Source organism: Halodurantibacterium daqingense (assembly GCF_042666235.1).
Lineage (GTDB): Bacteria > Pseudomonadota > Alphaproteobacteria > Rhodobacterales > Rhodobacteraceae > Halodurantibacterium > Halodurantibacterium daqingensis.
This window is the reverse complement of the sequence record NZ_JBHTFQ010000001.1, coordinates 1-54,408: the sequence shown is the minus strand read 5'-3', so window position 1 is coordinate 54,408 and position 54,408 is coordinate 1. Positions and strand designations below refer to the sequence as shown.

Sequence of the window (54,408 nt, the reverse complement as noted above, 5' to 3'; positions counted from 1 at the left end):
AAATCTGAAGTCGGGTCTCTACGCCTGACTCGGGCCCGAGTCAACCGTTAGCTGAGGTTTTTTGAGCTAGCGGTCGCGGAACTGCGCTTCACGCTTTTCGAGGAAAGCGCTCATGCCCTCTTTCTGGTCCTCGGTCGCAAACAGTGCGTGAAACAGGCGCCGCTCGAACAGAAGGCCCTCGCGCAGCGGCGTCTCATAGCTTCGGTTGACGGCTTCCTTGACGGCCATCACGGTCAGCGCGGACTTCTCGGCAATCTTCTGGGCGGCGGCCATCGCCTCTTCCAGAAGTTTTTTCGCCGGCACCACCCGGCTGACCAGGCCGGAGCGCTCGGCCTCGGCCGCGTCCATGAAGCGGCCGGTCAGGTGCATGTCCATGCTTTTCGACTTGCCCACGAACCGGGTCAGGCGCTGCGTGCCGCCAATGCCGGCAACGACGCCCAGGTTGATCTCGGGCTGGCCGAACCTGGCCGTGTCTGATGCAATGATGAAATCGCACATCATCGCCAGTTCGCAACCACCCCCGAGGGCATAGCCCGAAACAGCGGCGATGATCGGCTTGCGCACGCGCAACATCGCTTCGACATCCGGCCCGAACAGGTCGCCCGTGAAGGCATCGACGAACGATTTGCCCGACATTTCCTTGATGTCGGCGCCGGCGGCAAAGGCCTTTTCCGAACCGGTCAGGACAATGCAGCGCACGCGGTCATTGCTGTCGGCGGCCTTGAGCGCAGTGGCCAGTTCCGACAGAAGCCGCGAGTTCAGCGCGTTCAATGCCTCGGGCCGGTTCAGCCGGATCAGCGCGACGTGGTCGGCGACTTCGACGATCAGCGTCTCATAGGCCATGGATCACCTTCTTTTGGCTCTGTGGGGGGATTCAATAGCACTGCCCCCTTGGGGATCAAGTCATGTTTGGCAGATCGGACAGTGAAACGAGGATCGCCCCGCCTGCACGATCCGCGCGATGGTGCCCCCGCAGCCGGGCGTGGGACAGGCCTCGCCCTCGCGGCCATAGACCCGGAAGCTGTGCTGGAAATAGCCAAGCTCGCCCCCCGTCTGGCGATAATCGCGCAAGGAGGATCCGCCGGCGCGGATCGCCTCGTTCAGAACCTCGCGGATCAGGGGCACGAGGGTTGCAACCTGCGCGGCCGTCAGGCTGCCCGCGCTGCGCTCGGGCGCGATGCCGGCCCGGTGCAGAACCTCGCAGACATAGATGTTGCCAAGCCCCGCCACGATTCTCTGATCCAGAAGCGCCGCCTTGACCGGCACCCGCCGGTTGGCAAGGCGGGCCTGCAGGTAGGTTTCGTTGAAATCGTTGCCCAAGGGTTCCGGCCCAAGCACGGCCAGCAGCGGATGCGCTTCCGTCCGGTCTGTCGCGGCAAGGTCCATCGCCCCGAACCGGCGCGCGTCATTGAAGGTGACGCGAATGCCGCTTTCCATGTCCAGAACCACATGGTCATGTTTTTCCGGCGCCGGGTGGGCATGATGGAAATGACCGATCTGATCGCCGGAAATGAGCATCCGTCCTGACATTCCAAGGTGGATCAGCAGCGTTTCAGAGGTGTCCAGATCGGCAAGAATGTACTTGGAGCGCCGCCGCAGCGTGAGGACGCGCGCGCCCGTCAGCCGCTGTTCCATACGCTCGGGGAAGGGCCAGCGCAGATCGGGGCGGCGGATGTCGGCGCGCAGAATCAGCCGTCCTTCCATGACGGGGGCCAGGCCGCGGCGGACGGTTTCGACCTCGGGTAGTTCGGGCAAGCTTCCCCCGGATGCAAAGGCGAGACACGGCGGCGCATTGTAACACCCCGCCAGCAACCTATAAGAAGGAGGAGTTCAAAGGACGGCAAGGCCTCATGACCGATAACCAGACGCAAGACCCGCCCAAAACCACCCACTTCGGCTTCCGGACGGTGGACGAGGGCGAAAAAGCCGGAATGGTGCACGGGGTCTTTACCCGTGTGGCGTCCAGATACGACATCATGAATGACCTGATGTCGGCCGGTGTGCACCGGCTCTGGAAGGATGCGATGATGGACTGGCTGGCGCCGCGACCCGGGCAGCGGTTGCTGGATGTCGCCGGCGGCACCGGCGATATCGCCTTCCGCTTCCTGCACCGCGCGCCGCAGACGCATGCGACTGTGCTGGACATGACCGAATCCATGCTGGCCGCGGGGCGTCAGCGCGCAGCCGCCGAACAGCTCGCCGACAGGTTGGACTGGGTGGTCGGTGATGCGATGGCCCTGCCCTTCCCCGACAACAGCTTCGACGTCTACACGATTTCCTTCGGGATCCGGAACGTCACCCGCGTTCAGGATGCGCTGAACGAGGCGTACCGCGTGCTGCGCCACGGCGGACGGCTGATGGTGCTGGAGTTCAGCCAGCTGCCGAACCCGGCGCTGCAATGGGCCTATGACCGCTATTCCTTCAATGTCATTCCCGTGATGGGGCAGATCGTGGCGGGCGACCGCGACAGCTATCAATACCTTGTGGAATCGATCCGGAAATTCCCCGATCAGGAGCGCTTTGCCGAGATGATCCGCCACGCCGGATTCGAGCAGGTGAAATACCGCAACCTGAGCATGGGTATTGCGGCCCTTCATTCCGGCTGGAAACTCTGATGCGCGGTCCCCACAACATCTGGCGGCTGATCCGGACCGGCGCGACGCTTGAGCGATCAGGCGCCATGGGCGTGGTGCTCGAGGCGTTCCGCGCGCCACCACGCCTTCGCCTTGTGGCGCGTGTGTTGGGAAAGCCATTCAAGTGGCTGGGGCTGGAAGGTGATCCTGCCCTGCCACCCTTGCCGCGGGCGCTGACGGCGCTGGGTCCGGCCTACATCAAGTTCGGTCAGATCCTGTCCACCCGCCCCGACGTGGTGGGGGACGAGCTTGCGCTGCAGTTGCGGATGCTTCAGGACCGCCTGCCCCCCTTTCCGACCGAAGCCGCGCGCCGGATGATCGAAGAGGAGCTGGAGCTGCCGGTCGAGGCGCTGTTCAGCGCCTTTTCGGAACCGGTCGCCGCAGCCTCGATCGCGCAGGTTCACCGCGCGAAGCTGGCCGAAACGGGCGAGGATGTGGCGGTCAAGGTGCTGCGCCCGGGAATCCTGCGGGCCTTCCGCACGGATATCGACGCCTTCTACCTTGCGGCGTCGCTGATCGAGTTTATCTCGCCTGCATCGCGCCGCCTGCGCCCCACCGAGGTGATCGCCCATTTCGAAAGCGTGGTCATGGGCGAACTTGACCTGCGGCTCGAAGCCTCGGCCGCGGCCGAGTTTGCCGCCAATACCGCGCAGGACGAAGGGTTCCAGGTGCCCCGGCCGCTCTGGTTCCTTTCGGGGCGTCAGGTCATGACGCTGAGCTGGGCCGAAGGGGTTCCCTTGGGCGACAATGCAGCACTGGACGCGGCAGGGCATGATCGTGAACTGCTTGCCGCGCGCGTCCTGCAGCTTTTTCTGCGCCACGCGCTTCGTGATGGTTATTTCCACGCCGACATGCATCAGGGGAACCTGAAGGTTGCGGCCAATGGCGATATCATCGCGCTTGATTTCGGCATCATGGGCCGGATCGACGAATACACCCGCCGCGTCTATGCCGAGATCCTGTTCGGGTTCATCCGCAAGGATTACCGCCGCGTGGCCGAGGTCCATTTCGAGGCCGGCTATGTGCCGCCTGACCGCGATATCGACGAATTTGCCCGCGCCCTTCGCTCCGTCGGAGAGCCGATCTTCGGCATGGATGCCACCCGCATCTCCATGGCGCGGCTTCTGAACTACCTGTTCGAGGTGACGGAACGCTTCGGAATGGAGACACGGACCGAGCTGATCCTGCTGCAGCGCACCATGGTCGTGGTCGAGGGCGTGGCGCGGTCGCTTAATCCCCATATCAACATCTGGCAGGTGTCGCGGCCGGTGGTCGAAGGCTATATCCGGGAAAACGTCGGGCCGCGGGCGGTTCTGCGTGACCTGCGGCGCACCGGTCAGGTTCTGTCGCGATTCGGGCCTCGGCTGCCGCAGCTGGTGGAAAACACGCTCCGGCGTCAGCTGCGTGAACCTGTCCCGCTGGTGCTGGAGCGCAGGCGCACCCCTGTCGGCTGGATGATGGTGGGCGCAGGGCTGACGGCGCTGGGAGTCTGGATCGGCGCAAGCCTCTGACAGCGCCCTGCGGAAGCCCCGCGGGGCGCGTGCGGCTGTGCGTGAACATCGCGCCTGTGCGATGTAATGCAACGGTTTGCTCGGAGTGCATTTGGTGGCTCTGCTCGAACCCTTGGTCCGGTTCGGGCTGCCATGGCATGCGACGGCCCAGCCGGGATCGACCCCTGCCTCGCGGGGCGAACGAAGGCGATTCCCGATCCGAGCCGATCCCGGGCTCGCGGGCGTTGCCGCCGCGCGGGCTGCGTTGATCAAGGCCCGGCAGCAGTGGGAACCGCGCGGATCCGGCAGCGGTCAGCCTGACCGCCGTGGGCCCGGCACGACTGACGCCCAAAAACACGTGTCGGGATAAGGACCAGAAGCACGGATGCGCCTGCCGGGAAAATCCGGTCCAGAGACGTGCCGCGGGTGCCGGAGGATCATGTGTTCCGCCGGCAGCTGCCATCGGCAGGAAAGATGAGAGGCTCACGCCGAGATCCGCGTGTGGAACAAGCGCGTGGATCAACGGCCGGATGGGCCACCGTGCGTGTCGCCTTTCATCCCCCGGCAGGTAACCCGTTCGCCAGCGGTGCCGGCCCGCCGCACTGGGCCGGAACCCTGCCCGAAAGGGCGCCCGTGCCAGAACTCACGATGGCGCGCGAAGCCCAGTGACAGCTTCGACCGGCACGCGCCCGCCGCCGGCCATGACCAGCATCACCTTGCCCCCCTCGCTGCGCGCTTCGGTCACCCGACCATAGGTCGAAACGGCTGTTGCGCCGATGAGCCGCTCTCCTTCATAGTTCAGCACCTCGAAGCTGTAGTGACCCGACGGAAAAGGTGTGCCGCCGTCACTGAAACCTGCCCATTCCATCGTCTGTGTGGTGACCGGAATGCTGCGCTCCTCGACCACGGTTCCCATCTCATTGCGCACAACCAGAATGGACCGATCGGCAATCGCCGGGATCTGCGTTGTCAATTCAATCGGGTCGCCGTTGAAATGGGCAGGCACGGCAGCCCGGACCTCCATCCCCACCCAGCCTGCGATCTGGCTCATGCCCATCAGCCCCATCTGGGACGAAAGCCCCTGCAGTAGCTGATTCGTCTGCACCTGCTGTTCAACGCCCGAGAAGGTCGCAAGCTGAACCGCGAAATCCGACGATTGCATCGGATTGAGCGGATCCTGATTCTGCATCTGCACTGTCAGCATCTTGAGAAACGTCTCGAAGTCCGAACTGATCACGGGCGGCGCCGCGGGCGCGGCTGCAACTGGTGCGGGGGATGCTGTGACGTTGGTAACGTCCATGTCATGTCCTTTCAGAGTCTGAGATCAAGCCCCGCGCGAGCGGCGGCTGGCACGGGGGGAGCGGCTGCCGTATCAGCGATGCTGATGACCGGAACGCCAGCCGGCCCCGAGAAGGGTTTCTGCTGTCGCTGTTCCTGCTGCGGCCCGAACTGAAAGCTGACACTCCCATAGCCGATAGCCCTGAACTCCTGCGCGAGCGCTTCGATGTTGCGGCGGAACAGGTCCAGTGTTTCGGGCCGATCGGCCTGAACAAGGACAACGATATCGCCATTGCTGCCACCTAGCCGGAGCCGGACCGCGCCCAGTTCCTCGGGGGAAAGCTGAAGTTCGACCTGACCGTCACCGCGCATGCTCAGCGCCTGCGCCACCTGTTCCACGACGCCGCGCGGCAGGACATAGTGCGGCCCGGGTTTCTGCTCGGCCAGACCGGTGACCTGCGGCAGGCGTTCGTTCAGAAAAGGCGAGAGCGGTTCGGGATCGGGCACCGGTCCAACCGGATCGGCCTGTGCCTGCAGCAGGTTCGGCATTGGTGGCAAGGCGTCTTGCGGGTTACGCGTTTCCGGTGCTGTCATGGGCGATGCCGCGGGAGGGGTTGCAGCGGGGGAAACCTGCGGCACGGCATCGCGCGGTGCCCGCTGCGCCTGTGACAGGACCTGCGGCGAGACCGTTTCCGCCGGGCGCTCCACGGGGGTGCTGATGCTGGTCGGAACGTTCGGCGATTTCTCGGAACGTCTTGCCGCCTCTGCGAGAATCGGGGTCAGCAAGGGCGTGTCCGAGCCGGAGCGGCTTGCGCTGCGCGGCAAGCTGGTCGCGATCAGGCTGACCATGACGGCCACAGTGTCGTCCGGCGCTGCCTCGGGCGCGGGTGCGCCCACGGGATCAGTATGGGGGGCGTCTTCGGCTTGCGACTCTGACGCGCGGCCTTCGGGATCCGGCGGCGGCCTTGACGGCACATCGCCAGCGGCAGGCGGCGCCGGTGCAACCGGCGGATCCGATTCCGGAGTGGCGGCAAGCGCGGGTTCGGCCATTTCTTCCCGGTCTTCGGTCGGCCGATCTGGCAGTTCCTTTTCCTCGTTCGCGGGCGCCGGCGGGGGCGCAACCGGTTCCCCAAGCTGCGACAGAAGCGTCGAAAAGACGATGTCCAGCCCTCCCGTGCCGCGGATTCCGGCTTCAGCTTCGGCGGGACCGGGCGGGCTGGTGGTGACGGGACCGGATGGCAATGCCGCCGGCAGGGGCAGGAAGGAAGGGATCATCGGGGTTCTCCTCGGCTTTCCCCGAGAATCGCCGAAGATGATTACTGATCCTTTACTACATGCGCAGATCATCGGTTCCGCAACCAAAGGAACGGAGACGGAATGGAAATCGCTTCGAATACAGTCCAGTTGATCCCCGCGCCGACAAGGGACGAGGCGGCGCTCCGGGCGGCCGCGCGTGCACTGGAAGCCGGATTTCTCGCTGAAATGCTGAAAGGCGCCGGGCTGGGAAAGGTGCCGGAAGCTTTCGGCGGCGGTGCGGGCGAAGAACAATTCGCGTCATTCCTCGTGCAGGCGCAGGCCGAGCAGATGGTCCGTCGCGGCGGCATCGGCCTGGCCGAGATGCTGTTCGATTCGCTTGTGGAGCGGCGCGATGATCGGGTTTAGGCGTAATCCGGTCGAACTGCTTGCCGATCTTCTGGGGGAGGAACGCCGCATCCTGCTTGAGGGTCGGCTTGGTCAGCTGGCAGATCTCGTGCGGCGCAAGCAGGCGGCGCTTGAGCGGCTGCAGGCCGGGCGGGCGCCGGATGAAGAGGTGCTGGCGCAACTGCGCGCGCTGGCGCAGGCGAATCTCGGGCTGCTTGAAGCGGCGGCCGAGGGGGTCGCTGCGGGGCAGCGGCGCCTTGCACAATTGCGGAGCGATGTGCGCGGCTGGCGGAGCTATGACAGCCAGGGCCATCGCAGCGCTGTCGGACAGGTGGCACGGCGCCTGGAACACAAGGCATGACTGCCTTTGCCCGCCACGGCGCCTTTGAATTAGCTCAATTTCAAGGCATCCGGCGGGCGCGAGTTAGGAATACGTTAGAACTTGATCCCCATGTTTGAACCTGCATCCACGACGGATGGCGCGCTGCCGGAAGGCGACGCAGGAACCAGAAGGTCAGTCCAACCCGCCGTGAGGCGGAGCCCAACCCCGGCGCAAAGCGCCCCTTTCGGAGACATGTAATGTCGAGCATTCTGACCAACACCAGCGCCATGGTGGCCCTGCAGACGCTGAAGTCGATCAACAACAACCTCAACAAGACCCAGGCTGAGATCTCGACCGGCAAGGCCGTCAACTCGGCCAAGGACAACGCTGCAACCTGGGCCATCTCCCGGGTGATGGATTCGGACGTTGCCGGCTTCAAGGGCATCGCTGAAAACCTGTCTCTGGGTCAGTCCACGGTCGGTGTGGCCCGTCAGGCAGCAGAAACCGTCACCGAGCTGCTTCAGGACATCAAGAAGAAGATCGTCACTGCGCAAGAGGAAAACGTCGACCGCGCCAAGATCCAGACGGATATCGATGGCCTGCGCAACCAGATCACCTCGGTGGTGAATGCCGCGCAGTTCAACGGCCTCAATCTTGTCACCTCGACCGCGACGGTGGAGATCCTCTCGTCGCTCGATCGGACCACCGCCGGCGTCACGGCATCCAAGATCAGCGTCAACTCGCAGGATCTGCGCGTCAGCACCGCAGCGCCGAAGGATGCCTTCGGCGCCAACACCGAAGGTCTTGCGGCGGCAAGCGACTCGGCCGCGTTCCAGCTGGCCGCAACAGGCGGCACCGGCGTGATCGAACTGGATGCCGTCGCCTACGAGATGGGTGACCAGATTTCGGTGACCATCGGCGGCAAGACGGCCACCTATACCTTCACCGAGGCAGATGCAGCCGCCACTTCGCCGACCGAAGTTGCAGCGATCGGACTCAAGAAGGCGATCGAGGGGCTGGGCATTGACGGGCTCGAGATCGACTACAACAGCGCCAACGCGGGGCAGCTTGCCTTCACGAACGCGGGCGCCAACACGCTGACCGTGAATGCGAAGTTCACCTCGGCCGGTGCGGGCGGTCTTGGCGCCCTTGCCACGCTGGACGTGACGACGGACGCGGCCAGTGCGCTGACCAACATCGAGTCGCTGATCCAGACCGCCATTGACGCTGCCTCGGCGTTCGGTTCTGCGCAGACCCGGATCGAGATCCAGCAGAACTTCGTCAACAAGCTGTCGGATTCCATGCGGACCGGTATCGGCGCGCTTGTTGATGCCGACATGGAAGAGGTTTCCGCGCGTCTGCAGGCACTTCAGGTGCAGCAGCAGCTGGGGATCCAGTCGCTCTCGATCGCGAACCAGGCACCGCAGAGCGTTCTGTCGCTCTTCCGTTGATCCAACTTACGAGAGCGCCCGGAGGGGCGCTCTCGGCCTCAAAGGCGCTTGACGCAGGAACGTCTTGGCCACCTTCAACGGGAGAAATCCAGTGAACGCGCTACAGATGGCAACCTCTGCCTATTCCGGGCGCAAGGCGCCCGTCCGCACAAACCGGGGAACGGAATACGAAGTTTTCGCGCGCGTGACGCAAAAAATGCGCGCCGCTTTGGCCGAAGGGACGCTCGGCTTTCCGAAACTTGCAGCCGCCTTGCATGACAACCGTCAGCTTTGGACCTTGCTTGCCGCCGATGTCGCCGATCCGGAAAACGCCCTGCCGCAGCGGCTGCGCGCCCAGATCTTCTATCTCGCCGAATTCACAGGGCTTCACAGTGCCAAGGTCCTGGCGGGCAAGGCCAGTGCCGAGGCATTGGTGGAAATCAACACCGCCGTCATGCGAGGCTTGCGAAGCGAGGGAAGCGCGACATGAGCGGCCTGGTCATCAAGCTTGCCCCGAAAGAACGGATTCTGATCAACGGAGCAGTCATCGAGAACGGTGACCGCAGATCCAAGATCTCGATCATGACGCCGAATGCCAACATCTTGCGGCTGCGTGATGCGATCCACCCGCACGAAGTCACCACGCCGGTTCGGCGCGTGTGCTATATTGCACAGCTTGTGCTTACGGGCGACGCGGATGTTGACGAAGCGCGGGTGCAGCTTCTGCAGGGGATCGAACAGCTCAGCCAGGTTCTTGTCGATCCGGACAGCCGCAGCCATCTCTCGGTGGCGACCTCGGCCGTGATATCGGGAGAACACTATCAAACCCTGAAGGCGCTGCGTGCGCTGCTGGCCCGTGAGGAACGCCTGCTGGCGTCGCATCCGCAATGAGCTTCCGGCCTGTGATCCCGAGTGGCGGCTATGGCGGCTGGGCCTTCCTGAACAGGACCATCGACAAGCAGCAGCAGACATTCAACCGGTCCCCCGCGTTGATGCGGGATTCCGAGTACTTCCGCAAGAATATCGCCAAGGTGAAGACGGCCGATGATCTTGTGGCCGATCGCAGACTGTTGCGCATCGCGCTTGGGGCTTTCGGACTTCAGGATGACCTGAATAGCAAGTTCTTTATCAAGAAGGTGCTGGAAGGCGGGGTCGAGAATCCGAAATCGCTTGCCAACCGGCTGGCAGACAAGCGGTATTTCGAAATGGCCTCGGCCTTCGGCTTCGGTGGAACAGGCGCCGCAGCGGTGACGGAAAATGGCTTTGCCGACAAGATCATCGGCCTGTACCAGAGCCGGTCTTTCGAAGTGGCTGTGGGCGAAAGCGACGAGAATCTCCGCCTGGCACTCGGGCTGCGGCGCGACCTTGCGGCGCTGGCGCGCAAAGACGCTTCGGAAGACACCAAATGGTTCACGATCATGGGCGCGGCGCCACTGCGGAAGGTTTTCGAAGTGGCCTTCAGCTTGCCAAAATCCTTCGGCACGATCGACATCGACAAGCAGCTCGAGACACTCAAGCAGAAGTCGCGCCAGGCCTTTGGGGACGCCAGCGTGTCGCAGTTTGCGGACCCGGAGCGGATCGAGGCATTGACGCGCCGCTTTCTGCTGCGGGCAGATCTGGCCGCCGTTTCACAGCAATTCAGCGGCGGCAGCATCGCCCTGCAACTCCTCCAGAGCGCGCGCTTCCAGCGTTAGCTGGGGCCGCGACCGGCAAGGTAGGCCGCAAGCCGCGCAAAGCTGTCCTCTGCCGTTCCGGGTTCATCCTCGGCCAGAAATCCATCAAGCGCCTTCCAGAGACGGACGGCTCTGTCAATCATCGCATCTGAACCCGGAACGTAAAGCCCGGCCTGGATCATCATCTCGGCACGGTCATAGGTGCTCAGAAGACTTCTGGTTTCGCTTATCAGACGGTTTTCGTCGTCCGATGCGGCTTCTGGCAGGCTTCTGGAGACTGATCGAAGCACATCGATCGCGGGGAAGCGGCCGCGTTCCGCAATGGCCCGGTCCATCACGACATGGCCGTCAAGAACCCCGCGCAGGATGTCGGCAATAGGCTCCTCCATATCGGAACCAGCAACAAGAACAGTGAAGAGAGCGGTGATATCGCCCGAGTCTCCGCAGCCCGGCCCGGCGCGTTCAGCCAAGCTCATGATCATATGCGCGACCGAGGCCGGATAGCCTCGCAGGCTCGCGGGTTCGCCAGCGGCAAGCGCGACCTCGCGATGCGCTTCCGCAAAGCGGGTGACGGAATCGGCGAGCAGCAGGACCTGCTGGCCCTGATCGCGGAAGAACTCGGCCACGGCCATCGCGGCCCAGGCCGTTTGTCGTCTTACCAGGGGCGATTGATCCGATGTGGCGACGATCAGCACGGCGCGGGCCATCCCCTCTGGCCCAAGAACCTTCTCGACGAAGTCGCGCAGCTCGCGGCCCCGTTCGCCAATCAGGGCAATGACCACGACGTCTGCGGCCACGCCCCGGGCCAGCTTTCCCAACAATGTGGTCTTGCCGATGCCGGATCCGGCGAAGAGCCCGAGGCGCTGACCGCGGACGATCGGCAGCAGCGTGTTGAACACCGCAACGCCCGTTTCCAGCCGCGCGCCAAGAAGGTGCCGGCTTGCTGCCGGCGGTGCCGCGGCCCGCAGCGGGCGTGCGCTGGGCCCGCGCAGCAACGGCCGTCCGTCCAGCGGTTTTCCGAACGGATCGACGATTCGGCCCAGCCACCCTTCATGTGGGGCAAGCTCGGCCGGCCCAAGATGCTCGACCGGATCGGCAATCGTGATGCCCTCAAGCGTGCTGTCCGGCAGAACCGTGGCGCCATCAGGTCCAAGGCGGAGGATCTCGCCGCCCGAGATGGGGGCCGACCTTGGCCGGATCTGAACCCGGTCCCCCAGGGCCACATTCTGAAGGCCGCTGACGCGCAGTGTTCCGCGTCCGACTTCAACCACCCGTCCGATGCGCCGGATAGGCTGAACCGCCCCGATTTCGGCCTGTAGCCCCTCAAATACCCCATTCGCCATTCTGGCCTCCGATTCTCGTGTTCCGATTACGCTTTCTAAAGGAATCACCCTTAAGGCTTTGTGTAAGCGGTTCGAGGGAGAAGCCCCGATGTTCAATCAGATCGAGATCATGCGCATGGCGCACGGGATGGCAGCACATGCTGCGATTCGACATTCTGCCGTGGCGCAGAACATTTCAAACGCGGATACGCCCGGCTATCGCGCCGTGGACATCGCCCCTTTTGCGGATGTCTGGCAGGGTGCGGGCGTTGCGCCGCGCGCGTCGCGGCCCGGCCATCTCTTGTCGGCCCAGTCCACGCTTCAGCCCGAACCCCGTCTCGCGCGGCATGGCGGCGTGCACGAGCCCAACGGCAATACCGTCTCGCTGGAGCAGCAGATGGTGAAATCCGCCGAGATCCGCCATCAGCATGACATGGCCCTTTCCATCTATCGCAGCGCCTCCTCGGTGCTGCGCAAGAGCCTGGGACGTTAGGTGCAATCATGGCCGATCTCATCAAGACCCTCGCCGTTTCCGCCTCGGGCATGCAGGCGCAGGGGCAGCGCCTTCGGCATGTTTCCGAAAACATCGCCAATACCGATACACCCGGCTACCGGCGCAAGACAATTTCCTTCGAGCAAGAGGTCCGGTTTGGCCGCCCCACCGGGCTGGTAGAGGCCGGTCCTGTAACGTTGGACCGTCGGGATCTGTCGCGGATCTACGATCCCGGTCATCCGCTTGCTGATGGAACCGGGCATTACGACGGGTCGAACGTGGATCTGGTCGTCGAGATTGCGGATTCGCGTGAAGCGCAACGCAGCTACGAGGCCAATCTGCGAATGTTCGACCAGGCGCGGCAAATGACGTCCAGCTTGCTCGAACTCTTGCGACGCTAACACACAAGGAGATCCAGAATGGATATGAAAGCGATTCTCGCTGCGCAAAGCTATGCGCAGGCGCGTCCGGCCACACTCCCCGGGGAATCATCAGGGGGATTGAGCGAAAAATTTGCTCAGGTGGCGGCTAGTTTCACCGAAACGCTGCAACAAGGCGAGCAGACGGCCAAGGCGGCGATGGTCGGCGATGCCGATCCGCACGCGCTTGTCCAGGCCCTGGCGGCGACCGAACTGGCTGTCGAGACGGCTGTGACGATCCGCGACAAGGTGGTGGAGGCCTATCAGGAAATCCTGCGGATGCCGGTTTGATGATGCAGGAGGCGATCTTCTTCGACACGCTGCGACAGGGCCTCTGGATTGCCGTGATGATTTCGGCGCCCATTCTTGCAGTGGCTCTGGTGGCTGGCGTCACGGTCGGCCTGTTTCAGGCACTCACCTCGGTGCAGGAGATGACGTTGACCTTCGTACCCAAGGCGCTGGCGATGCTGATCGTCTTCTGGGTCTCGATGAGCTTCATGTCCGCCACGCTGGTTGCCTTCTTCACCGACAGGATCATCCCACTGATCGCGGGAAACTGACATGGACAATGCCAACTATACCTCGCTTACGCGCCAATCCGGACTGATGCGGGAAATGCAGATTGTTGCGCATAACATCGCCAACATCTCGACCACAGGCTTCCGGAAGGAGGGGATCGTCTTTTCGGAGTTCGTACGCCGGCTTGAGGGCGATGAGCCGTCGCTGTCGATGGCCCTTGCCAATGGCCGGCACATAAGCCTCCGACAGGGCGGGCTGACGCAGACGAACGGCACCTTCGACTTCGCAATCGAGGGAGACGGATTTTTCCTGGTGGAAACCCCGCAGGGCGAACGGTTGACGCGCGCGGGGCATTTCACTCCCAATGCCGAGGGCGAACTGGTTACTCCGGACGGGTATCGGCTTCTTGATGGCGGCGGTGCGCCGATCTTCATCCCGCCTGATGCGGCCAAAGTGGCACTCGGCACCGATGGCACGCTTTCGGCCGATGGGCTGGCCTTCGCCCAGGTGGGCGTCTTTGTCCCGGCCGATCCCCTGGGCTTGCAGCGGGAAGCCGGAACCCTGTTCCGCAGCCCCGCCGGCACCGAGCCGCTGGAGGGTGCACGGCTGGTCCAGGGATACCTGGAAGAGTCCAACGTCGACCCCATTGCCGAGGTTGCGCGCATGATCGAAGTGCAGCGCGCCTACGAGCTTGGGCAATCCTTCATCGAGCGTGAGGACGAGCGCATTCGCGCCGTCGTTCAGGCTTTAGGCAAATAGAAAGGTTCATCCATGCGTGCGCTTCAGATTGCCGCCAGTGGCATGAGTGCCCAGCAGATGCGCGTCGAGGTCGTTTCCAACAACCTCGCCAACATGAACACCACCGGCTACAACGCCCGCCGCGCGGAATTCGCGGATCTTCATTATCAGCAGGTCACCCGGCCGGGGACGATCTCCTCGGCCGAGGGCACCTTGCTGCCAACGGGGGTTCAGATCGGGCTTGGGGTGCGTCCCGCGGCCGTGTCGGTGCAGCTTGCACAGGGGTCACTGGCCCAGACGGGCGGCGATCTCGATCTCGCCATCGAAGGGCGCGGCTATCTGGAGGTGGCCCTGCCGAATGGCGGGGCCGGCTTCACGCGGGACGGGGCGCTGAAACGATCTGCAGATGGCCTGATCGTTACCTCGGAAGGCTATGAGGTCGTGCCCGGAATCGTCATCCCCGATGATGCGCGCAGCCTCTCGATCAACGCCGCCGGTGAGGTCTATGCCTATTTCGGGAATCGGACCGAGGCCGAGCTGCTGGGTCAGTTCACGCTGGCAGGTTTCACCAATGAAAAGGGACTCGAGGCGATCGGCGCCAACCTCTTCCTGGAAACCGAGGCTTCGGGGCCCGCGCTTGTCGCGGCGCCAGGCGAGGATGGGCTGGGCACATTGCGCCAGGGCTACCTGGAGGACAGTTCGGTCGATGCCGTTCGTGAGGTGACGGAACTGATCAAGGCGCAGCGGGGATACGAACTGAATGCCAAGGTTATTACCGCCGCCGACCAGATGCTTGCTGCAACATCACAGGTGCGCTGATGATGCGCGGCCTTCTTTTGCTGATGCTCATGGTCACTCCTGCGAATGCGGAAACGCTCGAGGCGGTGCGCACGCTGCGGCCCGGGACAGTCGTGGCGTCCGAGGACATCACACGCGCAAGCATGGCAGTTCCAGGTGCTTTGTCCGATCCGCGCGACGTGGTTGGCCAGGAGGTTCGCGTCGCAATCTATGCCGGGCGTCCCCTGCGGCCCGGCGATCTTGGTGCCCCGGCCATCATTGACCGGAACCAGCTCGTGCCGCTTGTCTATGCAAGGGGGCCGCTTTCGATCGTCACCGAAGGTCGGGCGCTGGGCCGTGGCGGGGTGGGCGACATGATCCGCGTCATGAACCTTGCCTCACGCAGCACCGTCACCGGCATCATCGGTGCCGAGGGTGCAATCCATGTGACCGGAGGCAGCAATTGACCCAGAGCAGCTTTCCCGTCCTTCCCTTGCTGCTGGCCGCATCTGCTGCGGCCGGGTGCAGCCCGCTGAGCCAGGTCGGCAAGGCACCCGGCTTTTCGCCGCTGGAAGGCAGTTACCAGCATCATGCACTCTACAGCACGCCGTTGCCCGAACGGCAGGACAAGCGTCGCTATTCGGACGAGGCCTCGCTCTGGTCGTCGGGGCACCGGTCGCTTCTGGGGGATCGACGCGCGGGGCAGCGCGGCGACATCCTGACCGTTGTCATAGAGATCGATGATCGGGCCGAGATTTCGAACACAACCGGCCGAAGTCGTGCGGCGTCGGGCAATATGGGGATCCCCTCGCTGTTCGGGATACCCGAGCGCCTGAACGAGGAACTGCCAGACGGCGCGTCGATGGCGAATGCGGTCGAAGCCAGTTCGGCCAGCAGTTTCAAGGGCGACGGATCGGTTCGACGGCGCGAAAAGCTCACGCTCCGCGTGGCTGCGACAGTGGTCGAACGGCTGGCGAATGGCGTCCTGCGCGTCGAAGGCACCCAGGAGGTGCGTGTGAACAACGAGCTGCGGGAGCTTCTGATCTCCGGCTATGTGCGCCCCGAGGATATCTCGCGCCAGAACGAGATTACCTACGACAAGATCGCCGGTGCCCGGATCTCCTATGGCGGCCGGGGACAGATCAGCGACGTCCAGCAGCCCAGGTACGGGCAGCAGATCGCCGATATCCTGCTACCATATTGAAGGGTCAACCCATGCGAAAACTGCTTCCTGTTCTTCTTGCGATCACGGGGCTCGGCATCGGGATCGCCGGGGGCCTTCTGCTGCGGACGCCCGCCGCGCCTGACGATCCGCTTGCCGTCGAGGAGGATACCGCAGCGCCGACAGTCGCAGGGGAGACGCAGTTCATGCCGCTGTCCAGCCAGTTCGTCGTTCCCCTGGTCGAGAACGGTCGGGTCCAGTCGATGGTGGTCTTGTCGTTAAGCCTGGAGATCGCCGCTGGAAGCCTTGCCGATCTGCAGGCACGGGAGCCGAAGCTGCGCGACAGTTTCCTCCAGGTCATGTTCGATCATGCCAATGCCGGCGGCTTCCGGGGCAATTTTACCACCAGCAGTTCGATGCAGACCCTGCGCGAGGCCCTGCGCGAGGCTGCCCGCAAACAGGCCGGGCCCGCAGTGCGCGATGTCCTGATTTCGGATATCCTGCGCCAGGACAGCTGACCGTGCCGCGGGCCGCCACCGCGGCCCGACAACCGGGCGGCCCCAGGCGTTCCAGGGGGCGCGCAGTCCTGATGCCCGCCCTGCAGGCGGCGATGCGCCTGTTCCGGGAGGCCCCGCCTCGGGATCCAGCCACCCGAAAGCCGTGGAGACTTGGATGAGGACTCGTTCTCGCGTCATGGCCAGAAGATGACGGTAGCGGCGAGGGCGTGGCCGAGAGGAAGACACTGGGTCACCGACCCTAGCGGGTGGCGACGCGCCGCCAGTCCTTCACTCGCCTGAACATGATCTCGATCCGGCTGCGGCGCTTTCCTGCAGAGGCTGAATCTTCAAAATTGCAGAAGAACAATGGGTTCTGGCCGTCTATGAGAGCCCCTGATGCCCCGCGGTTATGGACATGATCCGACTGACCGGGGATGAGGCGAAGCCTGAATACCCCGCGCGGCCGAGGTGCGCTTGGCTGAGTTGCAGATATCCGACGCGGCGGCGAACGTGCGGTCCGGTTCCGGCTGCGACCGTGAGCATCGGCTTGGCCAGGCTAGCTTTCCAGCTTCCTCAGCAGGCGGCGAAGGCTGTCATTGCGCCCGACAGCTCTGGTTGCCGTCTCGCGCAGCGTCAGCCACTCGGCCGTTTCCTTCGCCAGGCGCATGTTCAGATGACGGCGCTGGCGTTCTTGCCAAAGCGCATACCTGCCGCGGGCGCATTGTGCCGCGATGTCGGTCGGCTCGACCAGAACGCCGCTTTCGAGCCGCCGTAAAGCCTCGAGGGTTGCATTGCGGCGGGCCATTGCAGCCCTTACCCGGGCCAGCTCTGCATCCTCGGCCATCTGGGTCAAGGTCTTTGCTGCCCTGAGCCGGGCCATCTTGTCCTTGTTCATCTTTGCCATCCTTTCCGTGCCTTCTGGCGCATCGTTTCGGCAAACCGGATCGCGGCAGCGACGGCGCGGTAATGCTCGGGCCGGATCTGCTCGCCGATCCGGACCGTGGCGTGCAGCGCGCGGGCGGTGGGTGCGTCGTGGTGCAGGGGCACCCCGGCCTCGGCTGCAGCGGCGCGGATCCGGGCGGCGACCTCATCCACGCCCTTGGCGACGCAGACGGGGGCGCCGGGGGTGGTGCGATCCCATTTCAGCGCGACGGCGTAATGGGTCGGGTTCACGATCACCACGTCGGATTTCGGCACATCCGCCATCATCCGGTTCGTGGCGATCTCATACCCGCGCTGCCTACGCTGCTGCTTGATGTGCGGATCCCCTTCCGAGTTCTTCATCTCGTCCATCATCTCCTTCCGGGTCATGCGGTTCTTCCGGAGGTGTTCATGGCGCTGCCAGAGGTAATCCACCGCGCCCAGCAAGGTGGCGATCACCAGAATGATCGAAAGAAACGCCCCCACCAGGCGAAAGAACAGTGCCGAGATCGGTCCGGGCGCCAGATGCAGGCTTGCAACGATTTCCGGCAGGCGGCTGAGCAGGAAGATCCACAGGACCAGGGAAATGATGATCAGTTTCAGGAAGCTCTTGGCGAACTCGAACAGGCCCGAACGGCCGAACTTGTTCTTCGCATTGCCCAGGGGCGAGATCCGCGAGAGCTTTGGCATCAGCTTGTCAGGTGCAAAGACGATGGCGCGTTGGGCAACAAGCGCGAGGAACACACAAACGGCAGGCAAGAGCAGCAGGGGCGCCATTGCCAGCGCAACCGTGCCCAGAAGCCCGCCGGCGATTGCGCTTCCCTGCGTCAGGAACAGTGGCGCCAACCTGTCGGCCTGGTCGAGCAGGACCAGGCCCGCATCGCCCGCCTGCCGCAGGGTTGCTAGCCCCGCAATGACGCCTGCCAGAAGCAGGCCCAGATAGGCAGCGGCCGTTGTCAGCTCGGTCGATTTGACGACCTCGCCCTTTTCGCGCGCCTGTTCAAGCTTGCGCTGGGAAGGTTCGTGTTCTTTCTCGCCGCTTTCTTCCTGGCTCATCTTGCGGCTCCGAACGGATCGCCGAGGAAGTTCTGGAAGGCCTCATGCCAGATGGAGAGAAGAACGGGTGTGACCACCAGCAGCAAGAGCAGGCCCCCCAGCGTCAGGGCCGGCGCACCGACAAAGGCCACCATGAGCTGCGGCATGGCCTTGTTGATCGCCCCCAGCGCCAGGTTGTAGACCAGTGCGGCAATGACAAAGGGTGCCGAGAGGATGAAGGCGAGCGAGAAGGCGCGCGCCACCTGCATCACCCCCCATTCGCTGACCACCCCGGGCAGCGGGAAACGGCCCGGCGGCAACATCTGGTATGAAAGAAGGAACGCCTCGGCGAGGCGGACGTGAAGGCCGGACATGACGGCCAGGGCAACCCCGCCGATCAGGAAGACCTGGGCGATGGCCGGTTGCGGATCCACGCCAGCCCCCCCGAAGAACTGTGCAAGCGAGGTTGATTGCGCGGCGATGGTTCCGGCGATCTGCAGCACCATCACGAACAGCCGGAGCGCGAGACCCAGAAGAAGGCCGGCAATCACCTCGGTGGCGACCGCCGGGGTCACGATGCGGCCTGCGGCCACCAGGGGGGCAAGATCGGCTTCAGCAAGCGGTAGCAGTACCAGGGTGAAGGCAAGGGCTGCACCCAGGCGGACCCGCTGCGGCACGGCCTGATCGCCAAAGACGGGCAGAACGGCGACCGCCGCGCCAACCCTGAGAAAGATGAAAAATCCGGCCAGAAGCCATTCCTGGCTTTGGCCGGTGATCGCCAGCAGCGCCGAGGCAAGTTCCGGCGTCATGCCGCGACCATGCCCACCAGTGCCGGCCGGGCCTCCAGACCGATTTCCTCGAACGACAGGACGGGTGCATTCAGGCCACGCGCCGACAGCACGGTGCGCAGGAAGCGCCGGCGCCGCATCGAGGTAACGATTGCAGCATTCACCCCCGCCTCCCCCGATTTCGCCAGCTTGTCCGAGAGGGCATTGGCCAGCCGGTTGAACTCGGCCGGCGGGAGGGCGACATCGGTCTGGCCTCGCTCTCCGTCGATCTGATGTGCGGCGAAGGTATTCTCCCATTCCGGCGCAAGCTGGATCAGAGGGATGGTGCCGTCCTCGCGCCGCATTTCGGCGACGAGCTGGAACCCGAGGCGCTGGCGCACATGTTCGCAGATAGCCTCTGGCGTGCTATGGTTGGTGCGGACCTCGGCGATCGCTTCGAGGATAAGCGGCAGGTTGCGGATCGACACACGTTCATCCAGCAGAAGTTTCAGAACCGCCAGCAGCATGTCGACAGGCACCTTTTCAGGCACCAGTTCTTCAAGGATACGCCGGTTCGCCTCGGCGCGCGCCGGATCCGAAAGGTTGGTGAATTCGTCCAGAAGGCGCCGCAGCCCCTTGAGGGTCAGAAGGCGGGCAAAGTTGCGCTTGATGACCTCAAGCAGGTGGGTGGCAAGAACCTCGGCCGGGTTGACGACGGTTGCCCCCGACAGTGCGGCCTCTTCCTGCAGGCCGGTGTCAAGCCAGCGCGCCGGTGCCCCGTAAACCGGTTCGCGCACATCGTCGCCGGAAGGCATCAGTTCGTCGGGGCCGGAGATCAGCGCAAGAACCTTGTCGGGGAACAGCTGATCGCGGGCCTGTTCGACCCCCTGGATGCGGATGCGATAGGTGCCGGGCGGCAGGCTCGGGTCATCCGTCAGACGCATTTCCGGCAGGATCAGCCCGTAAACCGTCGCGACATGGCTGCGCATGTTGGCAATTCGGGCATCAAGCCCGGTCGCGGGATCAAGGACCATCGACACGAGGTTCGGCGCGAATTCGACGTGGATGTCGTCGAGGTCCAGCATGTCGCCCATGGATGGTTCGCGCGGTTCGGGCTTGGGCTGCTCGGACACCAGCGCGGCGGCGCGGGCCTTGTCGCGCTGGTGAACATGCCAGGCCGCGGCCGCAAGCCCCAGGGCCCCGGTCACGAAGGGCAGGAAGGGCAGGCCCGGCACCAGCGCGAAAAGGCCCATCAGCAGCGCCACGGTCCCAAGCGCGGCAGGATAGCGCCCCAGCTGTGCAAAAAGCGCGCGATCGGTCGCCCCGGTGGCCCCGCCCCGCGCCAGCAGCAGCGCCGAGGCGATCGAGATGATGACGGCGGGTATCTGGCTGACCAGTCCGTCGCCCACCGTCAGGATCGCGTAGGTTTCGAAGGCGCGGCCGATCGGCATGCCGTGCATTACCGTGCCGATGATCAGCCCCATGACGATGTTCAGAAGCGTGATGAGAAGCCCCGCCACCGCGTCGCCCTTGACGAACTTCGAGGCGCCGTCGAGCGAGCCGAAGAAGGTGGTTTCCGCCTGTTCGCGCTCGCGCCGGGCCTTTGCCTCCTGATGGTCGATCGCGCCTGCCGACATGTCGCTGTCGATCGCAAGCTGCTTGCCCGGCATCCCGTCCAGTGCAAACCGGGCGCCGACCTCGGCCATCCGGCCGGCGCCCTTGGTGATGACCACGAAATTGACGATCAGCAGCACGCAGAAAACGACGACGCCCAGAAAGACGCTTCCGCCCATGATGAACATGGCAAAGCCCTGAATGACCTCTCCGGCCGCGTGGGTGCCGGTGTGGCCCTGGCCAATGATGAGCTTGGTCGACGACACGTTGAGCGACAGGCGCAGCATCAAGGACGCGAGCAGGATCGTGGGGAAGGCCGAGAAATCCAGCGGCCGCTCGATGAACAGCGTCACCGTGAAGATCAGGATCGCCAGCGCGAAGGAGGTGGCAAGCCCCACATCCAGAACCCATGCTGGGACCGGCAGGATCATCATCACGATCACCGCCATAAGCGCCAGCGCAAGCAGAACCGTCGGCTGGAACAGCGAGGCTGCGGTCAGTTTCATGGCATTTCCTCGGTATCGATAAGGGGGCGGGCACCGGCAGCCGCAAGAAACAGCCCGCCCATCGGCGCGCCGGCCTGTTCCGCGACGGCCACAAGCGACCCCATCCTGCCGCCCTGCCCCGCGATCAGCAGCGGATAGGTATTGATCCGTGTCCGTTGACGGCGTGGTGCGGCATGGTCGGGCGGCAGGTCGGGCAGGATGTGCCGCAACCCGTCCTCGGCCAGAAATCGGGCGCGGAACACGGCAAAGCGGGCGCGGTAGCGGCTGGCGTATTCGGGGGTGCGGGAATGGTAGGCCCCTGCCGCCTGATCCCAGCCGCCAAGTTCCTGGAACAGATCGCGCAGGAAGCGGGCTGCATAAAGCGCGTTCGCTTCGGGGTCGAACATCTGCTCGATCGTGGCAAAATGCATCCCGTGCCAGCGATAGTTGACCTGGAAGCAGCCGATATCGAAGCTTTCGGCGCCGCGACGGTGATGGGCGTGAACGAAATCGAGCGCCTCTTGCCGCGTGTCGAACCAGGCGCCCTGCCCCTCCATGTTCACGGTCCAGGGCCACGGTCGCATCTCGCCGTTGCGGGGACGCCCGGTTTCGGTCAGCGCGATGGCCTTGAGCACCGAAAGCGGCACGCCGGTTGCCTCGGACGCGCGGATGGCCGCGCGGTCGCACAGCACCGACAGATCGGCGCGCAAAGGTCCGGCAAGCAGGATGCCGGCCAAAGCGGAGATGACGATGATTCTCACCATGAGCGCTGCATTTCTTGCTGCCTGTCCGGTGAGGCTAGAAGCCAAGTCTTTACATTTGGTAACCATGTGCCCCATTGCCCGCCCCGGCGAAGCGACCTAGGCTGCCGGCATGGCGCCGCGGCAGTTGAACATCATCCTGGAAGGACAGCACCGGCGCGACGCCGAGGCTGGAAAGATCAATATCTTCAACCGGATCACGAAGGCCTTCAGCAGTTCGGGCTATCAGGTCGCCTACCGGGATCTTGACGATCTGGGGCTTTCCCCGCCGCCGCCTGACTGCTTTGCACTTTACTTCATGCAAGAACCCGCCTCGCCCCGCGCGCTGACCCTGCGCCGGGCCTATCACTACCCGTTCTGGCGCATCGAGGCGACGAATGAGCGCTGGCATACCGATGTGGCCCGCGCGACCTTCGATCCCGAAAAGGTCGATCCCGCGCTGGCCACGCCCTTTGCACGGCGTTGGCGCCGGACCCTGTTTGCAGACCGGGTGGCACGGCGCGAAGGCTTTGTCTTTGTGCCCTTGCAAGGGCGGCTTCTTGAACGGCGTTCCTTTCAGGCGGAAAGCCCCGTTGCCATGATCCACACCCTGCGTGAGGCCGATACCAAGCGCCGGATCGTGTTGAAGCTGCACCCCAAGGAACGCTACGAGCCCGCCGAGATGGAGGCGATCGAACAGTTGTGCCGCGATCCCCGCATCGTGCTTTCGGATGCCGATCCGCTGGATCTTCTGGCGGGCTGCGATTACGTCGTGACCCAGAATTCGGGGCTGGCGCTGACCGGGTTCTTCATGGGCAAACGGGCCATCGTCTTTGCCAGGATCGATTATCACCACATTGCGGGATCTGTGCCCGAGGTCGGCGTCAAGCGTGCCTTTGCGACGCTTGAGGGGCCTGCGCCTGCCTTTGACCGTTACCTCCACTGGTTCCTGCAGGAAAATGCGGTCAATGGCGGGCGCGACGATGCGGAACACAGGATACTGGCCCGGGCGGCCCGGTTTGGCTGGCCGAGCGAGGGTCCGTTCGCGGAAGCCCCGTGCAAATAGAAGGGGCGCCGAAGCGCCCCTGAAACCGCCCGTTCAGGCGTCGCCCTGATGATACCGGAACTGACGCAGATGGCGTCGTCCCGGCTTTGGCTGGCGTCAGATCGATTGCGCGATCCAGCTGGCCAGCGCCGCCTTCGGCGCCGCACCCACCTTGTTCGACACGACCTGACCATCCTTGAACAGGAACAGCGCGGGGATTCCACGCACCCCCATCTGGGCCGGGGAATTGGGATTGTCGTCCACGTTGACCTTCACGATCTTGACCTTGCCGGCATATTCTTCGGAAAGTTCTTCAAGCGCGGGGCCGATCTGCTTGCAGGGGCCGCACCACTCGGCCCAGAAATCCACGACGACGGGAATGTCGGATTGCTTGACTTCGGCGTCAAACGTGGCGTCGGTGACGGCGACGGTGGCCATGCTGATCTCCTTCGGGCTGGCAGCGTTGGGCCAGAACCTATGAACCGCCCCGCCCGGCGTCAAGACAAGGAGGCGCGGGCAAGTGCCGCAGCGACCGTTTCGGCGGCAAGCGGCATGAGCGTCCCGGCGCGTGTCCAGAGGATCGCCGTCACCACTTCGCGCCCCGGATAGATCTGGCCAAGCGCCGCGGCATAGGCGCCCATCTGCCGCAGGATGCCCTCGGGCACCTCGTCCGGAGTGGCGGGCACGGTGGCGTTGGACTTGTAATCCACCACGAGCACGCGTTCGGGCGTGATGATCAGCCGGTCCACGGTGCCGAGAATGCGACGGCCATGGATCTCGGCCGTCAGATCCACCTCGGCAAGGGCGCCGGGGGCGAAGAGGAACGAAAGCTCCGGATTGTTCAGGACAGCACCTGCCTCGTGCAGAAGCGCGGGCAGATCGGCCTCGTCCAATCCGTCTTCCGAGGCGGAAAGAAGATCGCGGGCAAGATCGGGCCAAAGCGCATGGGGATGGGCGGGCAGATGTTCCAGAAGCAGGTGCAGCTGCCCTCCGCGCCGCCGCGCCGCCGCTTCGTCCAGCCCCTCGGCCCCGGGCAGGGCCTTTGCCCCGCCCAGATCGGACGGCGAGAGCAAGGGTGTGGCCTCGGGCGCCGGGGGGGCTGCTTCGTTCAGCCATGTCGGCAAGGCAACTTCGGCCGGAACGGGCCGGGTGATGGCCGGCGCGGGATCGGGCCAGAGGCCATGTGCAAGCCGCCGGAACTGGCCATCGGCCGGGTCGCGCATCGGAAGGGTTTCGGCACCGGCCGCCGCCATGCCTTCGGCCACCATCTGGTACCAGCAGTCGCCGTCTTCCTTGACCTCGCCTGCGGCGCAGACGATCAGCCAGCTTTGCGCCCGGGTGAGCGCAACATAAAGAAGGCGCAGGTTTTCTTCCTGGTCATCTGCGCGCTGGCGGGCCCGCGCGGCGGCCATTTCCGGCGGGCACTCATCAGCCGCAAGCCGCCAGACCATCGGGCCATCCTCAAGCGCCAGAAGCTCGGACCCCGGCCGGGGCCGCCGGTCGGCCGTATCGGGCAGGATGACGACCGGCGCTTCGAGCCCCTTGGCGCCATGCACCGTCATCACCCGGATGCGGTTGCCGGCGCTGTCCATCTGGCGCTTGATCTCCACCTCTTCGGTGGCAAGCCAGGTGAGAAAACCCGTCAGGCTGGGAATGGCCATGCGTTCATAGGCAAGCGCCTGCGCCAGGAGCGCGTCGATGCCATCCTCGGCCTCGGCGCCCAGCCGGGCCAGCAGACGGCGCCGGCCGTCATGGCGGGTCAGAACCCGCTCGAGCAGGTCATAGGGCCGCAGGAAGTCGGCCTGATCGCGCAGATCCGTCAGGATGGTCATGGTGTCGGCATGGGCGTCGGCCGCCTGGCGCAGGGCTTCCCAAAGCCAGCCCTTGCGGCCTTGGGCAAGGCTGTAAAGCGCGCCCTCGCTCCAGCCGAACAGGGGGGACCGCAGCGCCGCAGCCAGCGACAGCTCATCCTCGGAGGTGGCGAGAAAGGACAGAAGCGCCGTCAGGTCGCGCACCGCCAGTTCGCCCCCCAGTTTCAAACGGTCGGCCCCCGCGATGGCCAGACCTTCGGCCTTGCAGGCACGGATGATCTCGTGGAACAGGTCCGAACGCCGCTGCACAAGGATCAGCACATCGCCTTCGGTAACGGGGCGCGGGCCGGTGTCGGTCGGGATCTGCGTGCCGCTGTCGATCATCTGCCGAAGCTCGCGCGCGATCTGGCGGGCAAGGCGGGCCGAATGATGTTCGGCCGGCAGGATATCCACCGGGTCGAACCAGTCCCTGTCTTCGGGCTTGTCGGCGCGCGCGACCACCGGCCACAGATCGACGCGGCCGGGCATGTCGGCCTTGAAGGCAAGGTGACGCACCTCGCCTCCCAGCCCGCCCTCGGCCCGGATGCCCAGCGTCAGATCTACCAGCCGCAGCACCGCCTGCGAAGAGCGGAACGAATATTCGAGCGTCAGGTTGGCCAGCGGCACATCCACCGCGCGCAGCCGTTCCGAGAAATGGTCCCGCATCCGGTCGAAGGCGCGCAGATCCGCGCCCTGGAAGGAATAGATCGACTGCTTCTTGTCGCCCACGACGAAGATGGTGCGGTTCTGGCTGCGCGCGCCCTGCCCCGAGGTGAATTCCTGCGCCAGAAGCTCGATCACCCGCCATTGCGCCGGACTTGTATCCTGCGCCTCGTCCACCAGGATGTGGTCGACCCCGCCGTCCAGCCGGAACAGCACCCATTGCGCCACGGAAGCATCGGTCAGAAGCGCTACCGCCCTGAGGATCAGATCGTCGAAATCCAGCCAGCCCCGGCGTGCCTTGCGCGTGGCATATTCCGGCAGAAAGGCCGCGGCAAATCGATGCAACGCCAGCGCCTTTTCCGCCGCAAGCAACGCCAGCCGGCGCGGACGTGCCTGTTCGACCCGCGCCATGAGGTCATTCAGCGCCGCGATCCGGGGGCCGAACCTTTCGCGGGTAGCCTTGGTGGGAAACGTGCCGATCTTGGCGCAGAACGGATCCTTCGCCTTGGCGCCGTTCAGGAACACGCCCTCGAGTTCCGGCAGTTGCGCGGCCGGTGCTGCATCCAGCACCGGCGCAAGCCGCTCGGCTGCCTTCTGGTCGTTGGCGCTGCCGGCCTCAAGTGCTGCCACCAGTGCGCGAAGCAGCGGCGCTTCGCTGCCCAGGAACACCTCGGCCTCAAGCCGCCCCTGGTCATAATCGGGAGGCAGGCCGAACAGGCGCCGCGCGGCGGCGGCATCAAGCGTCTCGGCAAAGTCGGTGCGTCGCCCGGCCACCTCGGCGGTCAGTGCCGACAGATCCTCGCCGGTGAAAAAACGCGCCGCGCCGTCAAGGGCCGCGGGGGCGGTCTGGGCCAGATGCTCGACAATCTCGTCGCGCAGCAGGGCGGCCGCGCGGTCGTCCATCTCCTGAAACTGCGGCGTCACGCCCGCCTCGAGCGGAAAGCGTCGCAGAAGCGAGGCGCAGAACGAATGGATGGTCTGGATCTTCAGCCCGCCGGGCGTTTCGATCGCGCGCGCAAAAAGCCGTCGTGCCTTGCGCAGCACCTCGTCATCCGCGGGGCCGCCTGCGCCAAGTTCGGCCAGCGCTGCCCGCAGCGGCCCGTCGTCAAGCATCGCCCATTCGCCCAGACGCCGGAACAGGCGGTTCTGCATCTCGCTTGCGGCGGCCTTGGTGTAGGTCAGGCAGAGAATGCGCTGCGGCTCGACCCCGCTCAGCAGCAGGCGCGCGACGCGGTCGGTCAGAACCCGGGTCTTGCCCGATCCTGCATTGGCGGAAAGCCATGTCGAGCCGGCCGGATCGGCAGCCTGGACCTGGCGCTCGCTGGCGGCGTTGCGGGGGCTCATCCGACGTCCTCGGGCCTGGGCAGATCGGTCATTTCCCATTCGCCATAGCGGGCGAGGTGGTCATAATCGCCGGGGAAGCGCTCCTCGAACACCGCCCGTCGCGCGGGGAAACCCTGTTCGGGCTGCATATAGGCCCCGATCAGGGCGTGAAGCTCGTTCCAGGTGGCGTCGATGATCTCTTCGGTGATGATCGTCGTTTCTTCCTTCGGCGTGGTGCCGATGCCGATATAGCTGATGGCGGACACCGGCCTTGGCCCGAGGCGCGCGAAGGCGCCGCGTTCGGCCATGACCGCTTCCAGAAGCAATTGCTTGTCGAAATGCTTCTGCTGCTTCTGCGAGGGCGGCGTTCCCGTCTTGTAATCAAGGATGAACAGGCTTCCGTCGGCCAGTTCATCGATCCGGTCGGGTTTGGCGGTCAGGCGGAAGTCGAACCGGTCCAGCGCGATCCCGCCCTTGTCCTCGATCAGCACGCTTGTTCCGGTGCGCCGGGCCTCCTGTGCCAGAAACCAGTCCGCAACCCGGTCAAGGCGGGCCAGCCAGAGACGGCGGGCGGCGGGCCAGGGCACGTCCTGGTCCAGCACCTCTTGCGCAAGGGCAAGCAGGCGGTGGCGGTCGCCCTTGCCGGTCTCGACGAACTGCTCGAACACCCGGTGCAGCACCGATCCGCGCAGCAGCGCATCGGGCGAGGGCCGCAGCGGTGGCAGCGGCCGCAGCCGCAGCACATAGCGCGCATAGACGGCATAGGGATCGCGGATCAGCCGCCCGATCGCCGTAACCGGCAGTTCCCGTGGCCGGGCCTCCACCGGCGGGCGCGGGGCGGGGCGCGGGGCCGGGGGCAGGGGCTCGAAATCACTCTCCCAGGCCGAGGCAAGCGCCAGAAGCCGCCGACCCCTGTCGCGCATCCCCGCAAGCGCCTGCGGCCCGCCGCGATCGGCAAGCCCGCCCAGAAGGTTCAGCATCCGGTTCAACCAGCGCGAGGGCACTGTCTCGGCCTCGGAATCGCGGATCGCGCGGGTCAGCACAACCTCGGGCGCGGCGATCGCCTGCTGGAAATCATGGGCAGACAGACCGATCCGGCGTTCCGGCAGCAGAAGGCCGGCATCGTGGCGCATCTGCCGGTTCATCCAGGGGTCCGGGCTGGGGGCTTGCGGCCAGATCCCGTCGTTCAGCCCGCCAAGGATCACCAGATCGGCGCCCTGTACCCGCGCCTCGAGCGTGCCCCAGATCATGATGCCGGCATGCACCTGCGGGGCTTCACGCACTTCGGCGCCCTGCAGGATGGCGGTAAACAGGTCGTTGTAGTCGCTGGGGCTGAAGTCGCCTCCGAACGGCGCCTCGCGCCGCAGATCGTCGCAGACGCGCCGCGCGGTCTGGCCCGCCTCTTTTTCCCACAATTCCCCGGTGCCGCCGGACGGACCGCCCGCCAGCGCTTCGGCAAGGTCAAGATGCCGGGCGACGTGATCCGCCAGAGGGCGGGTGCCGATTTCGTCCAGCCCCCCCAGAAGCGCGGCAAGCCAGCCTGCCCAGGCCTGAAGCCCCGCGTCATCCTTGCCTGCGGCCCAGGCCACAAGATCGGCGCCGGTGGGAAAGGCCGGGCCACGGCGGCGCAACCGAAGCTCCAGATCCCGCGTCCACAGCAGATGCGGGCCCCGGTCCTGCCCGGAATGGGTCAGCGGATGCTTGAGCAGGGTCAGAAGCGCCTCGGCCGTCAGCCGTTCCCCCAACAGCGCGGCGACATGGCGCAGGAAACGCCCCGGCGCCGACAGGGCCAGCGGCCGGCCGGCACTATCGTCCGGAACGATGCCCCAGCGGTCAAGCGCCGCGGTGACCTGACGCGTCAGCGTCCTGTCGGGGGTGATGAGCGCGGCGCGTTGGCCGGTTTGCGCGGCCTCGCGCAGGCGAAGGGCAATCGCCAGCGCCTCGGCGCGGGGCGAGGGGGCCTCGACCAGGGTCATCCCCAGAGTGGCCGCGTCCAGTTCGGTGAGGTTGCGGCCCTCGATCATCCATTGATCGGTAACTGGCGCGGGCCGAAGGGCGAGGGATATCAGGCGATTGCGCGGCGGGCAGGGTGCTTCGGCGGCATCCCACCGCGTCACCTGATCGGGCGAAAGGCCCAGCACCTGCATGAGCCGATGAAACCGGTATTGCGGGTGGTCCTCGGCCGTCAGCGCGTCGCCCAGCGACTGCCAGACCACGTCGGGCATGTCGAAATCATAGCCCGGCACGATGATCGCCCCCTGCGGAAGCTGTGCCACCGCCTGCATGAGCCGCAGCGTGGTGCCCCGCGATCCGGTGGAACCTGCGATGATCACCGGATGGGCAGGCGGGGCCACCTGCCACTGCGCCGCAAGACGCTCGACAACCCTGCGCTGCCGGGCCTCGGCATCGGGCGGCGCGTCCGCCCCGAAGAATGGCGCCACGAGACGGATGAAGGCAAGGCTGCGTTCCCAGTGGCGGGAATGATCGGACAGATCCAGCGCCTCGATCCGGGCCGGGCTGACGTCTTCGCCCTGCATTTCGTCCATCAGGGCGGCAAGGCTGTCGGCAAGGTCATAGATGGCGGCGCGGGGCGCCAGATCGGGCTGCGCATCCAGCAGGCCCGAAATCAGCCGCGCCAGCTCAAGGCGCCGCCGCAGGGGCGGCACCGGTGGCGGCAGGTCCGCCATCGCGAGCGTTCGCCCCAGATCGGTCACCAGCCGGATGCGCGGAAGAAGCCGTGCCCCTTCGGCGGCGAACAGCGTCCTGACCCGGCGTTGCATCCGGCGGGTGTTGACGTAAAGCTCGGCCTCGGCCATGACCTCGGGCGGAAGTGCCGCCATCCGCGACACCATCCCCCGAACCAGCCCCAGCGGAAAATCGGCGCCAGGAGGCAGCGCAAAAAGCGGACCTTCACGCCGCGTCATCGGTTGATGCCAAGCATCGCTTCGGCTTCGGCAATGCCTTCAGGATGGCCCACGTCGCACCAGCCGCCTTCATGAACGGCGCCGAAAAGCCTGCCCTTGGCCAGCAGCCTGTCCCACAGCAGGTTGAGCGAGAAGGCCCGATCGGGGATCGCCGCAAGCCCCTCGGGCCGCAGGATCTGCGCGCCGGTATAGATGTAGGGCCCACCCCGGCGCAGACGGCCATCCGGCAGAAGGTCGAAATCCCCGCCCTTGTTATGGCCGCGCGCCTGTTCCGGGCGGCTCAGCAGCAAAAGTGCGCCCATATCCGGGCGCCATTGCCGGCGTAGTTCGTCCAGCGGGTTCGCGCCGGTCCAGACCGCATCGGAATTCAGCGTGAACACCGGCCCCGGACCCAGAAGCGGCAGCGCCGCCCGCAGCCCGCCGCCGGTTTCCAGGATCTGCGGCCACTCCAGCGAGGTCAGCACGTTGCGCCCCGCCAGATGAGCGACAAGCTGTTCGTGGAGGTAATGCAGGTTGACCACCCGCCGGGGAACATCCGCCGCGATGTCCAGCGCGTGATCGATCAAGGCCCTGCCCGCCACCGGAACAAGCGGTTTGGGCCGCCGGGCGGTCAAGGCGCCCATCCGCGTGCCGAAGCCCGCGGCAAAGATCATCACCGCCTCGGGCATTGGCCGCGGATCCTTTCCAGCCGCTCGGGCGTCGGCTCGGGCAAAAGGCGCTGCACCTCGTCGCGCAGCCGCGACAGGGCGGGATGCGCAAGATCGGCCTGCAGATGCGCCCAGACCCGCGGGATCAGCGCAACATACTGCGGTTTGGCATCGCGCAGGCAGAGCCGGGCAAACACCCCGAGGATGCGCAGGTTGCGCTGGGCGGCAAGGGCGGCGCAGGCGCGCGCGAAATCCGCGTCGGGCTGGCCAAGGGCGCGGCCCAGACGCAGCTGCATCTGCTGCGCAAGGTCGCGCGGCACGTCGCGCCGCGCGTCTTCGGTCAGCGAAATCAGGTCATAGGCCGGATGGCCGCGCATGGCGTTCTGGAAATCCAGCAGCCCGACCCGGGCAAGGCCGCTGCGTCCGGGAAGCCAGATCAGGTTTTCGGCATGATAGTCGCGCAGGATGAGGCCGTCGCAGCCCGGCGCATGATCGCCAAGCGTCCGGGTCATCAGTTCGACGAAGGCCGTGCGGTTCGCAGGGGCCGCCCCCGCTGCCGGGCCATACCAGTCCAGTGCCAGCGCCGCGAGGTCGGCCATCAGGGGGGCGTCATAGCATTCCAGCCCTGCGGGCGTGGGGTGGCGTTGCAACTCGGCCAGAACATCCGTGGCTTCGGCATAAAGCACGGGGCCGGGCAAGGGGTCATCGCGCAGGACACGGGCATAAAGGTCGTCGCCCAGATCCTCGAGCAGCAGGAAGCCGTTTTCCGCATCCTCGGCCAGAATGGCCGGAGCCGAAAGGCCAAGCCCCGACAGGTGCCGCGCGATCTGAACGAAGGGCCGCACATCCTCGCCCGTCGCCGGATCGGCATCCATCAGGACCGCCGACACACCGTTCAGCGACAGCCGTTCATATTTCCGCGGCGACGCATCGCCGGCCAGCGGCGCCCGTTGCGCGGCGGCCCAGGGCGTTCGGGCAAGGAAGCGGCGCGACAGCATGGGGCGATCGGGCGGTGCGGAGGAAAGCGGAAGGTCTGGCATCCGGGGCTCATGCATCCTGGCTGGGGGCGGTCTGGGTCTGGGCGGAGTCCGGCGCATCTTCTGCAAGGGACTCGCCGCTTCCGGACAGCACGGCAAGGCGTCTCTGCCAACTCTCCGGGGCCGTGATCTGCAGGCGGCGGCTGTCATCGGCAAGCGGTTCGAAGCGCAGATGGAGCGCGTCCGGCGGTGTCAGATCGCCCAGTCTCTCGGGCCATTCGATCAGGCAGATCGCCGTTGTGAACGCCTGATCGAGACCAAGTTCGGCCCCTTCATCCGGATGGCCCAGGCGATAGAGATCGGCATGCCAGATCTCGGCCTTCCCGTCGTCATAGGTCTGCACCAATGTGAAGGTGGGCGAGGGAACCTCGGCGTCCGGGGCCTGCAGGCGTGCACGGATCAGGGCGCGGGCAAAGTGGCTTTTTCCGGCGCCGATCGGCCCCTCCAGCAAGAGCACATCCCCTGCGGCAAGCCCGGGTGCCAGTTTCCGGGCAAGCAGCGCGGTCGCTTCGGCATCAGGCAGGGTCAGGGTGAGGGAGGCGTCGGTCATAGGCGACTTTTACCCGCTGCGGAGCGCGCTGCAAGCCGGATCGAAGTGTCAGGCGGGAATGCCCACAAGCCCGAGGTCATGCCGGCCATTTCCCGCGCCCGAGGCAGAAGAAAAGCCGACGAGCAAGCCGCCACCCGTCAGCGGGGCGATGCGGCAGTGCAGGGCCCGCCCGTCGCGGAGCGTCACTGCCCCGGTCCAGTCGGCGCGGGCGCCCAGCCGGCGCGGGAAATCCGACCAGACGGGATCGGGAAGGCAGGCCTGCTGCCATTGGCGCAGCGTATCGGCCAGCCCTACCTCGGCCAGTGTGGCCGCGGGGTCCGTCCCCCAAAGCCGGGCATAGGCGCGGTTGGACATGGTGACCACCCCGGCGGCGGAAAAGACGATGACCGCCTCGTCCAGGGCATCAAGAACAGCCTGGCCGATCTCGAGCTCGGCGCGGAAGCGCCGGGTAAGGGTGATTTCCTCGGTGATATCCTCGACCAGAAAGGCAACCGCCCCATCTGCATGCGGACGTCCGGTGACGCGATAGGTCTGGCCGCTGGGCAGGGTCCAGGTTTCTTCATAATGTCCGGGTGTGCCGCTTTCCATTTCGGTGAACTGCTGGCGCCAGGTCTTGTAATCTCGCGGTTCGGGCAGCATCTGCCTGTCGCGCAACTGGTCCAGAAACGCGGCCAGCGTGGGCCGGGCCGAAAGAAACTCGGCACCCAGCGCCGTCAGGTCGGTCAGGGCGGGGTTGAACAACTGCAGGCGACGCTGACGGTCAAAGATCGCCAGCCCGATCGGCAGATGCGCAAAGGTCTTGGCGAGCGTCTGCATGAAGCTGCGCAGGGAAAGCTCGGCCTGAACCGTGGCATCGGCCGGAACGGCAAAACACAGCAGGTCTTCGCCAAGCGGCAGGGTTTCGCAGTCGAACCATCCCTCCTGTCCGCCCGACGCTGTGGAATGCTGAAGCCTCTGGCGCGCCGCTTTCCTGTGATCGGAGGCAAAAAGCGCTGGCAGGGGCCAGCCAAGATCGTCCGTGCCTTCAGCGGCGCGCAGCAGATAGGCGCGGTTGGCCCAGGTAACTGCGCCGGCCGGATCCTCGCGCCAGATCAGCATCGGCGCGTGTTCCATCACGGCGCGCAGCGTTGCCAGTTCATCGGTTGCAGCGCGGAAGCTGAGCGCGTCGACCGTCACCACCTGCCCTTCTGCCTCGGGATCGAGGAGGGTAAGGCGCGTGAGCCCCTCGCACCATTCTGCCCGCAGGTGCAGTCGGCGCGGACCGCCCCCGGTGCAGGTGAAGCTGCCGGTTTCGGCAAGCTCCTCCAACTGCGGACGAAGGCCGGGGAACTGGGCTGCGAGATAGGCGAACAGCCGCGCCTCGACCCCGGTCTGGGCACCGGTTTCGCCCTGATCCAGCAGAAGGCGAGCTGCAGGCGTGGCATCGACGATCCGATCCCCGTCAAGCAGAAAGACGATGTCATCCTCGCCCAAGGAAAAGATGCCCCTTGCCGGTCTGGCGGCCGCACGTCCCGGCAGGAGGTAAAGCCCCCCCATGGCGAGCAGGGCCGAGGTGAACGACGTCACGATCAGAAGCAGTGTCAGCGACCATCCATCCAGCGGCATCGGGTCATCCTTCGCGATACGCGATGATCCTGCGGCTCAATGGTTAATCAACCGTTAACTCAACTGAGGATTGTAAACGGTCTGTTGGCGCCGATCGCCTCTTCCCGGTCGGCGGCGATGCTGTCGCGCGGCCAGCTGACCTCGACCACGGCGCCGCGCCGGTCTGGCCGTTCCGAGGCAAGCAGGAAGGGATCTGCGGCATTGGCAAAGGCAAGTTCCGCCCCGGATCGTTCAAGCAGGGTCTTGGCGATGAACAGTCCAAGGCCCATGCCCTCGTAGCCCGGGCGCCGCGGGTTGTCCGCGCCGCCACTGCGCCGGCGTACGAATGGGTCGCCGATGCGTCCGAACAGATGGGGCGGAAAACCCTCGCCATCATCGACAATGCGCAGGGTGATGGTGCCGTCGGTCCATTCGGCATCGATCCAGACGTTCGCATCGGCAAAATCCACCGCGTTCTGGATCAGGTTCCGCAGGCCATGGACGATCTCGGGCTTGCGCCGGATCGAGGGCTGGCGATCGTCGCCGCCCGGTCCCGGCGCCATCTGGACATGAATCTGCTTGCCGCGATCCATATGGGGCTCGGCCGCTTCGCTGATGACTGCGGCCAGCGGTGCCTGCCGCAGATGCAGGTCATCCTTGCCGGCGCGCCCCATCGAACGCAGGATGTCGCGGCAGCGGTCGGCCTGCTGGCGGATCAGTTCGGCATCGGCCCGCTGTTCGGGGTTTTCAAGCTCATCGACCATTTCCGAACTGACCAGCTTGATCGTTGCGAGGGGGGTGCCAAGTTCATGCGCCGCGGCGGCCACGACGCCCGCCAGGTCGGTCAGCTTCTGTTCGCGCGCCAGCGCCATCTGGGTTGCCAGAAGCGCATCGGCCATAGAATGGATCTCCGTGGTGACGCGGCGGGAATAGAAGCCGAGGAACACCACACCGATCACGATCGCAAACCATGAGCCGAATTCGAAGATGGCCGGGCTGCGCAGCACCTCGCCGGTGGCAAGCCGCAGCGGCAGATAGAAGAACGACAGCAGCGTGACCAGCGCGATGGCTGCGGCGCCCAGGAATAGCGTGCTGCGCAGCCGCAGCGCAGTGGCCGAAATCGTCACCGGCGCAAGGATGAGCAGCGCGAAAGGGTTGTGCAGCCCGCCCGTCAGATACAGCAGGAACGCGAGCTGCGCGAGGTCGAAGAGGAAGGTCAGCACCGCCTCGCTTTCGGAAAGGCGCTTGTTTGCCGGAAAGACGAAAACGGCAATCAGATTGAAGATCACCGAGGCGCCCACGGCCACCAGGCTCATCCCGAGGTCGATCTGCAGGCCCAGATACTGGTGCGCCACCGCGATTGCGCCCAACTGGCCGGCGATCGCGAACCAGCGCAGCACGATCAGCGTGCGCAGGCGCAGCCATGCGCTGCGGGTATCATGCGTGAGGCCGAGCGAGGCGCGCATCATGACATCGGTCCTGTCGTCATCGTGATTGCCTCCTTGTCGCACCCGCACAGGTTGGGCTTGTCCGTGCCTGCGTGATGATGGATCAATGCGCGCAAAGTGCAAGCAGCCTCAGGAGAGCCCGATGACCCGTCTGTATGCAGGTATTGCAGCCGCAGCGGTGGCCGCCGTTCTGGGGGCGCTTGGTGTCGTCGTTCTGATGCGCGGCCAGGACGAGGCCTTTGCCCAGTGCCGGGCCACGAATGTCGCAGGCGGCACCGCCGCCATCGGCGGGCCCTTCGAGCTTGTGGATCAGACGGGCCGCACCGTGACCGATGCCGACGTGTTCACCAAACCGGCCCTCGTCTATTTCGGCTATACCTTCTGCCCCGATGTCTGTCCGCTGGACAGCGCGCGCAATGCCGAGGCCGTGGATCTGCTTGAGGAGATGGGATATGAGGTGACGCCGGTGTTCATTTCGGTCGATCCGCAGCGCGACACGCCCGAGGTTCTGGCCGATTATGCCGAACTGTTCCATCCGCGCATGATCGCGCTGACCGGCAGCCCTGAACAGGTTCAGGCGGCTTCGCAGGCCTATCGCACCTATTACCGCATCCATGAAAGCGACGATGAATTCTACCTCGTCGATCATTCGACCTTCACCTATCTGGTGCTGCCCGAAGTCGGATTTGTCGAATTCTTCCGGCGCGAAAGCTCAGCCGAGGAAATGGCCGAGGCAACGTCCTGCTTCCTCCGCGCAGCCTCCTGAGGTTTGACCTCGGCGGGGCGGGGCCCTAGAACATCCGAAATCGACTTTCAGCCGTAAATGCCCGAAGGGTTGAACGGCGAACGGGGGAACCGATGCCTGAAGATCAGATTGTGGACCTGGGCACTGACCGCACGCTGCTGCTGGTTGATGACGACGAGCCGTTCGTGCGGCGGCTGGCAAAGGCGATGGAGAAGCGCGGATTCCAGCCCGAAACCGCCGAATCCGTCGCGGCTGGCAAGGCGATTGTCGCGGCGCGGCCGCCGGCCTATGCGGTCGTGGATCTGCGGCTCGAGGATGGCAACGGGCTGGATGTGGTCGAGGCACTGCGCGAAAGGCGCCCCGACAGCCGCATCGTGGTGCTGACTGGCTATGGCGCCATCGCGACAGCCGTGGCCGCGGTCAAGATCGGCGCGACCGATTACCTCTCCAAGCCTGCGGATGCCGATGACGTGATGAACGCGCTTCTGGCCCGTGGATCTGAATCGCTGCCGCCCCCGCCGGAGAACCCGATGTCGGCAGACCGCGTGCGCTGGGAACATATCCAGCGGGTCTATGAAATGTGTGACCGCAACGTGAGCGAGACCGCACGACGGCTGAGCATGCACCGGCGCACCCTGCAGCGCATCCTGGCCAAGCGCAGCCCGAAATAGTCAGCAGCGCGCCAGAAGCGCGTAGTGGCGTTCAAGATAGGCTGCGCGCACCGCGACCGGCGGCCGCAGCAGCAGCTCCAGCCCCTCCACATGGCGTGGATCGGGCCGGCCGAACAGCTTGTCTGCCTCGGACCGGGTAAAGCCCGCGATCTGGACCGCCTCGAGCCAGGCCGAGATCCGGTCGGCACGCTTGATCTTCTGCTTGATCGCGACAGGCAGTGTGGCAGGCAGGCCGAACCGCAGGTGAATTGCCTGGGTCAGCCGCGCATCCAGCGTCCCGTATCCCGGGCCGATTGCCGATTTGACCGGCGAGATCATGTCGCCGATCACATATTCCGGCGCGTCATGCAGCAGCGCCGCAAGGCGCCACCGCACCGGCAATGCCGGTTCAAGCCGCGCGAAGATCTCTTCGACAAGCAGCGAGTGTTCGGCCACGGAATAGGCCCAGTCGCCCCGCGTCTGCCCGTTCCAGCGCGCCACGAAGGCAAGACCGTGGGCAATGTCCTCGATCTCGATATCCACCGGCGTGGGGTCGAGCAGATCGAGCCGCCGCCCCGACAGCATCCGTTGCCAGGCGCGGGGGGCGCGGGTCATGCGATCACATGCCTTTCGTCACGAAAACGCTGCAGATAGCGGTTGATCCTGCCGCGGCCCGCAAGATGCTGGACCATCACCAGCGCGAAATCCTTGCCGCGGCTTTGCAGCGTTTCCTGCGCGACGGGAACGACCGGCAGGTCGGGGAAGTAGCGTGCGAAGAATGCGGCATAGGCGATCGCATAGCGCAGCGGATAGACGCCGCGCGGGTCGTTCCACGGCTTCAGATGCCCCACGAAATGAACCAGCCGCGCCCCTGACCACAGCGCGAAGAGCGGGCGTTTGGCGACCCATTGCCAGTTCCAGACCGGGCTGAGCTCGGCCCAGTTGCCACGCAACACGCAGTTCAGCAGCGACTGGTCGTGATGATGCACTGCGTCAGGATGGGCGGTGCGGAACTCGAGCGCGCGCGCCAGCACCCGGTCCGCCTGAAAGCGCGTTGTGTCGATCAACATCAGCCCCGCGTTGAAGTAGGGCGCGGCGGGCCAGCCCATCGCCTTGAACTCGCTCACCTCTTTCAGGGGCGTTGACCATTGCTGCATGTCGCGCACCGCCGCGACCGCATGCGGCCCAAGATCAAGATCCAGCAGCAGGCCGGGATCGCCGGCCTCCAGGAACATGTCGGCATCAAGGTAAAGAATGCGGTCATAATCCGGGGCGAGTGCCTCGGCCACCCAAAGGCGGAGGTAGGTGCTTCTGGGCAGATCGGCGTCGTGCAGCGCGCCGTAATCGGCGCCCGGCGTGATCTGGATGATCCGGAGCCCGGGTGCCGCAAGTTGCGCCGGCAGGGTCAGCGCCTCGGCCGAACAGATGCAGATGTCATAATCACGCCAAGGGTTCTGCCCGGCGATCTGGTTTGCCAGAAAGGCGGCATGCGGCAGGAACCGCGCATCGGCGCAGAGCGCAATCGCCCGACGATGTGCTGGCTGTGACGAATTGTCTTGGTTCATAACCGCTTCCTAACCACTTGCCGCCGGCGGCGTTGTCGTTTCGGGCTCGCGGTGCTATCTCACCCGCATTGCGGAACACGTCAAGGAGAACGGCGCATGGCAAAAGATTACATAATCCGGGACATCGCGCTGGCAGGATATGGCCGCAAGGAGCTGACCATCGCCGAGACCGAGATGCCGGGCCTCATGGCGCTGCGGCAGGAATTCGGTTCCAGCCAGCCGCTGAAGGGTGCGCGCATCGCCGGCAGCCTGCACATGACGATCCAGACCGGCGTGCTGATCGAGACGTTGGTGGCGCTCGGGGCGGATGTGCGCTGGGCCTCGTGCAACATCTTCTCGACTCAGGACCACGCGGCTGCGGCCATCGCCGAAGCCGGCGTTCCCGTCTTTGCCATAAAGGGCGAGACGCTGGCGGAATACTGGGCCTATACCGATCGGATCTTCCAGTTCGAGGGCGGGCCGGCGAACATGATCCTGGATGATGGCGGCGACGCCACGCTTTACATCCTGATCGGCGCGCGTGTCGAGGCTGGCGAAAACGACCTGATCGCGGCGCCGCAGTCCGAAGAGGAAGAGGCGCTTTTCGCGCAGATCCGCAAGCGGCTGGCGCAGTCGCCCGGCTGGTTTACCGCGCAGCGCGATGCCATCCGCGGCGTCAGCGAGGAAACGACGACCGGCGTGCATCGGCTTTATGACCTGCACAAGAAGGGCCAGCTGCCGTTCCCGGCGATCAACGTCAACGACAGCGTCACCAAGTCCAAGTTCGACAACAAGTATGGCTGCAAGGAATCGCTGGTCGATGGCATCCGCCGTGCGACCGACACGATGCTGGCCGGCAAGGTCGCCGTGGTCTGCGGCTATGGCGATGTGGGCAAGGGCTCGGCCGCGTCCCTGCAGGGTGCGGGCGCGCGCGTCAAGGTGACCGAGATTGATCCGATCTGCGCGCTTCAGGCGGCAATGGACGGGTTCGAGGTGGTGACACTTGAGGATGTCGCGGCAAGCGCCGACATCTTCATCACCACCACCGGCAACAAGGACGTGATCCGCATCGAGCATATGCGCGAGATGAAGGACATGGCCATCGTCGGCAACATCGGCCATTTTGACAACGAGATTCAGGTGGCGGCCCTGCGCAACCACAAATGGACCAACATCAAGGAACAGGTGGACATGATCGAGATGCCCTCGGGCAACCGGATCATTCTTCTGTCCGAGGGCCGTTTGCTGAACCTCGGCAATGCCACCGGGCACCCGAGCTTCGTGATGTCGGCCAGCTTCACCAACCAGGTTCTGGCGCAGATCGAGCTCTGGACCAAGGGCGACGACTATGCGCCGGGCGTCTACATCCTGCCCAAGCATCTGGACGAGAAGGTGGCGCGCCTGCATCTTGCCAAGATCGGCGTCAAGCTGACCGAGCTTCGCCCCGATCAGGCGGAATATATCGGCGTCTCGCCACAGGGTCCGTTCAAGTCGGATCATTACCGGTATTGAGATCATGAAGCTTTGTGGGACGATGGCGACTTATCCCGCACGTGCGGATACACTTCATTTCGTGGTGCAGACCATCGCCCCCCAACTGGACAAGCTGACGCTGGTGCTGAACCAGTACAAGGATGTGCCGCCCTGGCTGGCCGGGTTCGCAAACGTGGACCCGGTCATCCCGGATCAGGACACCAAGGACTGTGGGAAGCTTCTACCCCGACATGTGGATGCGGATCTTGTCTTCCTTCTGGATGATGACATCCTCTATCCGGCGGACTACGTTTCCCGTTCATGCGAAATGATCCGCGTGCTGAACATCCCTGGGGCTGTTTATGGCCATCATGGGCTTGTGTATATCCGGCCAAGGCTGCGTCTTTCGGCCCATGTGCTGCGGGATTACAGCCGCATCCGCAGGGGAAAGATCTTCAAGCTCAACCAGGCGTTCACCTATATGCAGCGAGTCGATCGGGCACATGTCGTGGATGAACTCGGAACCGGCGTGTTGATCGCCCCGCCGCAGTTGCTTCCGCGGTTCGACGAGGTCGCTGACGCGATGGGCTTCATCGACACGAGAGTCGCCCTTCTGAGTTACCGGCGCAAGATCCCGTTGATTGCGTTGCCGCACGATGCGGGATGGCTCAAGACGATCATGTTCTCTCAGTCACTTTACGAGGACTTCTCGCGCCATTGTCCGCCCGAGGTCGCCGACGAGATCCGACAATATGCTTTCGGGCACGAACATACGGCGCTCCGGCTTGGGCCGTTGCCCGAGGTTTCTGAACGGATCTGGCTGCCATGACGAAAGCACCGGAGCGGGTGCGCGATGGTCGGATGTCGAACGACAGTATCCCCGAGGCGATGAAGATGCCGCGCCGCGGGCCATTGCACGTGCAGGCAGTGGCAATCAACAATCGGAAACACCGCGATGCTCGATTGCCGCCTTTGCCGCGCTGGGCCGGATCCGGGCAGGGGCTGTCGTCTGTTCTGCGGCGGGTTGAAGCGCCGAAGAGGCGCCCGAACGCACCTCGGGTGCCGCCTCCGACGATCATTCAACTTTTCAGGGCATGTTGCTTGAGCAGAGGGCGCCTGCGCCCTAGTCTTGAGGGATGGCCAGGACGGCCTTGCCTTGTCTGGCGCGCGTGTGGTGAAGGCGCGTGGGGGATGATGGGGGGCCGTCGGGGGCCCCCCATCGCTATGCACGGCTAGGCTTGCGGCAGGCCGCCCATTTCGCAGATGATCTGCCATTCCTCATCCGTGACCGGCTGCACCGAAAGCCGGGACGTCCGGACCAGCGCCATCTCGGTCAGGCGCGGGTCGGCCTTGCACATTTCCAGCGTCACGGGGCGTGGCATCGCCTCCAGCGCCCGGATGTGGACGCAATCCCAACGCGGATCATCGGCCGTGCTGTCGGGGGCGCTTTCGGCGCAGACCTCGACGATGCCGACGATCTCCTTGCCCTGGTTCGAATGATAGAAGAACCCGCGGTCGCCCAGCTTCATGGCGCGCATGTTGTTGCGGGCGGCATAGTTCCGGACGCCCGACCATTCCTCGCCTGCCGCGCCGCGTGCAACCTGCTGGTCCCAGCTCCAGCTGTCGGGTTCGGATTTGAACAGCCAGAAGGCCATCAGCCGACGACCTTTTTCCACGGCCGGATCGTCACCGACTCGAAAAGTCCGGCCACGCCATAGGGATCGGCCGCAGCCCAGGCCTCGGCAGCGGCCAGATCCTCGGCTTCGAGAATGACGAGCGAGCCGCACATGTCACCGGCCGCATCCAGAAAGGGCCCGCCCAGCTGGACCACGCCGGTTTCGGCAACATAGGCAAGATGCGCGTCGCGATTGGCCTTGCGCAGGTCCAGCTGGTTCGGCTTGTCGAGGCAGATAAGGGCGAAAAGCGGCATGTCATTCCTCTTTGAGTGGTCGCGCCATCAGCGCGGTCATTGCATCGGCGACGGTCAGTTCACCGCCCACCACGGCGGCGACCATCGTGGTGATCGGCATGTCTATGCCCCGGTTGCGGGCAAGTGCGGTGATGGCCCGGGCGGTTGCGACACCTTCGACCGTGGCGCCTTCTTCCGGAGCGCTGCCTGCGCCAAGCGCGCGGCCAAAGCGGAAGTTGCGTGACAGGTCCGAGGTGCAGGTCAGAACCAGATCGCCAAGGCCCGACAGCCCGGCCAGCGTTTCCGGTCGCGCCCCCAGATGGACGGCAAGCCGCAGCATTTCGGCATAGCCACGGGTCATCAAGGCGGCCCGCGCGCTGTCGCCAAGGCCCGCGCCCATCACCATGCCGGCGGCGATCGCGATGACGTTCTTGACCGCGCCGCCCAGTTCCGCCCCCGTGAGATCCGTGCTGCGATAAAGTCGCAGCGCGGGCGTCGAAAGCTGCGCCTGAAGCGCGGGGCCAGCGACCGGATCGGCGCAGGCCAGCGTCAGCGCGGTGGGCAGGCCGCGGGCAATGTCGGCGGCAAAGCTTGGGCCGGTCAGCACTGCGACCGTGGCCCCCGGGCAGGCCTGTGCAAGAAGCGCGCTTGGCCCCTTGCCGCTGGCCAGATCCACCCCTTTCGAACAGGCGACCAGGCTTCGGCCGTCTAGATGCGTGGCGTTGCGGGCAAGAAAGGCCCCCAGTTGCTGCATCGGCAGGGCGACCAACACGATGCTGGCGGCGGACAGATCTGCGAGATCCTGCGTCAGGGACAGGCTGGTCGGCAAGGGCACCCCGGGCAACCGCGCCCGGTTTTCACGATCCCGGGCCATGTCGCGCAGATCGCGCGCCCACAGGATCACCGGTCCTTGCTGAGCCAGCGTGACTGCGAGTGCCGTCCCGAAGGCTCCGGCGCCGATGATCGCGATCGCCGTCACGCCTTGGCCCCCTTGCGACCAGAGCCGATGAGTGCCGGGCTGCGTTCGTCCAGCGGCCAGCGGGGGCGCGCTGCAAAGGGGGCGGGCGGGATCCCGGCCCGGATCTGCTCCAGCCCGGCCCAGGCGATCATCGCGGCGTTATCCGTGCAAAGTGCAAGTGGAGGGGCAATGAACCGCGCACCATGACCCTGACACAGCCCTTCAAGCGCAGCGCGTATGGCCCGGTTCGCGGCGACGCCACCGGCCAAGGCAAAGACGGGCTGCGGCGGTCGAAGCGCAAGGTAACGTGCCAGCGCGCGGCGGGATTTTTCGGCCAGGACATCCCGCACTGCCGCCTGAAACCCGGCGCAAAGATCGGCGCGGTCCTGCCGGGTGATGCCACCCTGTTCTGCGACAAGCGTATTGCGCGCCCGCAACAATGCGGTCTTGAGCCCCGAAAAGGACAGATCACAGCCAGGCCGGTCCAGAAGCGGCCGTGGAAAGGCAAAGCGCAGCGGGTCGCCCGTGGCGGCCTCGGCCTCGACCGCGGGGCCACCGGGTTGCGGCAGGCCCAGAAGCTTGGCCGTCTTGTCGAAAGCCTCGCCGGGGGCATCATCGATCGTGCCGCCAAGGCGTGTAAAGCGGTCCACTTCCTCGACCGCCAGAAACTGGCAATGCCCGCCCGAGACCAGCAGCATCAGATAGGGAAAGGCGATCCCGTCGGTCAGGCGCGGGGTCAGCGCGTGCCCCGCCAGATGATTGACCGCGATCAGCGGCAATCCGGCGCCTGCAGCAAGCCCGCGGGCGCACATCACCCCCGACAGCACGCCGCCGATCAGTCCCGGGCCCGCGGTCACCGCGATGGCATCCAGTGCCCCAAGCGGCAGGCCCGCCTGCGACAGCGCTTCCTCCACGCAAAGATCCACTTTTTCGGCATGGGCGCGGGCGGCGATTTCAGGGACGACACCGCCGAAATCGGCATGCAGCTCGGTCTGACCGGCAACCACCGAGGAGAGGATCTGCGTTCCCGCAGGTCCGCTGCGCACCACGGCGGCAGCTGTGTCATCACAACTGCTTTCGATGCCAAGAAGGGTCAGCGTGTCGCGCATGTCTCTGCCGGTTGCGGGCCTCTGCCATCGCAGGTAACACTGCGGGCCTTGGCAGACAATCCCGGTGGGCACCATGACGCTTCCTGCCCTGTTGCTGACGCGCCCGGCCCCGCAGTCGCAGCGCTTTGCGGCCGAGCTTGCGCGGCGCTGTTCCGTTCCCTTCCGGACCGTGATCGCGCCGGTGCTGCGCATCGACCAATTCGCACCCGAGCCGTTGCCGGCCGATGTTGCCGGGCTCGTGATGACCTCGCAGCATGCGGTGGATCGGGTGACGCCGGGGTTGCCGGTCTGGTGCGTTGGAGAGCGCACCGCGGAACGTGCCCGGGCGGCGGGGCATGATGTGCGGGGGGTGGCGCCCGATGCGGCGCGGCTGGTGCCGTTGCTGGTCTCGGCCCAACCGGCAACGCCGCTTTTGCACCTGCGGGGCGTGCATGTGCGGGAGCATCTGGCAGACCTGCTCGGCGCAAGGGGGCTGCCCACGCGCGAAAGGGTTGTCTATGATCAGGTTCCCGTTGCGCTGAACGATGCGGCGCGGGCGCTGCTGCAGCAATCCGTACCCTTGGTGGTGCCCTTGTTCTCGCCCCGGTCGGCCAGGCTGCTGGCCGATCAGATCGCCGCAGTTCGCGGGGGGCTAAAGGCGCAGCTTCTGCCGGTTGCCATCAGCGCGGCGGCGGCGGCAACCTGGGCGGAACTTGCGCCCGAGACGCCGGTTGTTGCCGCACGGCCGGATGGCGAGGCCATGGCTGCCGCCTGTGAAAGCGCACTTGTCGCGGGTTCGGCGGCTTGAGACAGGGCCGTCGGCAGGCTAAGTAGGGACGAATGCGGCTTCAGGAGGACGGTTGGTGGCACGGTCTGGCAAGGGCAAGGAAAACGACTCTGCGGGCGGCAAGGCCGAACTCTCGCCCCCCGGGACGACTGCGCCGGATCAGCCGGACCAGCAGCCTGAAACTGAGCCCGCGCAGGCCGATGTCCCCCGTGCAGCGACCGGATCCGTGACTGAGTCGCAACCGCAAGACCTGCACGAGACGCTCACGGTTGCGGTTTCGGAACAGGAGGGTGTCCAGCCGCAGCAGGCCGATACGCCGCCCGATCTTTCGCCCGGAGCCCTGCCCGAACCGCCCGCCGAGTCGGCGATCGAGATGCCGCCATCGCCAGATGCGGACATGCAACGTCAGTCGCGGCCCGGGCGCCGGGGCGGGGCAGTTGCCGCCTTTCTGCTGGGCGTTGCGGTCGCAGTCGCCCTTGGAGCCGGTGCATGGTACTACATGACGGAAACCGGCGCCTGGCCCGGACAAGCCCCCGTCGCAGATACCGGGGCACAAGACACATCCGAGGCCGCCTTGCTTGCGGCGCTGGAGCGGCAGACCGAGCGTCTTGCCGCGCTTGAGGCCGAGTTGCAGCGCCCGGCCGCAACGGCGGATCTGTCGTCGGTCGAGGCGGGGCAGGCCGCGCTTCTGGAACAGCTTGCGGCGCTTCAGGCGCGTCTGGCGGAGATCGAGAGTCAACCCGCCGAAGCTGCCGCCCCCGACCTGACCGCGCTTGAACAGGAGCTTGCCGCCCTGCGCGACCTGCTGTCGGAGGATCAGGCTGATATCGAGGCTTTCCGTTCCGAAGCCCGCGCCCGCGCCGAGGCCGAGGCTGCCGCCGAACAGGCCGCGCGGGCCGCCGAACAGGTCGAACAGCGCGCGGCCCTGTCGGAGATCCGCGCAGCGCTTGAGGGCGGGGCCGCGTTTTCTGCGCCTCTGGCCCGGCTTTCCCAGGCGGGACGCGATGTCCCCGCCCCGTTGCAGTCTGCCGCCGAGGGTGTTCCGACCCGCGCCGAACTGCGCGAAACCTTCCCGGCTGCGGCGCGCGCTGCCCTTGCGGCTGCCCTTCCTGCCACTTCGGGCGAGGCGCTGCAGGATCGTCTCGCCGGCTTCCTGCGAGTCCAGCTTGGCATGCGCAGCCTGACGCCGCGTGAAGGGGACGATCCCGATGCTGTCCTGTCGCGTGCCGAGGCGCATCTTGCCCGCGGCGCCCTTGCCGAGGCGCTGGCCGAGCTGGACGCGCTGCCCGAGGCGGGGCAGCAGGCCCTTGCCCCCTGGCGCGTGCAGGCGGAAAGCCGCATTGCCGCGGAAGAGGCGCTTGAAACCCTCTCCGCCGCCCTTTCTCCGAACTGAGGACGTCCGCATGCTCTGGTCACTGGTCAAGATCCTTTTGTTCGTCGCGGCGGTTGCGGTGCTGGGCTACGGTGCCGCTCTCCTGACCGATTCCGATGACGGCATGCGCATTGCTGTCGCCAATACCGAATTCACGCTCGGGCCTCTGCAGGCAGTGATCGTTGCGCTGCTTCTGATGGTTCTGTTGTGGATCCTGCTGCGTCTGGTCGGGCTTCTGGTCGCCAGCCTGCGGTTCCTGAACGGCGATGAAACCGCGCTCTCGCGCTATTTCGACCGCAGCCGCGAACGCAAGGGGCTTCAGGCCCTTGCGGATGGCATGATCGCGCTGGCGGCTGGCGAGGGGCGCACGGCGCTGCGCAAGGCAGAGAAGGCCGACCGCTACCTGGAGCGGCCCGAGATTACCCGGTTGCTGACCGCACAGGCCGCCGAGCTTGTGGGCGACACCCAGCGTGCCGAAGAGGCCTACAAGGCCCTGCTGCGCGATGATCGCACCCGTTTCGTTGCCATCCGCGGCATCATGAAGCAGCGTCTGGCCGAGGGCGATACGGCGACTGCCATGAAACTGGCCAAGAAGGCTTTCGCGCTCAAGCCGCGGCATGTGGAAACCCAGGACCTGTTGTTGAAGCTGCAGGCGGAAGGCGAAGACTGGAAGGGCGCGCGCGCCACGTTGCAGGCCAAGGTCAAGGCCGGCGCGCTGCCGCGCGATGTCTATCGCCGCCGCGATGCGGTTCTCGCCCTTCAGGAAGCCCGCGAGGTCTTTGCCGAGGGCAACAGCATCGAGGCCCGCGAAGCTGCGATCGCCGCCAACAAGCTGTCACCTGATCTCATTCCCGCAGCGACCATGACCGCCCGCAGCTATATTGCCGAGGGCAAGCCGAAATATGCCGCGCGGGTGCTGCGCAAGGCCTGGGAGGCCCGCCCCCACCCGGATCTGGCCGCGGCCTTTGCCGAGATCGCGCCCGATGAAACACCGGTCGAACGGTTGAAGCGATTCGCCGCCCTCACCTCCCTCCGGCCCGAGCATGAGGAAACGCGCCTTTTGCAGGCTGAATTGCAGATCGCCGCCGAGGATTTCCCTGCAGCCCGACGCGCGCTGGGCGACCTGGTCGAGCGGCATCCGACCGCCCGCGTCTTGACCATCATGGCCGCGATCGAACGCGGCGAGGGCGCGGATGATGCTGTGGTTCGCGGCTGGCTGGCCAAGGCGCTGACCGCATCGCGGGGCCCGCAATGGACCTGTGACAGCTGCCATAACATCCACAGTCACTGGGTGCCGATCTGCGAGAACTGCGGCGGCTTCGACACGCTGAGCTGGTCCGAACCGCCTGAAGGTACCGGCCCCAGCGCGACCCAGACCGAGATGCTGCCGCTGATCGTCGGCACGCCGGACTCCGCCGCGCCAGAGGCCGAGGGCGTGATCGATGCCGAGCCGCAAAAAGCTGCAAATTAGGGCTACACACTCGCCCGCGATGGTGCTATCAGGCGCCGCACCGGCAAGAACCGGGCCGCTGTAGCTCAGCTGGTAGAGCACGTCATTCGTAATGATGGGGTCGGGGGTTCGAGTCCCTTCAGCGGCACCACTTCCTGCCCCGAGGCAACCTGAAAAGGGTTCCTCAGTATCGCCTTCGTAGGAATTTATGCCTTTTCATCCTGATGTCCGGGCGCTCTTGACGCCCAGAGCACAAGACTGCATCTGACAAACTCGATCGGCGAATGGCTCTCTGTGTGTCCGATTTTCCGCGGCATCTGAAGCAGGCCTGCGCGAGGAACATATTTGTTCGTCCGGGTTATCAAGGCCAACTTGTTAGGCCCCAAGGGCAGATCGGCAATGCGACCCAGCCGCCCGGATGCTCAGCTTGTGCCGAAGCGGGGCAATGCCACGATACTGCGTACTGAAGCGGTTGACAATCGTTGCGGGAGTCGATGCCAAATGGTTGACAGCAGGGCCGATCGATCACTGGGAGGAAAACGGAGGTCCCAGGCGAAGGGCTGGTGACCCCGTGACTCCGGGGGTGGGGATCATTCAGATGAACGGCGGATCGTCGGGTTCCGTAGGAGGACGACGGGACCGAGGCTGGTTGGTGCTTCATGACCTCATGAATGGTGCGTATCAGCGGATCGTGGTGCGACCTGGCGAGAATGCCACGGGAGGTGCGCTTCGGGATGCCGCTGGAAGGCCTGTTTACACAAGGGCCGCCGGTGTTCTGCATCCGCTGCGCCGAAGCTTTCCGCTTCGGTCTCCATCACATCCTGCCGGCCGTGGCCGAGCATGGGCGCGCGAGGGTCCGGTCGCTCCGGTTGGTGGGGGTGGCGGCCAGAGGCCGATGAAGGGCTCCGTTTAGGGGAAGGGCGCGCGAAGAATCTCGCTCTCACGGCGTGTCCGGCGGCTGTGGCCGGTGATCTGCAAGAGGTGCACCGGCGGAGCCCGCGCGTCATGACGCGAATCGTGCAGTTGAATCCCGGGGTGGGACAGGGCGGAGGGCCCCGGACGTGGCCGTAATGGCGCCGCCCCATCTTCGCAAGGGCTTCATGGCACGGTCGAATACTGGCCTTTCCTGGGCAAAGGCGCGCCTTTCTCGGCGGTCGGAGGTTCCGCGGTCGGTGCCCGCAGGCCATGCCCGGCGGCGGCAGATCACGCCTGCCTGGTCTCAACTTGTTCAAATTCGGCCGTTAAGGCCTTGTTCATTCCTGAGGCCTAAGGCTGATCTCGGGTGAAAGTGAGGTGGTGGAATGGCCGCATTGGGAAATGCAGCGCCGATCATCATCAAGCGGAAGAAAGTGATCAGCGGCGGACACCACGGGGGGGCGTGGAAGGTTGCCTATGCTGATTTCGTGACGGCCATGATGGCCTTCTTCCTGCTGATGTGGCTGATCAGTGCGACAACGGAAGAACAACGTCATGGAATCGCGGATTTCTTCAATCCGTCCATTCCGCTCAGCCGGACGTCCGGCGGTGGTGACGGGGTGATGGGTGGCGACGACGCCCGTTCGGAACGAACGATGGCGAATGCGGGGCGGGGGGCGACCAGCCTGTCGCCCGCGCGCGATCGGCAGGCAGTCGGGCAGACCGGAACCGATGAAACAGCGACCGAGGAATTGACGCAGGAACAGCTCGAATCGCTTGAGGATGCCCTTCTTGCGAAATCGGGCGAGAGCATGATGGCAGAACAGCTCCTGCGCCATGTCGTGACGCGGATCAGCGACGAAGGTCTGATCATCGAGCTGTTCGACCTCGACAATGCGCCGCTTTTCCAGGGCGAAAGCGCTGAACCCACCGCCGTGACCGAGGCGCTTTCAGCCATGCTGGTCGAGGTGTTCGCGCTGGTGCGCAACCGTGTGGCGGTGACGGGGCACACGCGGTCCTATCCGATCGTGATGCGCAGCAATCCTGCCTGGGATCTGTCCACGGAACGGGCTCAGGCGATGCGGAGGCTTCTTGCCGGCGCGGGGCTTGACGAGGCGCGTATGCAGCGTGTGACCGGCGCTGCCGATCGTCACCCCGTCCTGCGCAACACCATGGCCAGCCGCAACAACCGCCTGGAGGTCGTTCTGCTTCGTCGTTGAGAAGTCGTCAGCCGTTAGGGTGATCTTAAACCCTCGTCTGCAATCTGCGCCTGTCCGAGACGATGCAGCAGAAAGGCGCAGCATGACGATTTCCTCCTCCCTCAATGCCGGTGTGGCCGGGCTCAACGCCAATGCGGCGCGCCTGGCAGCCATCTCTGACAACATCGCCAACTCGGCGACCTATGGCTATCGACGCGCGACAACCGATTTCCACGCCATGGTCATCAATAGCGGGACCGGCGGATATACGGCCGGGGGGGTCGCGGTCACCTCATCCCGGCTTGTGGATCGCGGCGGATCGCTGATTTCGACCACCAATGCCACCGATCTTGCGATTGCGGGCCGCGGGATGCTGCCGGTCACCAGCTATGCCGCGGTCAACAACATGTCCGGGAACTATCCGCTCATGCTGATGCCCACCGGCTCGTTCCGTCCGGATGCCGAGGGCGTCTTGCGCACGGATACCGGGCTTGTCCTGCTTGGCTGGCCGCTTGATTCGGATGGCGCCTTGCCGCAGGTTCCGCGCGACACTTCGGCGGCGCTGATGCCGGTTCGTGTTGCCATGAACGAATATGCAGGCGCACCGACAACCCGCGTTGAAGTGGGCGTGAACCTGCCCGCGACCAGCACGATCGCGGGCGCGGCCGGCCAGATCGAGGGGCTGGCTGTGGAATACTTCGGGAACCTCGGAAATTCCGAAGCGCTGTCGATCAGCTACGAGCCAACGGTGCCCGCAACCGGGTCGTCCAACACCTGGACGATGACGATCCGCGATTCAGCTTCCGGCGGTGCGATCGTCGGGGAGTTCACGCTGACCTTTGATGATACGCGCGGCGGGGGTGGCCGCCTCGACTCGGTGACAGCGCTGTCCGGCGGGACCTATGATGCAGCAACCGGCGAACTGGTGATCAATGTCGCGGGCGGGCCGATGAACCTCGCCATCGGCCGCATCGGCCAGACCGGTGGCATGTCGCAGCTCGGGGACAGTTTCGCCCCGTTGATCATCGCGAAAGACGGATACGCGGTGGGCACGCTCACAGGTGTCGAGGTCAATGACAGCGGCATCGTCTACGCACTCTACAGCAACGGATCGAGCCGCCCGATCTTCCAGGTGCCGGTAGCAGACGTGCCCAATCCGAACGGGCTGCGTGCGGTGGATGGCGGCGCCTTCACCGTCACCAATGCCAGCGGCGGTTTCTATTTGTGGGACGCAGGTGACGGCCCGACGGGAAGCATGCGCGGCTACGCCCGGCAGGAGTCAGCAACCGATGTGGCCGGCGAGTTGACGCAGCTGATCCAGACGCAGCGGGCCTATTCGTCGAACGCCAAGGTCATCCAGACGGTGGACGAGATGCTGCAGGAAACCACCAACATCAAGCGCTGAGCAGCCACCACCGCATCCTGAGCCGAAAGGGGGCAAGGAATGAGCATTACCACCTCACTGTCAAATGCGATGTCGGGTTTGAACGCGGCCTCGCGCGCGGCTGAAGTCGTGTCGTCCAACATTGCGAATGCGATGACCGAGGGCTATGCGCGCCGCGAACTCATGTTGTCCTCCCGGGATGCATCCGGCGTGCAGATCGACGGAATTCAGCGAATCCTGAACCAGGCAATTCTGACGGATCGTCGGGTCGCTGTCGCCGCGTCGGGCGAGGCGTCGGTGACGCTAGCCTTTCTGCGCAAGACCGAGGCCCAGATAGGGACCCCCGATGATGCCTCGTCGCTTTCGGCACGAATTGCGGCGCTTGAGGCAACGCTGCTCGAGGCTTCGGCGCGCCCCGAATCGGATGCGCGGCTTGCCAATGTGCTTTCGGCGGCCAAGGATGTCGCCCAACACTTTCATGCGATCTCCACCGACGTTCAGATTGCACGTGGAGACGCCGACCGTTCCATCGCGACAGACGTCAAGACATTGAATGAATCTCTGGTCATGATCGCCGACCTCAACCGGCAGATCGCGACCACCGGGCTGGGCGGCCGCGATGTCAGCGCGCTTCTGGACCAGCGCCAGCAGCTTGTCGACAAGATCAGCTCGATTGTGCCGGTAAAGGAGGTGGCGCGCGACAATGGCCAGATCGCCCTGATCACCTCTGGCGGCGCACTCCTTCTGGATGGAAGGCCGGCCCAGATCGAATTCGCGGCTGCCGGTCTGATCACGGCCGACATGACATTGGCATCGGGGGCGCTGTCTGGCGTGACGATCAACGGTTTTCCGGCCGCGCGCAGCCTTGAGGGCGGCAGCCTTTCGGCACATTTCGCGGTTCGCGACGACCTGGCAGTCGACGTTCAGGTGCAGCTTGATGCGCTTGCCCGCAACCTGCTGGAGCGCCTGTCGGATCCCTCGGTGGATCCGAGCCTTGGCGCGGGTGCCCCCGGCCTGTTCACCGATCAGGGCGGCCCGTTTGATCCAGCCGATGAGGTCGGCCTCGCTGCCCGACTGCGCCTGAACGGGGCAGTCGATCCCGCCCAGGGCGGGGCGCTGTGGCGCCTGCGTGACGGTATCGGCGCCGCAGCACCAGGCGACGTCGGGAACGGCACGATCCTAGGTGCGCTGGGGGCGGCCCTCGCGGCCACGGGCCCTGCTGCCTCGGGGGGGTTCGGCTCCACCGCCAAGAGCTTTTCGGGGCTCGCGGCCGAAATGCTCTCGCTGATCGCGGCCGAGCGGCAGACGTCGGAAACCCGGTCAAGTTTTGCCGCGGCGCGGGTGGGCACGCTTCGGCTGGCCGAACTGCAAGGGGGCGTTGATACGGACGAGGAGCTTCAACGCCTTCTGCTGATCGAACAGGCCTATGCTGCGAATGCGCGGGTGATCCAGGCTGCCGACGAAATGATGCAAGCACTGCTGAGGTTGTAACATGATCATTCTTCCGACGGGCGATCTCGCGCGCCATATCATTCTTCGTCAGCAGATGGCGGATGTGAAAGCTGGCCTTCTGCGCCACAGCAACGAACTCGCGACGGGTCGGGCAATTGATCCCGGCGCGCGCGTAAAGGGGGATTTCACCACGCTGGCGGGCATCGAACGCGGGTTGGAGCGGCTGAAAGCCTTCAAGATGGCCGCAACCGAGGCCACGTTGATTACCGAGACACTTCAGAATGCGCTGGACACGACCCAGGCCATGGCCGTTGACGTGGGCAATGTCATGCTGTCGGTGGCAAGCCTCGGCCAGGACAGCTCGCTTGATGCGGCCACGCTCTCGGCCAAGGACCGTTTTGCGACAGCCGTTTCCGCGTTGAACATGCAGGTCGCGGGTCGGACGCTGCTTGCCGGGGCGGCGACGGCTGGCCCCGCACTGCTTCCGGCCGAGGATATTCTCGCGGCGCTGACCGCCGCGACGACAGGGGCGGCTTCGCTGGCCGATTTCCGGGCAACGGTCGAAACCTGGTTCGCGGCAGGGAATGCCTATCTTGGTTCCGCCCAGCCGATGTCATCCTTCACGATAAGCGAGACGGAATCCATCCAGCTGACCATGACGGCCGCGGATCCTGCAATCGGCAAGATGCTGTCCGCCCTGGCCCTGGGAGCGTTGCTGGATCACCCTGATCTTGCCGGGCAGACGGCACAGCGGGCAGAGCTTGCCAAGGCAGCGGGGGAATCGCTGCTGTCGAACCAGGGTCCGTTCAGCGCACTGCGGGCAACGCTTGGTCTTGCGGAATCGCGCGTCGAAGCAGCTGTGGTCCGCAATGGTGTCGAGACAACCACCTTGACACAGGCGCGTGAGGCACAGATCGGTGTGGATCAGTTCGATTCCGGCACGCAGCTCGAGGCAGCCCAGACGCAGCTTGAAACCCTTTACGCGGTAACGGCGCGGATGTCGCGCCTGTCACTTGCGGATTTCCTGCGATGATCGGGCGCATTCTGCTGCTCTGGCTTTGTCTGGTGCCGGCCATGGCGCTGGCCGGGCCCATCCGGATCAAGGATCTGGTGGAATTTGATGGTGTGCGTGGCAACGATCTGGTCGGCTATGGCCTGGTCGTGGGCCTCAACGGGACGGGTGACGGCTTGCGCAACGCGCCCTTCACGGAAGACATCATGTCGAATATCCTGGAACGGCTTGGTGTCAACGTGACCGGCGAACAGCTCCGCCCCAAGAACGTCGCGGCGGTCTTTGTCACGGCGACCCTTCCACCCTTTGCCCGTGCCGGGGGGCGGATCGATGTGACGGTATCTGCGATTGGCGATGCCAAAAGCCTGCTGGGTGGCACATTGATCATGACCCCCCTCACCGGTGCCGACGGTCAGATCTATGCTGTTGCACAGGGTTCGATCCTTGCGGGGGGTGTCTCGGCGCAGGGCGAGGCCGCCAGCGTCGTTCAGGGCGTGCCGACGGCGGGGGTGATCCCCTCTGGGGCGCGGGTCGAACGCGAACTCGATTTCGACTTTGCCAGCCTGCGGCAACTGCGTCTTGCACTGCGCGAACCGGATTTCACGACTGCGGGCCGCATTGAACAGGCGATCAACGGCGCCTTCGGCCGTCCGGTGGCGGCAATGCTCGACGCGGGGACGGTGCTTCTCGACATTCCCGCCACACGGCAGGCATCCGCGGCGCATGCCGTGGGCCGGATAGAGAATCTGAGTGTGGAGCCCGAGCAACGCGCCCGTGTGGTGGTGGACCAGCGATCGGGGACCATCGTCATGGGGGCGGATGTGCGCATTTCGCGTGTCGCGGTTTCGCAGGGAAACCTGACGCTGCGGGTCGAGGAAGCGCCCTTGGTTGTTCAGCCCAATCCCTTCTCCGGCGGGGAAACCATCGTGGTGCCCCGCAGCCGGGCCGAAATCGATCAGGGGCAGGGCGTCGGTCTGGCCGAGGTCACGGAAGGAACATCGCTTTCGGAAGTAGTCGCAGGGCTCAATGCGCTGGGCGTCGCCCCGCGCGACATGATCGACATCCTCAAGAGCATCAGTGCCGCCAAGGCGCTTCACGCCGAGTTCATCGTGAACTGAGGAAGGGCTGCGGCCAGGGCCGCAGCCCATGCGCTCAGGTCACGGCTTCCTGGCGGATCCAGGCTTCGGTGCGCTCCAATGTGCGGCCCATGCGTTCGAGGATCGCGGCCACATGTGCCTCGGTCACGATCAGCGGCGGGCACAGCGCCAGAGTGTCGCCCACCGCGCGGAAGATCAGCCCTTCGTCATGCCCGATCGCCGCAGCGGCGGCACCGGCCTTTCCCGGGGTGGAGATGGGGTGGATGCCGCTCTCTCCCCAACGGCGTCGAAGTGCGCCAAGCTTGTGATGCTGAAGTCACAAGAGAAACGAGAGGGCATCCATGAA

At 65.3% G+C, this 54,408-nt stretch carries 55 protein-coding genes, 1 tRNA gene and 1 pseudogene; 31 read left to right on the top strand and 26 right to left on the bottom strand.

Annotation, left to right across the window (positions count from 1 at the left end):
* Positions 1-66: 66 nt before the first annotated feature.
* Together ACFQXB_RS00285 and mutM are read right to left on the bottom strand one after the other, a co-directional pair.
* Positions 67-843: an enoyl-CoA hydratase gene (locus tag ACFQXB_RS00285; protein ID WP_377397352.1), complete on the bottom strand. Its 777-nt coding sequence runs from the start codon at positions 841-843 to the stop codon at positions 67-69.
* Between the two features lie 60 nt (positions 844-903).
* Complete coding sequence (mutM, locus tag ACFQXB_RS00280; protein WP_377397349.1) at positions 904-1,755, bottom strand: bifunctional DNA-formamidopyrimidine glycosylase/DNA-(apurinic or apyrimidinic site) lyase; 852 nt, start codon at positions 1,753-1,755, stop codon at positions 904-906.
* Positions 1,756-1,850: 95 nt separating this feature from the next.
* On the opposite strand from mutM, the gene ubiE reads away from it, so the two are divergent.
* Positions 1,851-2,615, top strand: coding sequence for a bifunctional demethylmenaquinone methyltransferase/2-methoxy-6-polyprenyl-1,4-benzoquinol methylase UbiE (ubiE, locus tag ACFQXB_RS00275; RefSeq protein ID WP_377397346.1), 765 nt, complete (start codon positions 1,851-1,853; stop codon positions 2,613-2,615).
* The gene (gene ubiB, locus ACFQXB_RS00270) at positions 2,615-4,144 is read left to right on the top strand and encodes a 2-polyprenylphenol 6-hydroxylase (RefSeq protein WP_377397343.1); all 1,530 of its coding nucleotides are present in this window, start codon (positions 2,615-2,617) and stop codon (positions 4,142-4,144) included. Before ubiE ends, ubiB begins: the two co-directional genes overlap by 1 nt.
* Positions 4,145-4,766: 622 nt before the next feature.
* On the opposite strand, the gene ACFQXB_RS00265 is transcribed toward ubiB, so the two are convergent.
* Positions 4,767-5,423: a flagellar hook capping FlgD N-terminal domain-containing protein gene (locus ACFQXB_RS00265; protein ID WP_377397340.1), complete on the bottom strand. Its 657-nt coding sequence runs from the start codon at positions 5,421-5,423 to the stop codon at positions 4,767-4,769.
* 11 nt (positions 5,424-5,434) lie between these two features.
* The gene (locus ACFQXB_RS00260) at positions 5,435-6,676 is read right to left on the bottom strand and encodes a flagellar hook-length control protein FliK (RefSeq protein WP_377397337.1); all 1,242 of its coding nucleotides are present in this window, start codon (positions 6,674-6,676) and stop codon (positions 5,435-5,437) included.
* A gap of 102 nt (positions 6,677-6,778) precedes the next feature.
* On the opposite strand from ACFQXB_RS00260, the gene ACFQXB_RS00255 reads away from it, so the two are divergent.
* From ACFQXB_RS00255 to ACFQXB_RS00230, 6 genes are all read left to right on the top strand, one after another.
* Positions 6,779-7,063 carry a rod-binding protein gene (locus ACFQXB_RS00255; protein ID WP_377397334.1) on the top strand — a complete coding sequence of 95 codons (285 nt, stop codon included), beginning with the start codon at positions 6,779-6,781 and terminating at the stop codon, positions 7,061-7,063.
* Positions 7,050-7,403 carry a hypothetical protein gene (locus ACFQXB_RS00250; protein WP_377397331.1) on the top strand — a complete coding sequence of 118 codons (354 nt, stop codon included), beginning with the start codon at positions 7,050-7,052 and terminating at the stop codon, positions 7,401-7,403. Before ACFQXB_RS00255 ends, ACFQXB_RS00250 begins: the two co-directional genes overlap by 14 nt.
* 218 nt (positions 7,404-7,621) lie before the next feature.
* Positions 7,622-8,815, top strand: coding sequence for a flagellin N-terminal helical domain-containing protein (locus ACFQXB_RS00245; RefSeq protein WP_377397328.1), 1,194 nt, complete (start codon positions 7,622-7,624; stop codon positions 8,813-8,815).
* A 91-nt stretch (positions 8,816-8,906) separates the two neighbouring features.
* Complete coding sequence (gene flaF, locus ACFQXB_RS00240) at positions 8,907-9,284, top strand: flagellar biosynthesis regulator FlaF (protein WP_377399102.1); 378 nt, start codon at positions 8,907-8,909, stop codon at positions 9,282-9,284.
* Positions 9,281-9,685: a flagellar biosynthesis repressor FlbT gene (gene flbT / locus ACFQXB_RS00235; protein ID WP_377397325.1), complete on the top strand. Its 405-nt coding sequence runs from the start codon at positions 9,281-9,283 to the stop codon at positions 9,683-9,685. Before flaF ends, flbT begins: the two co-directional genes overlap by 4 nt.
* A 179-nt stretch (positions 9,686-9,864) precedes the next feature.
* Positions 9,865-10,488 carry a DUF1217 domain-containing protein gene (locus ACFQXB_RS00230; protein WP_377397322.1) on the top strand — a complete coding sequence of 208 codons (624 nt, stop codon included), beginning with the start codon at positions 9,865-9,867 and terminating at the stop codon, positions 10,486-10,488.
* Here the strand turns inward: ACFQXB_RS00230 and ACFQXB_RS00225 are convergent.
* Entirely contained in the window at positions 10,485-11,810 is a 1,326-nt protein-coding gene (locus ACFQXB_RS00225) for a FliI/YscN family ATPase (RefSeq protein ID WP_377397319.1), read from the bottom strand. The two genes, ACFQXB_RS00230 and ACFQXB_RS00225, sit on opposite strands and share 4 nt — an antisense overlap.
* Positions 11,811-11,898: 88 nt before the next feature.
* Here ACFQXB_RS00225 and ACFQXB_RS00220 point away from each other — a divergent pair, with 88 nt between their 5' ends.
* Genes ACFQXB_RS00220 through ACFQXB_RS00180 form a run of 9 tightly spaced genes read left to right on the top strand, consistent with a single transcriptional unit; the run spans position 11,899 to position 16,415 of the window.
* Positions 11,899-12,282, top strand: a complete 384-nt coding sequence (locus ACFQXB_RS00220; protein ID WP_377397316.1) for a FlgB family protein — start codon at positions 11,899-11,901, stop codon at positions 12,280-12,282.
* Positions 12,283-12,290: 8 nt separating this feature from the next.
* Positions 12,291-12,683 carry a flagellar basal body rod protein FlgC gene (gene flgC, locus ACFQXB_RS00215; protein WP_377397313.1) on the top strand — a complete coding sequence of 131 codons (393 nt, stop codon included), beginning with the start codon at positions 12,291-12,293 and terminating at the stop codon, positions 12,681-12,683.
* An 18-nt stretch (positions 12,684-12,701) separates the two neighbouring features.
* Complete coding sequence (fliE, locus tag ACFQXB_RS00210; protein ID WP_377397310.1) at positions 12,702-12,992, top strand: flagellar hook-basal body complex protein FliE; 291 nt, start codon at positions 12,702-12,704, stop codon at positions 12,990-12,992.
* Positions 12,992-13,261 (top strand): flagellar biosynthetic protein FliQ, encoded by a 270-nt coding sequence (locus ACFQXB_RS00205; protein WP_377397307.1) that lies wholly within the window; start codon positions 12,992-12,994, stop codon positions 13,259-13,261. Before fliE ends, ACFQXB_RS00205 begins: the two co-directional genes overlap by 1 nt.
* 1 nt (position 13,262) lies before the next feature.
* Positions 13,263-13,979: a flagellar hook-basal body complex protein gene (locus tag ACFQXB_RS00200; RefSeq protein ID WP_377397304.1), complete on the top strand. Its 717-nt coding sequence runs from the start codon at positions 13,263-13,265 to the stop codon at positions 13,977-13,979.
* Positions 13,980-13,991: 12 nt separating this feature from the next.
* Complete coding sequence (gene flgG / locus ACFQXB_RS00195) at positions 13,992-14,777, top strand: flagellar basal-body rod protein FlgG (RefSeq protein ID WP_377397302.1); 786 nt, start codon at positions 13,992-13,994, stop codon at positions 14,775-14,777.
* Between the two features lie 2 nt (positions 14,778-14,779).
* Positions 14,780-15,202 carry a flagellar basal body P-ring formation chaperone FlgA gene (gene flgA, locus ACFQXB_RS00190; protein ID WP_377399099.1) on the top strand — a complete coding sequence of 141 codons (423 nt, stop codon included), beginning with the start codon at positions 14,780-14,782 and terminating at the stop codon, positions 15,200-15,202.
* Positions 15,199-15,939 (top strand): flagellar basal body L-ring protein FlgH, encoded by a 741-nt coding sequence (flgH, locus tag ACFQXB_RS00185; protein WP_377397299.1) that lies wholly within the window; start codon positions 15,199-15,201, stop codon positions 15,937-15,939. Before flgA ends, flgH begins: the two co-directional genes overlap by 4 nt.
* A gap of 11 nt (positions 15,940-15,950) precedes the next feature.
* A complete protein-coding gene (locus ACFQXB_RS00180) occupies positions 15,951-16,415 on the top strand; it encodes a flagellar basal body-associated FliL family protein (protein WP_377397296.1) in 465 nt (154 codons plus the stop codon).
* A 173-nt stretch (positions 16,416-16,588) separates the two neighbouring features.
* Here ACFQXB_RS00180 and ACFQXB_RS00175 read toward each other — a convergent pair.
* From ACFQXB_RS00175 to ACFQXB_RS00150, 6 genes and pseudogenes are all read right to left on the bottom strand, one after another.
* Positions 16,589-16,722: pseudogene (locus ACFQXB_RS00175) on the bottom strand (IS5/IS1182 family transposase); the annotation flags it as partial.
* A gap of 228 nt (positions 16,723-16,950) precedes the next feature.
* Positions 16,951-17,289 carry a hypothetical protein gene (locus ACFQXB_RS00170; protein ID WP_377397293.1) on the bottom strand — a complete coding sequence of 113 codons (339 nt, stop codon included), beginning with the start codon at positions 17,287-17,289 and terminating at the stop codon, positions 16,951-16,953.
* Positions 17,286-18,371, bottom strand: coding sequence for a flagellar type III secretion system protein FlhB (flhB, locus tag ACFQXB_RS00165; protein WP_377397290.1), 1,086 nt, complete (start codon positions 18,369-18,371; stop codon positions 17,286-17,288). Before flhB ends, ACFQXB_RS00170 begins: the two co-directional genes overlap by 4 nt.
* A complete protein-coding gene (locus tag ACFQXB_RS00160) occupies positions 18,368-19,159 on the bottom strand; it encodes a flagellar biosynthetic protein FliR (RefSeq protein ID WP_377397287.1) in 792 nt (263 codons plus the stop codon). Before ACFQXB_RS00160 ends, flhB begins: the two co-directional genes overlap by 4 nt.
* On the bottom strand, positions 19,156-21,237 hold the full coding sequence (flhA, locus tag ACFQXB_RS00155) for a flagellar biosynthesis protein FlhA (RefSeq protein WP_377397284.1): 2,082 nt from the start codon (positions 21,235-21,237) through the stop codon (positions 19,156-19,158). The genes ACFQXB_RS00160 and flhA overlap by 4 nt, the downstream gene beginning before the upstream one ends.
* Positions 21,234-21,980, bottom strand: coding sequence for a lytic transglycosylase domain-containing protein (locus tag ACFQXB_RS00150; protein ID WP_377397280.1), 747 nt, complete (start codon positions 21,978-21,980; stop codon positions 21,234-21,236). The genes flhA and ACFQXB_RS00150 overlap by 4 nt, the downstream gene beginning before the upstream one ends.
* 109 nt (positions 21,981-22,089) lie before the next feature.
* Between ACFQXB_RS00150 and ACFQXB_RS00145 the strand changes: the two genes are divergently transcribed.
* Complete coding sequence (locus tag ACFQXB_RS00145) at positions 22,090-23,022, top strand: hypothetical protein (protein WP_377397277.1); 933 nt, start codon at positions 22,090-22,092, stop codon at positions 23,020-23,022.
* Between the two features lie 96 nt (positions 23,023-23,118).
* On the opposite strand, the gene trxA is transcribed toward ACFQXB_RS00145, so the two are convergent.
* The 8 genes from trxA to regB are packed head-to-tail and all read right to left on the bottom strand — an operon-like array spanning position 23,119 to position 35,048.
* The gene (gene trxA / locus ACFQXB_RS00140; protein WP_377397274.1) at positions 23,119-23,439 is read right to left on the bottom strand and encodes a thioredoxin; all 321 of its coding nucleotides are present in this window, start codon (positions 23,437-23,439) and stop codon (positions 23,119-23,121) included.
* Positions 23,440-23,498: 59 nt separating this feature from the next.
* Positions 23,499-26,858: a double-strand break repair helicase AddA gene (gene addA, locus ACFQXB_RS00135; RefSeq protein ID WP_377397271.1), complete on the bottom strand. Its 3,360-nt coding sequence runs from the start codon at positions 26,856-26,858 to the stop codon at positions 23,499-23,501.
* Entirely contained in the window at positions 26,855-29,761 is a 2,907-nt protein-coding gene (addB, locus tag ACFQXB_RS00130) for a double-strand break repair protein AddB (RefSeq protein WP_377397268.1), read from the bottom strand. The genes addA and addB overlap by 4 nt, the downstream gene beginning before the upstream one ends.
* On the bottom strand, positions 29,758-30,429 hold the full coding sequence (locus ACFQXB_RS00125; protein ID WP_377397265.1) for a nucleotidyltransferase family protein: 672 nt from the start codon (positions 30,427-30,429) through the stop codon (positions 29,758-29,760). Before ACFQXB_RS00125 ends, addB begins: the two co-directional genes overlap by 4 nt.
* Positions 30,414-31,448, bottom strand: coding sequence for an aminoglycoside phosphotransferase family protein (locus ACFQXB_RS00120; RefSeq protein ID WP_377397262.1), 1,035 nt, complete (start codon positions 31,446-31,448; stop codon positions 30,414-30,416). Before ACFQXB_RS00120 ends, ACFQXB_RS00125 begins: the two co-directional genes overlap by 16 nt.
* Before the next feature lie 7 nt (positions 31,449-31,455).
* Positions 31,456-31,995, bottom strand: coding sequence for a tRNA (adenosine(37)-N6)-threonylcarbamoyltransferase complex ATPase subunit type 1 TsaE (gene tsaE, locus ACFQXB_RS00115; RefSeq protein ID WP_377397259.1), 540 nt, complete (start codon positions 31,993-31,995; stop codon positions 31,456-31,458).
* Between the two features lie 48 nt (positions 31,996-32,043).
* The gene (locus tag ACFQXB_RS00110) at positions 32,044-33,600 is read right to left on the bottom strand and encodes a PAS-domain containing protein (protein WP_377397256.1); all 1,557 of its coding nucleotides are present in this window, start codon (positions 33,598-33,600) and stop codon (positions 32,044-32,046) included.
* A gap of 59 nt (positions 33,601-33,659) precedes the next feature.
* Positions 33,660-35,048, bottom strand: a complete 1,389-nt coding sequence (gene regB, locus ACFQXB_RS00105) for a sensor histidine kinase RegB (RefSeq protein WP_377397252.1) — start codon at positions 35,046-35,048, stop codon at positions 33,660-33,662.
* 121 nt (positions 35,049-35,169) lie between these two features.
* Between regB and ACFQXB_RS00100 the strand changes: the two genes are divergently transcribed.
* Complete coding sequence (locus ACFQXB_RS00100; RefSeq protein WP_377397249.1) at positions 35,170-35,793, top strand: SCO family protein; 624 nt, start codon at positions 35,170-35,172, stop codon at positions 35,791-35,793.
* 92 nt (positions 35,794-35,885) lie between these two features.
* Positions 35,886-36,443, top strand: coding sequence for an ActR/PrrA/RegA family redox response regulator transcription factor (locus ACFQXB_RS00095; protein ID WP_377397246.1), 558 nt, complete (start codon positions 35,886-35,888; stop codon positions 36,441-36,443).
* On the opposite strand, the gene ACFQXB_RS00090 is transcribed toward ACFQXB_RS00095, so the two are convergent.
* Positions 36,444-37,037 (bottom strand): HD domain-containing protein, encoded by a 594-nt coding sequence (locus tag ACFQXB_RS00090; protein ID WP_377397243.1) that lies wholly within the window; start codon positions 37,035-37,037, stop codon positions 36,444-36,446.
* The gene (locus ACFQXB_RS00085; protein ID WP_377397240.1) at positions 37,034-37,987 is read right to left on the bottom strand and encodes a glycosyltransferase family 8 protein; all 954 of its coding nucleotides are present in this window, start codon (positions 37,985-37,987) and stop codon (positions 37,034-37,036) included. Before ACFQXB_RS00085 ends, ACFQXB_RS00090 begins: the two co-directional genes overlap by 4 nt.
* Before the next feature lie 96 nt (positions 37,988-38,083).
* Here ACFQXB_RS00085 and ahcY point away from each other — a divergent pair, with 96 nt between their 5' ends.
* Positions 38,084-39,478 carry an adenosylhomocysteinase gene (gene ahcY / locus ACFQXB_RS00080; protein WP_377397237.1) on the top strand — a complete coding sequence of 465 codons (1,395 nt, stop codon included), beginning with the start codon at positions 38,084-38,086 and terminating at the stop codon, positions 39,476-39,478.
* A 22-nt stretch (positions 39,479-39,500) separates the two neighbouring features.
* Positions 39,501-40,268: a hypothetical protein gene (locus tag ACFQXB_RS00075; protein WP_377397234.1), complete on the top strand. Its 768-nt coding sequence runs from the start codon at positions 39,501-39,503 to the stop codon at positions 40,266-40,268.
* Positions 40,269-40,671: 403 nt separating this feature from the next.
* Here the strand turns inward: ACFQXB_RS00075 and ACFQXB_RS00070 are convergent, their stop codons facing one another.
* The 4 genes from ACFQXB_RS00070 to tsaD are packed head-to-tail and all read right to left on the bottom strand — an operon-like array spanning position 40,672 to position 43,415.
* Positions 40,672-41,094 (bottom strand): EVE domain-containing protein, encoded by a 423-nt coding sequence (locus tag ACFQXB_RS00070; protein WP_377399096.1) that lies wholly within the window; start codon positions 41,092-41,094, stop codon positions 40,672-40,674.
* Positions 41,094-41,369, bottom strand: a complete 276-nt coding sequence (locus tag ACFQXB_RS00065; RefSeq protein WP_377397232.1) for a YciI family protein — start codon at positions 41,367-41,369, stop codon at positions 41,094-41,096. The genes ACFQXB_RS00070 and ACFQXB_RS00065 overlap by 1 nt, the downstream gene beginning before the upstream one ends.
* Before the next feature lies 1 nt (position 41,370).
* Positions 41,371-42,327 carry an NAD(P)H-dependent glycerol-3-phosphate dehydrogenase gene (locus ACFQXB_RS00060; protein WP_377397229.1) on the bottom strand — a complete coding sequence of 319 codons (957 nt, stop codon included), beginning with the start codon at positions 42,325-42,327 and terminating at the stop codon, positions 41,371-41,373.
* On the bottom strand, positions 42,324-43,415 hold the full coding sequence (gene tsaD / locus ACFQXB_RS00055) for a tRNA (adenosine(37)-N6)-threonylcarbamoyltransferase complex transferase subunit TsaD (RefSeq protein WP_377397227.1): 1,092 nt from the start codon (positions 43,413-43,415) through the stop codon (positions 42,324-42,326). The genes ACFQXB_RS00060 and tsaD overlap by 4 nt, the downstream gene beginning before the upstream one ends.
* A 73-nt stretch (positions 43,416-43,488) precedes the next feature.
* Here tsaD and ACFQXB_RS00050 point away from each other — a divergent pair, with 73 nt between their 5' ends.
* From ACFQXB_RS00050 to ACFQXB_RS00010, 9 genes are all read left to right on the top strand, one after another.
* Positions 43,489-44,202 carry a uroporphyrinogen-III synthase gene (locus ACFQXB_RS00050; RefSeq protein ID WP_377397224.1) on the top strand — a complete coding sequence of 238 codons (714 nt, stop codon included), beginning with the start codon at positions 43,489-43,491 and terminating at the stop codon, positions 44,200-44,202.
* Positions 44,203-44,257: 55 nt separating this feature from the next.
* The gene (locus ACFQXB_RS00045) at positions 44,258-45,574 is read left to right on the top strand and encodes a COG4223 family protein (RefSeq protein WP_377397221.1); all 1,317 of its coding nucleotides are present in this window, start codon (positions 44,258-44,260) and stop codon (positions 45,572-45,574) included.
* A 10-nt stretch (positions 45,575-45,584) separates the two neighbouring features.
* Positions 45,585-47,024, top strand: a complete 1,440-nt coding sequence (locus ACFQXB_RS00040; RefSeq protein ID WP_377397218.1) for a heme biosynthesis protein HemY — start codon at positions 45,585-45,587, stop codon at positions 47,022-47,024.
* Between the two features lie 54 nt (positions 47,025-47,078).
* Positions 47,079-47,154 (top strand) — tRNA-Thr (locus tag ACFQXB_RS00035).
* 1,150 nt (positions 47,155-48,304) lie between these two features.
* Positions 48,305-49,138: a flagellar motor protein MotB gene (locus tag ACFQXB_RS00030; protein WP_377397215.1), complete on the top strand. Its 834-nt coding sequence runs from the start codon at positions 48,305-48,307 to the stop codon at positions 49,136-49,138.
* Positions 49,139-49,220: 82 nt separating this feature from the next.
* Positions 49,221-50,522, top strand: coding sequence for a flagellar hook protein FlgE (locus ACFQXB_RS00025; RefSeq protein WP_377397212.1), 1,302 nt, complete (start codon positions 49,221-49,223; stop codon positions 50,520-50,522).
* Between the two features lie 39 nt (positions 50,523-50,561).
* Positions 50,562-51,992, top strand: a complete 1,431-nt coding sequence (gene flgK / locus ACFQXB_RS00020; protein ID WP_377397209.1) for a flagellar hook-associated protein FlgK — start codon at positions 50,562-50,564, stop codon at positions 51,990-51,992.
* Between the two features lies 1 nt (position 51,993).
* On the top strand, positions 51,994-52,986 hold the full coding sequence (locus ACFQXB_RS00015) for a flagellin (RefSeq protein WP_377397206.1): 993 nt from the start codon (positions 51,994-51,996) through the stop codon (positions 52,984-52,986).
* Positions 52,983-54,083 carry a flagellar basal body P-ring protein FlgI gene (locus ACFQXB_RS00010; RefSeq protein ID WP_377397203.1) on the top strand — a complete coding sequence of 367 codons (1,101 nt, stop codon included), beginning with the start codon at positions 52,983-52,985 and terminating at the stop codon, positions 54,081-54,083. Before ACFQXB_RS00015 ends, ACFQXB_RS00010 begins: the two co-directional genes overlap by 4 nt.
* Positions 54,084-54,117: 34 nt before the next feature.
* Here ACFQXB_RS00010 and ACFQXB_RS00005 read toward each other — a convergent pair whose 3' ends face one another.
* Positions 54,118-54,246, bottom strand: coding sequence for a hypothetical protein (locus tag ACFQXB_RS00005; protein WP_377397200.1), 129 nt, complete (start codon positions 54,244-54,246; stop codon positions 54,118-54,120).
* Positions 54,247-54,408 lie beyond the last annotated feature (162 nt).

Bases quoted from the DNA above. Each gene is read 5' to 3' on its own strand.
- ACFQXB_RS00285 (WP_377397352.1), bottom strand. From the start codon at position 843: ATGGCCTATGAGACGCTGATCGTCGAAGTCGCCGACCACGTCGCGCTG.
- ubiE (WP_377397346.1), top strand. From the start codon at position 1,851: ATGACCGATAACCAGACGCAAGACCCGCCCAAAACCACCCACTTCGGC.
- ubiB (WP_377397343.1), top strand. From the start codon at position 2,615: ATGCGCGGTCCCCACAACATCTGGCGGCTGATCCGGACCGGCGCGACG.
- ACFQXB_RS00265 (WP_377397340.1), bottom strand. From the start codon at position 5,423: ATGGACGTTACCAACGTCACAGCATCCCCCGCACCAGTTGCAGCCGCG.
- ACFQXB_RS00260 (WP_377397337.1), bottom strand. From the start codon at position 6,676: ATGATCCCTTCCTTCCTGCCCCTGCCGGCGGCATTGCCATCCGGTCCC.
- ACFQXB_RS00255 (WP_377397334.1), top strand. From the start codon at position 6,779: ATGGAAATCGCTTCGAATACAGTCCAGTTGATCCCCGCGCCGACAAGG.
- ACFQXB_RS00250 (WP_377397331.1), top strand. From the start codon at position 7,050: ATGATCGGGTTTAGGCGTAATCCGGTCGAACTGCTTGCCGATCTTCTG.
- ACFQXB_RS00245 (WP_377397328.1), top strand. From the start codon at position 7,622: ATGTCGAGCATTCTGACCAACACCAGCGCCATGGTGGCCCTGCAGACG.
- flbT (WP_377397325.1), top strand. From the start codon at position 9,281: ATGAGCGGCCTGGTCATCAAGCTTGCCCCGAAAGAACGGATTCTGATC.
- ACFQXB_RS00225 (WP_377397319.1), bottom strand. From the start codon at position 11,810: ATGGCGAATGGGGTATTTGAGGGGCTACAGGCCGAAATCGGGGCGGTT.
- ACFQXB_RS00220 (WP_377397316.1), top strand. From the start codon at position 11,899: ATGTTCAATCAGATCGAGATCATGCGCATGGCGCACGGGATGGCAGCA.
- flgC (WP_377397313.1), top strand. From the start codon at position 12,291: ATGGCCGATCTCATCAAGACCCTCGCCGTTTCCGCCTCGGGCATGCAG.
- fliE (WP_377397310.1), top strand. From the start codon at position 12,702: ATGGATATGAAAGCGATTCTCGCTGCGCAAAGCTATGCGCAGGCGCGT.
- ACFQXB_RS00205 (WP_377397307.1), top strand. From the start codon at position 12,992: ATGATGCAGGAGGCGATCTTCTTCGACACGCTGCGACAGGGCCTCTGG.
- ACFQXB_RS00200 (WP_377397304.1), top strand. From the start codon at position 13,263: ATGGACAATGCCAACTATACCTCGCTTACGCGCCAATCCGGACTGATG.
- flgG (WP_377397302.1), top strand. From the start codon at position 13,992: ATGCGTGCGCTTCAGATTGCCGCCAGTGGCATGAGTGCCCAGCAGATG.
- flgA (WP_377399099.1), top strand. From the start codon at position 14,780: ATGCGCGGCCTTCTTTTGCTGATGCTCATGGTCACTCCTGCGAATGCG.
- ACFQXB_RS00180 (WP_377397296.1), top strand. From the start codon at position 15,951: ATGCGAAAACTGCTTCCTGTTCTTCTTGCGATCACGGGGCTCGGCATC.
- ACFQXB_RS00170 (WP_377397293.1), bottom strand. From the start codon at position 17,289: ATGAACAAGGACAAGATGGCCCGGCTCAGGGCAGCAAAGACCTTGACC.
- flhB (WP_377397290.1), bottom strand. From the start codon at position 18,371: ATGAGCCAGGAAGAAAGCGGCGAGAAAGAACACGAACCTTCCCAGCGC.
- ACFQXB_RS00160 (WP_377397287.1), bottom strand. From the start codon at position 19,159: ATGACGCCGGAACTTGCCTCGGCGCTGCTGGCGATCACCGGCCAAAGC.
- flhA (WP_377397284.1), bottom strand. From the start codon at position 21,237: ATGAAACTGACCGCAGCCTCGCTGTTCCAGCCGACGGTTCTGCTTGCG.
- ACFQXB_RS00150 (WP_377397280.1), bottom strand. From the start codon at position 21,980: ATGGTGAGAATCATCGTCATCTCCGCTTTGGCCGGCATCCTGCTTGCC.
- ACFQXB_RS00145 (WP_377397277.1), top strand. From the start codon at position 22,090: ATGGCGCCGCGGCAGTTGAACATCATCCTGGAAGGACAGCACCGGCGC.
- trxA (WP_377397274.1), bottom strand. From the start codon at position 23,439: ATGGCCACCGTCGCCGTCACCGACGCCACGTTTGACGCCGAAGTCAAG.
- addA (WP_377397271.1), bottom strand. From the start codon at position 26,858: ATGAGCCCCCGCAACGCCGCCAGCGAGCGCCAGGTCCAGGCTGCCGAT.
- addB (WP_377397268.1), bottom strand. From the start codon at position 29,761: ATGACGCGGCGTGAAGGTCCGCTTTTTGCGCTGCCTCCTGGCGCCGAT.
- ACFQXB_RS00125 (WP_377397265.1), bottom strand. From the start codon at position 30,429: ATGCCCGAGGCGGTGATGATCTTTGCCGCGGGCTTCGGCACGCGGATG.
- ACFQXB_RS00120 (WP_377397262.1), bottom strand. From the start codon at position 31,448: ATGCCAGACCTTCCGCTTTCCTCCGCACCGCCCGATCGCCCCATGCTG.
- tsaE (WP_377397259.1), bottom strand. From the start codon at position 31,995: ATGACCGACGCCTCCCTCACCCTGACCCTGCCTGATGCCGAAGCGACC.
- ACFQXB_RS00110 (WP_377397256.1), bottom strand. From the start codon at position 33,600: ATGCCGCTGGATGGATGGTCGCTGACACTGCTTCTGATCGTGACGTCG.
- regB (WP_377397252.1), bottom strand. From the start codon at position 35,048: ATGATGCGCGCCTCGCTCGGCCTCACGCATGATACCCGCAGCGCATGG.
- ACFQXB_RS00100 (WP_377397249.1), top strand. From the start codon at position 35,170: ATGACCCGTCTGTATGCAGGTATTGCAGCCGCAGCGGTGGCCGCCGTT.
- ACFQXB_RS00095 (WP_377397246.1), top strand. From the start codon at position 35,886: ATGCCTGAAGATCAGATTGTGGACCTGGGCACTGACCGCACGCTGCTG.
- ACFQXB_RS00090 (WP_377397243.1), bottom strand. From the start codon at position 37,037: ATGACCCGCGCCCCCCGCGCCTGGCAACGGATGCTGTCGGGGCGGCGG.
- ACFQXB_RS00085 (WP_377397240.1), bottom strand. From the start codon at position 37,987: ATGAACCAAGACAATTCGTCACAGCCAGCACATCGTCGGGCGATTGCG.
- ahcY (WP_377397237.1), top strand. From the start codon at position 38,084: ATGGCAAAAGATTACATAATCCGGGACATCGCGCTGGCAGGATATGGC.
- ACFQXB_RS00075 (WP_377397234.1), top strand. From the start codon at position 39,501: ATGGCGACTTATCCCGCACGTGCGGATACACTTCATTTCGTGGTGCAG.
- ACFQXB_RS00070 (WP_377399096.1), bottom strand. From the start codon at position 41,094: ATGGCCTTCTGGCTGTTCAAATCCGAACCCGACAGCTGGAGCTGGGAC.
- ACFQXB_RS00065 (WP_377397232.1), bottom strand. From the start codon at position 41,369: ATGCCGCTTTTCGCCCTTATCTGCCTCGACAAGCCGAACCAGCTGGAC.
- tsaD (WP_377397227.1), bottom strand. From the start codon at position 43,415: ATGCGCGACACGCTGACCCTTCTTGGCATCGAAAGCAGTTGTGATGAC.
- ACFQXB_RS00050 (WP_377397224.1), top strand. From the start codon at position 43,489: ATGACGCTTCCTGCCCTGTTGCTGACGCGCCCGGCCCCGCAGTCGCAG.
- ACFQXB_RS00040 (WP_377397218.1), top strand. From the start codon at position 45,585: ATGCTCTGGTCACTGGTCAAGATCCTTTTGTTCGTCGCGGCGGTTGCG.
- ACFQXB_RS00030 (WP_377397215.1), top strand. From the start codon at position 48,305: ATGGCCGCATTGGGAAATGCAGCGCCGATCATCATCAAGCGGAAGAAA.
- ACFQXB_RS00025 (WP_377397212.1), top strand. From the start codon at position 49,221: ATGACGATTTCCTCCTCCCTCAATGCCGGTGTGGCCGGGCTCAACGCC.
- flgK (WP_377397209.1), top strand. From the start codon at position 50,562: ATGAGCATTACCACCTCACTGTCAAATGCGATGTCGGGTTTGAACGCG.
- ACFQXB_RS00015 (WP_377397206.1), top strand. From the start codon at position 51,994: ATGATCATTCTTCCGACGGGCGATCTCGCGCGCCATATCATTCTTCGT.
- ACFQXB_RS00010 (WP_377397203.1), top strand. From the start codon at position 52,983: ATGATCGGGCGCATTCTGCTGCTCTGGCTTTGTCTGGTGCCGGCCATG.